Source organism: Ancylomarina sp. YFZ004, from assembly GCF_054254355.1.
Genome location: NZ_JBTCHQ010000004.1, coordinates 173,015 through 230,685 on the forward strand (window position 1 = coordinate 173,015; position 57,671 = coordinate 230,685).

Annotated in this window: 44 protein-coding genes (2 of these 44 running past the window's edge); 25 read left to right on the forward strand and 19 right to left on the reverse strand. The window is 36.1% G+C overall.

What is annotated here, in order from left to right; genetic code table 11:
* Both ACXR6G_RS08445 and ACXR6G_RS08450 read right to left on the reverse strand, forming a co-directional pair.
* On the reverse strand, positions 1 to 999 hold the 5' portion of the coding sequence (locus ACXR6G_RS08445; RefSeq protein ID WP_458360979.1) for a dipeptidase. It extends 594 nt beyond the left edge of the window; the window shows 999 of its 1,593 coding nt (coding positions 1–999); the start codon lies at positions 997 to 999; its stop codon lies beyond the left edge, outside the window.
* A gap of 76 nt (positions 1,000 to 1,075) precedes the next feature.
* Positions 1,076 to 2,044, reverse strand: a complete 969-nt coding sequence (locus ACXR6G_RS08450) for a CvfB family protein (RefSeq protein WP_458360980.1) — start codon at positions 2,042 to 2,044, stop codon at positions 1,076 to 1,078.
* 134 nt (positions 2,045 to 2,178) lie between these two features.
* On the opposite strand from ACXR6G_RS08450, the gene ACXR6G_RS08455 reads away from it, so the two are divergent.
* Positions 2,179 to 3,192 (forward strand): hypothetical protein, encoded by a 1,014-nt coding sequence (locus ACXR6G_RS08455; protein WP_458360981.1) that lies wholly within the window; start codon positions 2,179 to 2,181, stop codon positions 3,190 to 3,192.
* A 91-nt stretch (positions 3,193 to 3,283) separates the two neighbouring features.
* On the opposite strand, the gene ACXR6G_RS08460 is transcribed toward ACXR6G_RS08455, so the two are convergent.
* Positions 3,284 to 4,510, reverse strand: coding sequence for a serpin family protein (locus ACXR6G_RS08460; protein ID WP_458360982.1), 1,227 nt, complete (start codon positions 4,508 to 4,510; stop codon positions 3,284 to 3,286).
* Between the two features lie 328 nt (positions 4,511 to 4,838).
* The gene (locus tag ACXR6G_RS08465) at positions 4,839 to 5,054 is read right to left on the reverse strand and encodes a hypothetical protein (protein WP_458360983.1); all 216 of its coding nucleotides are present in this window, start codon (positions 5,052 to 5,054) and stop codon (positions 4,839 to 4,841) included.
* A gap of 394 nt (positions 5,055 to 5,448) precedes the next feature.
* On the opposite strand from ACXR6G_RS08465, the gene ACXR6G_RS08470 reads away from it, so the two are divergent.
* From ACXR6G_RS08470 to ACXR6G_RS08480, 3 genes are read left to right on the forward strand one after another with little or no spacing between them, the layout of a single operon-like run.
* Complete coding sequence (locus tag ACXR6G_RS08470) at positions 5,449 to 7,434, forward strand: ATP-binding protein (RefSeq protein ID WP_458360984.1); 1,986 nt, start codon at positions 5,449 to 5,451, stop codon at positions 7,432 to 7,434.
* A gap of 6 nt (positions 7,435 to 7,440) precedes the next feature.
* Complete coding sequence (locus ACXR6G_RS08475; protein ID WP_458360985.1) at positions 7,441 to 7,884, forward strand: response regulator; 444 nt, start codon at positions 7,441 to 7,443, stop codon at positions 7,882 to 7,884.
* Between the two features lie 35 nt (positions 7,885 to 7,919).
* The gene (locus ACXR6G_RS08480; RefSeq protein ID WP_458360986.1) at positions 7,920 to 10,265 is read left to right on the forward strand and encodes a response regulator; all 2,346 of its coding nucleotides are present in this window, start codon (positions 7,920 to 7,922) and stop codon (positions 10,263 to 10,265) included.
* A gap of 341 nt (positions 10,266 to 10,606) precedes the next feature.
* Here ACXR6G_RS08480 and ACXR6G_RS08485 read toward each other — a convergent pair whose 3' ends face one another.
* Positions 10,607 to 10,810: a hypothetical protein gene (locus ACXR6G_RS08485; protein ID WP_458360987.1), complete on the reverse strand. Its 204-nt coding sequence runs from the start codon at positions 10,808 to 10,810 to the stop codon at positions 10,607 to 10,609.
* A 137-nt stretch (positions 10,811 to 10,947) separates the two neighbouring features.
* Between ACXR6G_RS08485 and ACXR6G_RS08490 the strand changes: the two genes are divergently transcribed.
* The 4 genes from ACXR6G_RS08490 to ACXR6G_RS08505 all read left to right on the forward strand — a co-directional run bounded on the left by ACXR6G_RS08490 (position 10,948) and on the right by ACXR6G_RS08505 (position 13,542).
* Positions 10,948 to 11,526, forward strand: a complete 579-nt coding sequence (locus ACXR6G_RS08490) for a Crp/Fnr family transcriptional regulator (RefSeq protein ID WP_458360988.1) — start codon at positions 10,948 to 10,950, stop codon at positions 11,524 to 11,526.
* Positions 11,527 to 11,597: 71 nt separating this feature from the next.
* Positions 11,598 to 12,185, forward strand: coding sequence for a short chain dehydrogenase (locus ACXR6G_RS08495; RefSeq protein ID WP_458360989.1), 588 nt, complete (start codon positions 11,598 to 11,600; stop codon positions 12,183 to 12,185).
* 227 nt (positions 12,186 to 12,412) lie between these two features.
* Entirely contained in the window at positions 12,413 to 12,790 is a 378-nt protein-coding gene (locus tag ACXR6G_RS08500) for a DoxX family membrane protein (protein ID WP_458360990.1), read from the forward strand.
* 104 nt (positions 12,791 to 12,894) lie between these two features.
* A complete protein-coding gene (locus tag ACXR6G_RS08505; protein ID WP_458360991.1) occupies positions 12,895 to 13,542 on the forward strand; it encodes a DsbA family oxidoreductase in 648 nt (215 codons plus the stop codon).
* 223 nt (positions 13,543 to 13,765) lie between these two features.
* On the opposite strand, the gene ACXR6G_RS08510 is transcribed toward ACXR6G_RS08505, so the two are convergent.
* From ACXR6G_RS08510 to ACXR6G_RS08530, 5 genes are all read right to left on the reverse strand, one after another.
* Positions 13,766 to 14,398, reverse strand: coding sequence for a hypothetical protein (locus tag ACXR6G_RS08510; protein ID WP_458360992.1), 633 nt, complete (start codon positions 14,396 to 14,398; stop codon positions 13,766 to 13,768).
* Between the two features lie 277 nt (positions 14,399 to 14,675).
* A complete protein-coding gene (locus ACXR6G_RS08515; RefSeq protein WP_458360993.1) occupies positions 14,676 to 15,878 on the reverse strand; it encodes a 6-phosphofructokinase in 1,203 nt (400 codons plus the stop codon).
* Between the two features lie 100 nt (positions 15,879 to 15,978).
* The gene (locus tag ACXR6G_RS08520) at positions 15,979 to 16,635 is read right to left on the reverse strand and encodes a DUF4159 domain-containing protein (protein WP_458360994.1); all 657 of its coding nucleotides are present in this window, start codon (positions 16,633 to 16,635) and stop codon (positions 15,979 to 15,981) included.
* A 59-nt stretch (positions 16,636 to 16,694) separates the two neighbouring features.
* A complete protein-coding gene (locus tag ACXR6G_RS08525; protein ID WP_458360995.1) occupies positions 16,695 to 17,396 on the reverse strand; it encodes a 16S rRNA (uracil(1498)-N(3))-methyltransferase in 702 nt (233 codons plus the stop codon).
* 97 nt (positions 17,397 to 17,493) lie between these two features.
* Positions 17,494 to 18,687, reverse strand: coding sequence for a Pycsar system effector family protein (locus tag ACXR6G_RS08530; RefSeq protein WP_458360996.1), 1,194 nt, complete (start codon positions 18,685 to 18,687; stop codon positions 17,494 to 17,496).
* 236 nt (positions 18,688 to 18,923) lie between these two features.
* Here ACXR6G_RS08530 and ACXR6G_RS08535 point away from each other — a divergent pair, with 236 nt between their 5' ends.
* The 4 genes from ACXR6G_RS08535 to ACXR6G_RS08550 are packed head-to-tail and all read left to right on the forward strand — an operon-like array spanning position 18,924 to position 26,377.
* Positions 18,924 to 19,871 (forward strand): SdiA-regulated domain-containing protein, encoded by a 948-nt coding sequence (locus ACXR6G_RS08535; RefSeq protein ID WP_458360997.1) that lies wholly within the window; start codon positions 18,924 to 18,926, stop codon positions 19,869 to 19,871.
* 47 nt (positions 19,872 to 19,918) lie between these two features.
* A complete protein-coding gene (locus ACXR6G_RS08540) occupies positions 19,919 to 23,527 on the forward strand; it encodes a BamA/TamA family outer membrane protein (protein WP_458360998.1) in 3,609 nt (1,202 codons plus the stop codon).
* Positions 23,528 to 23,581: 54 nt separating this feature from the next.
* Positions 23,582 to 23,962, forward strand: coding sequence for a response regulator (locus ACXR6G_RS08545; RefSeq protein ID WP_458360999.1), 381 nt, complete (start codon positions 23,582 to 23,584; stop codon positions 23,960 to 23,962).
* A 60-nt stretch (positions 23,963 to 24,022) separates the two neighbouring features.
* Complete coding sequence (locus ACXR6G_RS08550; protein WP_458361000.1) at positions 24,023 to 26,377, forward strand: DNA topoisomerase 3; 2,355 nt, start codon at positions 24,023 to 24,025, stop codon at positions 26,375 to 26,377.
* A 40-nt stretch (positions 26,378 to 26,417) separates the two neighbouring features.
* Here ACXR6G_RS08550 and ACXR6G_RS08555 read toward each other — a convergent pair whose 3' ends face one another.
* From ACXR6G_RS08555 to prmA, 4 genes are all read right to left on the reverse strand, one after another.
* Positions 26,418 to 26,918 (reverse strand): SixA phosphatase family protein, encoded by a 501-nt coding sequence (locus tag ACXR6G_RS08555; RefSeq protein ID WP_458361001.1) that lies wholly within the window; start codon positions 26,916 to 26,918, stop codon positions 26,418 to 26,420.
* Between the two features lie 33 nt (positions 26,919 to 26,951).
* Entirely contained in the window at positions 26,952 to 29,033 is a 2,082-nt protein-coding gene (gene ppk1, locus ACXR6G_RS08560; protein WP_458361002.1) for a polyphosphate kinase 1, read from the reverse strand.
* Positions 29,034 to 29,123: 90 nt separating this feature from the next.
* Positions 29,124 to 33,632: a hypothetical protein gene (locus ACXR6G_RS08565; RefSeq protein ID WP_458361003.1), complete on the reverse strand. Its 4,509-nt coding sequence runs from the start codon at positions 33,630 to 33,632 to the stop codon at positions 29,124 to 29,126.
* 48 nt (positions 33,633 to 33,680) lie between these two features.
* The gene (gene prmA, locus ACXR6G_RS08570; protein ID WP_458361004.1) at positions 33,681 to 34,523 is read right to left on the reverse strand and encodes a 50S ribosomal protein L11 methyltransferase; all 843 of its coding nucleotides are present in this window, start codon (positions 34,521 to 34,523) and stop codon (positions 33,681 to 33,683) included.
* Positions 34,524 to 35,127: 604 nt separating this feature from the next.
* On the opposite strand from prmA, the gene ACXR6G_RS08575 reads away from it, so the two are divergent.
* The 7 genes from ACXR6G_RS08575 (at position 35,128) to ACXR6G_RS08605 (ending at position 43,690) form a co-directional block, all read left to right on the forward strand.
* Positions 35,128 to 36,753, forward strand: coding sequence for a thiamine pyrophosphate-dependent enzyme (locus tag ACXR6G_RS08575; protein ID WP_458361005.1), 1,626 nt, complete (start codon positions 35,128 to 35,130; stop codon positions 36,751 to 36,753).
* A gap of 83 nt (positions 36,754 to 36,836) precedes the next feature.
* The gene (locus ACXR6G_RS08580; RefSeq protein WP_458361006.1) at positions 36,837 to 37,421 is read left to right on the forward strand and encodes an indolepyruvate oxidoreductase subunit beta; all 585 of its coding nucleotides are present in this window, start codon (positions 36,837 to 36,839) and stop codon (positions 37,419 to 37,421) included.
* 797 nt (positions 37,422 to 38,218) lie between these two features.
* A complete protein-coding gene (gene citD, locus ACXR6G_RS08585; protein WP_458361007.1) occupies positions 38,219 to 38,506 on the forward strand; it encodes a citrate lyase acyl carrier protein in 288 nt (95 codons plus the stop codon).
* Between the two features lie 23 nt (positions 38,507 to 38,529).
* A complete protein-coding gene (locus ACXR6G_RS08590) occupies positions 38,530 to 39,402 on the forward strand; it encodes an HpcH/HpaI aldolase/citrate lyase family protein (RefSeq protein WP_458361008.1) in 873 nt (290 codons plus the stop codon).
* A 60-nt stretch (positions 39,403 to 39,462) separates the two neighbouring features.
* A complete protein-coding gene (gene citF, locus ACXR6G_RS08595) occupies positions 39,463 to 41,022 on the forward strand; it encodes a citrate lyase subunit alpha (protein ID WP_458361009.1) in 1,560 nt (519 codons plus the stop codon).
* Between the two features lie 133 nt (positions 41,023 to 41,155).
* On the forward strand, positions 41,156 to 42,559 hold the full coding sequence (locus ACXR6G_RS08600) for a triphosphoribosyl-dephospho-CoA synthase (RefSeq protein ID WP_458361010.1): 1,404 nt from the start codon (positions 41,156 to 41,158) through the stop codon (positions 42,557 to 42,559).
* A gap of 57 nt (positions 42,560 to 42,616) precedes the next feature.
* Positions 42,617 to 43,690, forward strand: coding sequence for a [citrate (pro-3S)-lyase] ligase (locus ACXR6G_RS08605; protein WP_458361011.1), 1,074 nt, complete (start codon positions 42,617 to 42,619; stop codon positions 43,688 to 43,690).
* A gap of 108 nt (positions 43,691 to 43,798) precedes the next feature.
* Here ACXR6G_RS08605 and ACXR6G_RS08610 read toward each other — a convergent pair whose 3' ends face one another.
* The 5 genes from ACXR6G_RS08610 to pyrB all read right to left on the reverse strand — a co-directional run bounded on the left by ACXR6G_RS08610 (position 43,799) and on the right by pyrB (position 48,664).
* A complete protein-coding gene (locus ACXR6G_RS08610) occupies positions 43,799 to 44,146 on the reverse strand; it encodes a four helix bundle protein (RefSeq protein ID WP_458361200.1) in 348 nt (115 codons plus the stop codon).
* A gap of 104 nt (positions 44,147 to 44,250) precedes the next feature.
* Positions 44,251 to 45,744: a dihydrolipoyl dehydrogenase family protein gene (locus ACXR6G_RS08615; protein WP_458361012.1), complete on the reverse strand. Its 1,494-nt coding sequence runs from the start codon at positions 45,742 to 45,744 to the stop codon at positions 44,251 to 44,253.
* Positions 45,745 to 46,142: 398 nt separating this feature from the next.
* The gene (locus ACXR6G_RS08620) at positions 46,143 to 46,793 is read right to left on the reverse strand and encodes a hypothetical protein (protein WP_458361013.1); all 651 of its coding nucleotides are present in this window, start codon (positions 46,791 to 46,793) and stop codon (positions 46,143 to 46,145) included.
* A 423-nt stretch (positions 46,794 to 47,216) separates the two neighbouring features.
* On the reverse strand, positions 47,217 to 47,675 hold the full coding sequence (gene pyrI, locus ACXR6G_RS08625) for an aspartate carbamoyltransferase regulatory subunit (RefSeq protein ID WP_458361014.1): 459 nt from the start codon (positions 47,673 to 47,675) through the stop codon (positions 47,217 to 47,219).
* An 83-nt stretch (positions 47,676 to 47,758) separates the two neighbouring features.
* Positions 47,759 to 48,664, reverse strand: coding sequence for an aspartate carbamoyltransferase (pyrB, locus tag ACXR6G_RS08630; protein WP_458361015.1), 906 nt, complete (start codon positions 48,662 to 48,664; stop codon positions 47,759 to 47,761).
* 998 nt (positions 48,665 to 49,662) lie between these two features.
* Here pyrB and ACXR6G_RS08635 point away from each other — a divergent pair.
* The 6 genes from ACXR6G_RS08635 to aepX all read left to right on the forward strand — a co-directional run.
* A complete protein-coding gene (locus ACXR6G_RS08635; protein ID WP_458361016.1) occupies positions 49,663 to 52,086 on the forward strand; it encodes an SLBB domain-containing protein in 2,424 nt (807 codons plus the stop codon).
* 147 nt (positions 52,087 to 52,233) lie between these two features.
* Entirely contained in the window at positions 52,234 to 52,596 is a 363-nt protein-coding gene (locus ACXR6G_RS08640) for a four helix bundle protein (protein ID WP_458361017.1), read from the forward strand.
* A gap of 93 nt (positions 52,597 to 52,689) precedes the next feature.
* Positions 52,690 to 53,817, forward strand: coding sequence for a GNVR domain-containing protein (locus tag ACXR6G_RS08645; protein ID WP_458361018.1), 1,128 nt, complete (start codon positions 52,690 to 52,692; stop codon positions 53,815 to 53,817).
* Positions 53,818 to 54,441: 624 nt separating this feature from the next.
* Entirely contained in the window at positions 54,442 to 55,878 is a 1,437-nt protein-coding gene (locus tag ACXR6G_RS08650; protein ID WP_458361019.1) for a UDP-glucose 6-dehydrogenase, read from the forward strand.
* A 945-nt stretch (positions 55,879 to 56,823) separates the two neighbouring features.
* Positions 56,824 to 57,285, forward strand: coding sequence for a hypothetical protein (locus tag ACXR6G_RS08655; protein ID WP_458361020.1), 462 nt, complete (start codon positions 56,824 to 56,826; stop codon positions 57,283 to 57,285).
* 30 nt (positions 57,286 to 57,315) lie between these two features.
* Positions 57,316 to 57,671, forward strand: the 5' portion of a protein-coding gene (gene aepX / locus ACXR6G_RS08660) for a phosphoenolpyruvate mutase (protein ID WP_458361021.1). The gene runs 943 nt beyond the window's last position; only the first 356 of its 1,299 coding nucleotides appear in the window; the start codon lies at positions 57,316 to 57,318; its stop codon lies off the right edge, out of view.

Below are 57,671 nucleotides of genomic sequence, written 5' to 3' on the forward strand. Positions count from 1 at the left end.
GTTGAAAGGAGTTCCTTCGTAGTAATCTTTGAAGATTTCTACCAATTTATCCATGCTTACCTTCTCATCCGGTTTTACTGAGAAAGGAAAATCTTTTGCAGTAGGATCAAGATCTAATGATGGAGCAGCCATTGAAAGCACACGCCATTCTCTACGACGAGATGCTATAGAACGACGACTTTTAGGTGCATAAGCATAATTCCAACGGAAAGTTTCCTCTGCAGGATTGTACCAACCATTCTCTTTGGCTAGTTCGAAGATATTCTCAGAAGCCATAAAGTAATCGCTATTCTTCAAATCGATTTCCTTGATGGTTGAAGCATTGGCATTAACCGAAAGGTGATTATCAGGAACACGTTGAGCAACCCAAACGGCACCCACTTTACCTTTACCAGGACCAACAACTTCGAAATGCCAGACCTCTTGCTTATCAGCAATAGTTAAACATTCTCCAAAATCTCTCCATCCATATTTCTTTAATAACTCATCAGCCATTTTAATTGCCTCGCGAGCCGTTGTGCAACGCTCTAGCATTAATTGCTGAAGTCTTTGACAATCGATTATACATGCCTCAGAATACAGTTCTTCGCGACCACCAAAAGTTGACTCGCCAATAGCTAATTGCTTTTCGTTAATACATGGGTAAGCTGTGTTTAAGAATTGATAAGTTTTAGAAACCTGATCAATTTCACCAATTTTTTTATGCTGATAGGTTGGCATGCGCAAGCTATCGTATGCTGAACGTTCGAAAAGGTCGAACTTACTGTCCTTGTCGTGAGATTTTGATGGAACAACAGACATCCATGCACGCGTACGGTGACTATCGTCGGTGTGAGATGTGATGACTGAACCATCGAAAGTTGCTGTTTTACCTACAGTAATAGTGGTGCAGCCTTCAGGAACACCATTTTGCCAATCGGATTTATCCTGAGCCATACTTGTTGCTGAAGCAAAGCATAGGCCGATAAGTAGCAGTGATTTTAATCTTTTAAGAATCATGATTGTGTTAGTTTGTTGCGTAATAAAAAGAGACAATAATAAGATGATTCATCCTTCTATTGTCTCTTCATGTTCTCTATTCTTTTTCTGGTTTAACCAGATGTATGCCATCTTTTTCGATGGTAATTATTCGTTGTTTGTAAAGTAGTCCGATTACCTTTTTAAAGTTCTTCTTACTCATTTGTAAGTTGTCGTAAATCTCTTCAGGAGAACTCTTGTCGTTTAAGGGTAGGAAACCATTCTCTTTTTGAAGTATTTCAAATAGTTCTTCACCTACTCTTGGTACCTCAAGGTGGTAGCCTTGTTGTTGAAGGCTAAGGTCGATTTTACCGTCTTCACGAACTTTCTTAACCCAAGCTTTGTAAACATCACCTTCGCGAATGGCTCCAAAAATCTCGTTGTTATACAGAATACCCATACCTTTATTATCGATGATGGCAGAGTGTCCTAAATCTGATTGATGACCAACCATGATACTGACTTCTTGTCCTTCGGTAAATTCAGTATCAAAATCACTTATTATTTGTTCTAGTTTAGCAGTGGCAGCAATACGGCCTGTTTTTTCATCTACATAAACGTAAACCAAATAGCTACGACCTTCTTCCATTTTCATTTTCTGCTCACGGAATGGGCAAAGCAAATCTTTCATCAATCCCCAATCAAGGAAAGCCCCTACATTAGTTACTTCTTTAGCTCTTAACCAAGCAAATTCACCAACAATAGCATATGGCTCTTCAGTAGTCGCAATTACTCTATCTTCCGAGTCGCGGTAGATAAAAACTTTAATGGTATCGTCCAGCTGTGTATTTTCTGGTACGTATCGGATTGGTAATAAAATTTCAGCATCGTCTTCACCTAGTAGGTAAACGCCAAAGTCAACCAATTTGGCAACTTTTAGATCGGCATATTTTCCAATTAAACTCACGTTTCTTTGTTTTAGTATGTGGTACATTGGCACTGGTTTTTGAAATTCACCAGGCTCTGTATTTTTCATCTTGATTTCAATCCTATTTAGAGATAGGAATTTGAGTCCAAAAGTACGCATCTTTTACGAGATTTTTTTGACTAATTTATTTTTTAGTATCTGAGTCTAATATCATAGGTTTTGTTTGAAGGTATTTACGCCATTTTTTGAATCAGAACGGGGTATGCTTCGAAATATGTTCTATTTTTGAGACGATGAAAACAGTAGATATAACTTATGAGAATTTGGTAGATTTTTCGGTGCATCCTTCGGACTTAAAACGTTTAGAAGGTGGTTGGGAAGGTCTCAAAAAATATATAGAACAATCTGATGCTGATGGTCTCGAACTATTGATAGGCTACGAGCCCGCATCTGATGATATTCCCAAAGAGATTGTGAAGAGTATTCATCTGCCTTTTTGGATTACCTGGTTAGATGTTTGGCGAAAAGGTGAGCAGGGGCTGAAAGCCTATTTTCCGCCTATGCCAGCTGATCATATTCAATATTGCTGTGGAGGTTCCAATCAAGATGAGATGATTGCGACTCAAAAGAAACTATGGGAATTGGCAGCTGTATATCAACCCAAACAAGCGGTGATGCATGCAGCTCATGTGGAGTTGGAACATGCATTTACTCGCGAATTTACCTATACCGATGAAGAAGTCTTAAAAAACTTTGCAGAGCTAATGAATCGTACTGCTCAAGAATTCTCCAATGGTGAGCCGCCTTGTGTAATAGGAGTTGAAAATCTTTGGTGGCCAGGCTTAAATTTTGGAAGTTCATCATTGACAGATGATTTTGCAGCTTCACTGAACTTCGATAAATGGAATTTGGTTTTGGATACGGGGCACTTAATGAATACTAATCCGAAATTGCGTTGTGAGGATGAGGCTGTGGACTTTGTTTTGGAAAAACTGAGCCAACTTTCCGTTGATGTCAGAAAACGTATTCAATCTATGCATTTAAACTTGAGCCTGTCGGGAGAATACCAGTTGCAGCAAATTAGAAAAGGCTTACTAGCCGATTGGGCTAACCTATCTCATGGAGATAAGTACAGCTCTGCTCGTAATCATGTGCTTAAAATCGATCAGCATCTTCCTTTCCAAACTGAACGTGTAAAGGAGATTGTAAATATGATTCAACCTCACACCGTGGTTCACGAATTTATTACGCCTACAATGGTAAAATATGATGAATATTTGAAACAGCAGATGGGCGTTTTAGTTTAGAAAGAAATATACATTGAAATCCACGTAAGTTGATTCTTACGTGGATTTTTTTTTTATTTTAAAACGAAGAAGTTTAGATTGAATCCAATACTTATGGCTTTTTAACATTGCCCATAAATACGATGGAATTGGTTTGCTTTTCCTTTATGACGAAGACGAAAGGTTTATTAATGTGTATAGTGCTTGGTGGTCCTGTTGATGTTTCACCTACCACAACTACTGTTGCAGCTGCAGCTTCCGTTCCTTCTTCATTCACCTCAATAAAAGACTGGTGAATTACACTTGAGATTCTTAATGGTACATCTTTACTTATTCCTGTAAAATCAGCAGCTCCCGAAAATGGATTTTCCATCCCCAATTGAATGAGAACATCATTTAGTTCTTGTTTATATTCAAATTTAAATTTTGGGAGATGCACGTTTAATTCAGGTCTTAAAAATGCATTCATCCATTGGTTCCAGTTGGCGTCATTAAGTTCATCAACTATATCGGCTATCTTTTTGTCTTCATTAGGTAAAAGGATGACCATGGCGTAGTCTTTGTTACCATAGGGCAATTCAAGGGCTGTAAAAAGATCATTGCTTAGGTAGCCAATGTGCATATTTGTTGTCATATAGTTGGCTCTGGATATTACTCCCTCTTCATCTGTAAAATCCCCAGGGTAAGTATCTTTAATGTCAAAGGGTTTCGCCCATTCACCTTTAAAATAGATAGCATTGATTAGGTACATGAACGCATTAGGATCAATTTTACCCAAAATGTTTTGAATTTCCCCCTCTGTTTTGTCTTCTACCCAATCGTTGATGGCATCTAAGGTCGCAGGATTGGAGAAATCTTCAATACGAAATTCTGCTTCATAAAATTCTTTGATATTATTTTTGAATTCTTCTTCAACCATTGTTCCCCGTTTGCTCCATACCGAATTGGCGATATTCATTCGAACCTTTGGATCAATTCTCTTTAAGTAGTTCTGAAGTTTTTTGTATATGGTATTGATTTGATAGCGTGAGAGATCCGTGAAATGGAGGGTGTTCTCAAATGCAGTTTGCGTTTCTCCTTCAGCTCCGTTGTATGTCATGGCCAAAGCAAGAGAGATGCTAATGGGAGATATCATCATGTTGTCAGAAGAATCATCCTGGTACAGATTACGGAATAGATCAAACCCGAATCCATTATTGGATGCGATAACAGACTTAGCTTCCAATTCCATGTTTTCGGGAAAGGGTTGGGGAGCTGGTTGTTCTTCTCCAGAATCAAACAGATTACAGGAGACAAGAACCATTGATAATATCAAAGTAAATAGTAAAACATGTTTCATTTGTTTAAAATTTAATGATAAATAAATTTTGATTTCTTTTCACGTTTTTTTTGAATATAATCCCTCTGTTAACTAAATATAGAATTTATAATTGAGATTTGATTCTAAGATGCAATAAAACATATAAGGTTGCGTTTGGTTTTTGTAAATTATTGACTTTGAGGTTTTTGTTGGGTGTTTGTGAGTGTGTGTCGCCTTTATTTTAGTGTTATGTTAACCGTGACTGTAAAGGGAGAATTGAAGTATTGCTCAATACATTCCTGCGTCAGGATTACGGTATTACTCTCCCACAGTGTAGTGAATTCCGGGAACCTATAAGCCGTGCTTCTCAGACAAATACATCAGTAAGAATGGCAGAATTTGCTTTATAAACACCTGGGTGGATAAGAATAAGTACAGGTTTTGAATTCAGCCGAGTAAATTCACAAGAGCTACCTGGTACACAAGAACTCAATACTAATAATCCTGCAGCTATTTTATGGCGAACCAGCGTTTTGCCAGTAGAAACTACTTTAAATGTCTCATTTACCCGTCTAGCTAGCATCTATTAGTATGTCTCGTCCTGAAACAAACCTCCTCAGGTATCCACAATCGCACACGCGGTATTACCTCATGGTCCGTTAGCATTTTATTTACCCTACAGCGCATATCAACTTAAGCCACTCTTTCATTTTTTTCTGACTGCCTCTAGATTCAAATTGCATGTAATTATTTTAATCATTAGTTACGATCACATTAATCCAAAATCTAATATTTGATTGATAAGACTTATTTAGTTAATTTGGTAGGTCATAGTATCCATAGGATTAAAAAATATCTAAATGGGAAGAATGATGAGAACATTATGGTCTGTTTTTAATCGGTTTACTTAAAAGCCGCACATAAATAAGGATATTGTTTCGTCTGACTCTGATACTATTATAGAAAAAGATACAAGCATGACTAAATTTACCAAAGGAAAAGAAATACCATATAATCTAACTGATATTCTAGAAAGTATTAGCGATGCTTTTGTTTCCCTTGATACCGATTGGTGTTATACTTATATGAATAAAAAAGCTGGGGAAATATTTAATCGAAATACAGACGAAATCATAGGCAAACATATTTGGACCGAATTTCCCGAAGGTGTTGGGCAAGTATTTTACCACACCTATCACAAAGCTTTTGAAACGCAAGAGGTTCAATACCTGGAAGAATATTACGAACCTTACGACCTCTGGTTCGAAAACCGTATATACCCATCTAAAAAGGGATTGTCTATTTTCTTTCATGATATCACAAAAAGTAAGAAAGCAGAAGAGAAAATTAGAATAAATGAATCCCGACTAAAGAAAGGACAGGAAATCGGACATTTTGGGTATTGGCAACAGGAAATTGGAAGCGATATTGTTTGGGCTTCCGGAGAAGCAAAAAAAATATATGGGTTCGAGCCTGTCCCTGGTGAATTGCCAAAGTATCTAATTACAAAATGTATCAACAATATTGATATTTTAAGACGAGCTACTCATGATTTAATTGAAAACGATAAAAAATATAACATTGAATTCTCAATAAAACCTGCTGATGGTTCATCGCAAAAAATCGTATCGGCATTAGCTGAACTTGAAAGAGATAAAAATGGTAAACCTTTTAGGTTATTGGGTGTCATTCAGGATATTACAGAACGCAAACAATACGAAGAAGAAATTAGAACTACAAACGATGAACTTAAAACAATCAATAGGGTTATAGTTACAAGCACGAGCACCTCTGATCTGAAAGTGTTGCTCAATAAAATTTTAGATGAAGCACTTCAAATAGTCGACTTAGAAGGGGGAACAATATGTCTTCTGGAGCCCGACAATACCCTTAAATTGATTGCACATAGAAAAACATCAAACGAAACAGTTAATAACCTTACTCAGAATAAAATTAAAGTCGGTGAATGCCTCTGTGGAAATTGCGCAAATGATCATTGTTCATTAATACTTATTAACCAGGAAGCTGTATTTAACTATTCAAAACGAGTAGGTTTACAAAGTGAAGAAATTAATTTTCATGCTTCTTATCCTTTTGTTTTAAAAGATAAATGTCTGGGTGTTATATGCGTATTTACACGAACCGATAAAAAACCTTCAGAACGAAGTTTAAAATTATTAGAATCCTTATCGGCACAAATTTCACTTGCCATTGAAAACGCAAAACTTTTTAACGAACTCGAACAACGTGTAAATGAAAGAACGGCACAACTTACGGATGCCAACAAAGAACTCGAGTCATTTTCATATTCCATCTCACATGATCTGCGTGCACCACTTCGCGCTATCTACGGCTTTTCACAAATACTCTCCACGCGTCATAGTAGTTCCCTTAATGAAGAAGGAACGCAATACATGAGTTACATTCTTGAATCCAGTATTCGTATGGAACAATTAATCAACGATTTACTAAGCTATTCACGGCTTGGACGGAAATCATTAGAAATACGCTCCATTTCATTTGAAAAAATTCTTGATGGTATATATATCGATTTCGAAAAGCAATTAAGAGACGTTAATGGAAAATTAAATATACCACCAGAACTGCCCCATATATATAGTGATGAAACTCTTTTGCGACAGATATTTACTAACTTGATTGACAATGCAATTCACTATCGTCGAACCGATACCAATTTGGAAATCACAATTGGTTTTGAGACAACTGATGAAGGCTATCTTATTAGAATTTCAGATAATGGAATTGGTATTCCTCAGGAACATTGGAGAAAAATATTTAATGTTTTTCAACGTCTGCATGGCGAAGACAAGTACCCAGGAACCGGTATAGGCCTTGCTAACGTAGAAAAAGCAGTAAATATGCTTGGTGGATCTGTTAATGTTGAATCTATAGTGGGAACAGGCAGTACTTTTTTTATAAAATTACCCGAACATAAAATCTGAAATATCATGAATCAACTGGCACAAATACTCTTGGTGGAAGATAACCCAATGGATGTAATTCTTACCCTGGACGCATTTAAAGAGGCTAAGCTAAAAAATAAAGTAAACGTTGCCCGTAATGGTGAAGAAGCCCTTGATTATCTTTTCGGGCGCAATCAGTTTTCCGATCGCGAAATTTTTCCGATTCCTACACTTATTCTGCTTGACCTAAAAATGCCGGGCGTTGATGGCTTTGAAGTGTTAAAGCAAATAAAAAGTACGGAGAAACTAAAACGTATTCCGGTCATTATTCTTACATCATCTAAAGAAGAAGCCGACCGCGCCCTGAGTTACGACATTGGGGCAAACAGCTACCTTCTGAAACCCGTTGCTTTTAATGGCTTTATTGAAGTTGTTAAAAAAATTGACGATTACTGGTTCTCGCTAAACATTGGTGCGCCCAAGGAATAGTAAGATGATACGAAATTTATTAAAATCGCCTATCTATGGAAACTAAAATTAAAGTTCTGCATATCGATGATAATCCGCTCGATCGTCAACTGGTTATAGATGCACTCGTTAAAGAAAATGGCGCATTTGAAATTAAAGAAGCCAGTAATCGCGAAACGTTTGAGCAACACCTAGCAGAATTAGATTTTGACATTATTCTGAGTGATTTTAACATTCTTGGTTTTAATGGATTACAAGTGCTCCAAATAGTTAAAGAGAAATGTCCCGATACACCGGTAATCATTGTTACTGGTACCGGTTCAGAAGAAATTGCCATTCAAGCTATGAAATTGGGAGCTTCCGATTATATTATTAAATCGGTAAACCACATACGTGGGCTCGTGACAAACATTGACACAGTATTGGAATTCAAAAAAATGCAGAATGAACGAAAGTTTATACAATTAGCTCTGTACAAGAGTGAGAAAAAATATAGGGAAATTTTCGAAAACGTTCAAGATGTATTTTACCAGATTGATAACTATGGCATAATTGAAGAAATTAGCCCATCAATTGTTCGTGTTTCGGGTTATTTACGTGAAGAACTAATAGGTAAAGAAAGTATTTTCTTGTACTACGATCCAAATGTACAAGACCTCATATTAAAAATAATAGCCGAAAAAGGAGAAGTATGGGGCTATGAAGTACAACTGATTACTAAATCCGGCCAAATAAAATATGTTTCAGTCAATGCCCATGTAATGTTGAATGAAAAAAACGAACCCATTGGAAGCGAAGGCTCGTTGCACGATATTACAGAACGAAAACAAATGGAGCTTGAATTATTGGAGGCTAAAGAAAAGGCCGAAGAAAGGGAAATGCAATTGAAACTTATTGCTGATAATTTTGTGAATAGCATGATATATCAGGTTGCCATGCTAGACGAAAACAAGAGGCAGTTTACTTACGTGAGTGAAGCTGTAAACAAATTATATGGTTGTACTGTTGAAGAAGCGAAAGAAAATCCAGATTTAATATATGGCAAATTGCACCCCGATGATATAAATGAACTTATTGAAAAGGAAAAAAGAGCGTTAAAACTAATGTCCATTTTTAAAACTGAAGCAAGAGTAATTTCTCCCAATGGAACGATAAGATGGTCGTATTATATTTCAAAACCTCGTGTTGTAAAAGGAATTGTTTATTGGGATGGTATTGAAATTGATATTACAGAACGAAAAAAAATGGAGTTTGAATTATTGGAGGCTAAAGAAAAAGCAGAACAAAGTGACCGTTTAAAATCTGCATTTCTTGCCAATATGAGTCACGAAATCCGTACTCCCATGAATGGCATTCTTGGTTTTGCCGAACTATTGAAAGAACCAAACTTAACAGGTGAGAAACAACAAAGCTACATCCAGATTATCGAGAAAAGTGGTGCGCGCATGCTTAATATTATCAATGATATTATTAGTATTTCAAAAGTAGAATCGGGTCAGATGTACGTTAATATAAGTGAATCAAATATTAATGAGCAAATCGAATATATTTATACCTTCTTTACCCCAGAGATTGAAGGCAAGGGAATGCAGTTTTTAATTAAAAATTCTTTGCCTTTGAGTAAAGCCATCATTAATACCGATCGGGAAAAATTATTTTCCATTCTTACCAATCTTGTGAAAAATGCCATTAAATACAGCGAAAAAGGTTCAATAGAGGTTGGTTGTGATAAAAAGGGTGAATACCTTGAATTTTATGTCAAAGATTCAGGTATTGGTATTGATAGTAATAGGCAGAAAGCAATTTTTGAGCGTTTTATTCAGGCTGATATTTCCGATAAGCAAGCTTATCAGGGAGCAGGTTTGGGTTTGTCGATTTCCAAAGCTTATGTAGAAATGCTTGGAGGAAAATTATGGCTAGAAAGCAAAAAGGGACTAGGTTCGACCTTTTACTTCACGATTCCCTACACTCCTGAGCTAAAGGAAACAATCGGAATCACAATTGAGACTACCAAGTGTGTAATGGATAATAAAACTAAAAACCTAAAAATATTAATTGTTGAAGACGATGAAACATCAAATTTACTCATAAGCCTTATGCTGACAAAAATGAGTAGGGAAATCCTTAATGCAGGAAACGGGATTGAAGCCATTGAACTTTGCAAGAATAATCCTGATATAGATTTGATATTAATGGATATTAAATTGCCTGTAATGGACGGATATAAAACTGTCAAACAAATACGCCAATTTAATAAAGATGTAATTATCATTGCACAGACAGCTTTTGGACTTACCGTTGACAGAGAAAGTGCCATAGTAGCTGGATGTAATGCATATATTTCAAAACCGATTATAAAAGATGAATTAGTGTCTTTAATACAACAATATGTCTTTAAATAAACAAGACTCAAATTGATAATAAAATACAGCACATGGCACTCACATTATGTATGAAACGATTAGCATTTCGAAGTATTTTACTGTCAGATTACAACGACTTTTGAAACGAACTAAGATGCTCGAATAGGCACTATCCACTAAATATTTTATACACGTAATCGATAAATCCTATAATCGGAATATTAATACGGGGGATAAATAAAGGTATGCTTATCTAAACAAGGCTATGTATGGTGCAGATAATCAAAAGTCAACATGTATCAGGTCGGATTCTGTTGGGACTGTAGCCCAAACAATCTTAGCTTTTGTTTGGGCTTTTTTATATGAGTTTGAATCTTAAATTATAGCGTTTTGCACATCACTTGTTTGCCTTCACGTGTGCAGGTTTTGAAACCCATTTTTTTAATATATTTCAGGTTGTCTTCAATCTCAGAATCGCAAACGATACATTTTACCTCGTGTTCTGAGAGTAGATCGCTCATCTTGTTGTAGAGATAGTTTGCAACTTTAAAGCCACGGTATTGTGGTGGAGCATAGTCAATCATTAATATACGTCATTGAGCAGATAGTGCTAAATTTGGAAAATGCGTACATTTGAAAAAACACATAGCTGTTTTGATAGGTCGAATTTTCAAAAAGCCCCAATACTAACCGTTGGTGGCAAGCATAAAAAAAATAAAGTATGACAAATGCCCTTCTAACCCATATAAATAAATTCTCTAATCTTTCTGAGGAACAATCTGAGAAGATTTTGAGTTGTCTTACTTTGAAAAAATATCAAAAAAAAGAATACATTCTCCAGGCTGGAACCGTTTCTGAATATGAATGTTTTATTACTGAAGGCTGCATGCGTGCATTTGTGATTGATGATAAAGGGACCGAGCATAATCTTAGATTTGGCATTGAAAATTCCTGGATAGGTGATTTGGATAGTTTTTTTAAAAGGAAGCCAGCCACTTATAATATTCAAGCTATCGAACCGACTTCAGTTCTAATGATTCGTATGGATAAAATGAATGAATTGATGGATACCATTCCTGAATTTGAACATTATTTTAGAATCATGTTCCAACACGGTGTCATGTCTATACAACTAAGATTGGTTCATGAGCTTTCATTATCAGCAGAAGAGCGCTATTCACATTTTATTGAAAAATATCCACATTTACTACAACGAATACCACAAAAACACATTGCCAGTTACCTGGGAATGACCCCCGAGTTTTTAAGTACCCTACGAAAAAAAATGAACCAAAAGTGATTTCTTAATCTACATTAATTTTTTCCAGAGACATCTTCTCGAACTTTGTAATCTAATTAAAAACCAAAGTTATGAAGATTATTGTTTTTGGAGCTACGGGCTTAATAGGTCGAGAAATTATTAATCAGCTTTCTTCTGAACACGAAATAATTCGTGTGAGTAGAACTTCAGGAGACATCCAGGCTGACTATACTGACGAAAGTTCACTTATAAAAATGTTTGAAGAAATTGGAAGTTTTGATGCTTTAGTATCTGTTGCTGGTAACGACTCCCAATTTGTAGAATTTGAAAATCTAAAAAGCACTCACTTTAGATCTGGCATAGAACGCAAGCTCATGGGGCAGGTGAGCCTCGTGCTTCTGGGGATGAAGTATATCAACAGGGGAGGTTCCTTTACTTTGAGTAGCGGTTACCTAAGTCATTATCCCAATGCATACAGTATGGCCACTAGTCCATTTAATGCTTTTATAGACAACTTCGGGCAGTCTATGTCTTCTCAAATGCCAAATAATATTCGTATTAATGTAGTTAGCCCAGCACCTGTTGCAGACAAAGCTAGTTCCGGGATCGTAACGCCCGAAATGGTCGCCAATGACTTTGTGCAAAGCATCGAAGGACAAGAGACTGGAAAAGTCTTTAAGGTCTGGAATATGGATTGAGCAGGCAGAATTTATTCAGGTATTACCATCTGAAAAACGTGTTCTTCTTATGATTACGGTGGAGTTCTGTTTAATCTGCCGCAAGTTAAAATCGTCATTTATTTTCAGAATGATGCCATTCACTAAAGATAAGATTACTAAGAATTCATGTAAGTGTTAGCATTCCTAAATGCAGATCTTTAAACTTTTAAAGTTATAATACATTTAACCAATCAATACTAATTATCATGAACATCGAAACGAAAAAACTAGGAACCATTTTATTTGCTTTGCCATTTATAGTATCGGGATTATTTCATTTTGTAAATGCAAGAGGAATGGCAATGGCCATTACAGGATTTCCAATGGCTGAGTTTTTAATCTATTTTTCAGGGCTAACCCTTATCGCAGGAGCGCTTGCAATAATCACCAACACATATGTAAGACTTGCCTCTTTGTTGCTGGCATTAGAGTTATTTCTAATTACGATTTCTGTTCAACTACCAGGACTTATGAATCCCGAATCTATGCAAGATTCCATGATTGGACTACTTCACAATATCAGTTTAATTGGTGGTGCACTCTTAATCCACAACATCAGCCCAAAAGTAAAAGCAATAAAGTAGTCATCAGCCTTTAATTTATCAGAAAAATGAAATTATCATTAGTATTATCATTTCTGCTGCTCTTAAATGTTAACAGTGTAAAATCACAACAAAAAAATCAAGATATGAATCAAAATATAATTGTGACAATAGACTTTTACCATGACGTAATTTGCTCTTGGTGTTATGTATTATCACCACGTTTAAGAAAACTAACCGAAGAAAATCCCAATATAAAAGTAAACCATCGCAGCTTTGCTTTATTCCCTAATACTGAAAGCATTGTTCACATGTTCGGTTCAAAGGATGAAGGGAAAAAACAAATCATGGCACATTGGCGAGCTGCTTCGGCAAGATTAAAAGGAGAAGTGCCAGAATTGAATGCCGATTTAATGGAAAAAAAAGAATTTGATTACCCGCACTCAATGCCTGGTTTATTGGCCTGTAAAGCAGCCGAAAAACAAGGTGGAAGTGATATTCACTGGGCCTTTTTCGATGCCATACAAACTGCTCATTTAGTAGAAGGTAAGAATATTGGTTCTCAAGCAACACTGATAAAAATAGCCAAAAAGTTAAAATTGGATATCGACCAATTTAAAACCGATTTAGAATTGCCCGAAACTCGAAATTTAGTCGATATGGATATAAAGAAAGCCGCTGAAATGGGTGTCAATAGCGTTCCCACAATCGTAATCAATGGGAAACACAAAATTTCAGGAGCCGGCACATATGAGGAATTGAAGCAAAAAATTGAAAGCTTCTTGGAGTATTAGTATTAAGATTTTAATTACTTAAAGCTATAGCTTTGCTGCAAGCCAAATTCAAATAGAACTATGGATACAATAGATCTAAACGTTGGAGAGTGTATCCCAAATCCAGAGCTTCCCGTGTTTGCTGATGTCAAATGAAAAAATCCTCAAAGCCAATGTCTTTGAGGATTTTTTTATGGGATGATATTGAATCCTAAATCAGAATTCAGGAATCAAAGCTTATAAATTAAAGTGTTTTGCACATCACTTCTTTACCTTCACGGGTGCAGGTTTGGAAGCCCATTTTTTTAATATATTTCAGGTTGTCTTCAATATCAGAATCGCAAACAATACATTTAACCTCATGTTGTGAAAGGACATCGCTTAGTTTGTTGTAGAGGTAGTTGGCAACTTTAAAATCACGGTATTGAGGTAGAGCATAGTCAATATCAATTTTAAACATATCATCTTTAACCTCGCCAATAAAAATACCAGCTACAGACATATCGCGCAATACAAAGACACTAAGTTTACCTTCAGCACTTTTGAAATCGGGAAAGAATTTTTCAATATCCTTCTTGTATGAGTCTAAGTAGTAGTTTAAAATGCCGTCGTTGTCTTTCACTTCAATCACTTTGAAACTTTCCTTATGTTTATTCATTTTCACTAAGTAATAAATGTTGGTACAAACAATCAGGAAGTTCATAAAGGCTACAGGGTATGATCCAATTAAAAAGCCATAAATAGAAAATAGCATAGCACCTAGCATATTGTACCATCTGAGTTTGACAATTGAAGTCATCGATAAAGACACAAATACGATTATTGACGCTGCATAACCTAACCATTCCAAATAAGAAATGCCTAAAAATTCTAACATACTAAGAAAGTTTGTTTCGCTGATTTAAATTCAGCTTAGTTAATAAAAAAGATAGTTGGATGGTTGAAATAGTAGGGTGCCCATGGTAGGCGCTACTAAAATAGTTAAATTTATTTAAAAGATAAACTTGAGAGAAAGAGTTTTGACTGTATCTCTATATAAATAGACAATCGAGCTCCTTAAATGAATTATTTAAAAAAGGGAATTGCAAATTCCCGATTCTCTATACCCAAATTATAAATCTGGGACAGTAGTTCATTTTTTTACATCCATAAAGCTAGAGACTTGTCATTAAAAACAGGGGTTGCATCTCGAAACTATTGTATTTTGGACGCAGCCGTTCGGTGTTATAATATCGCTCGATATCGACTATTTTTTTTGAGCTGGTCACAATATCGATAGGTGCATTGTCGTAGCGTCCATTTCTGAGAGTAACTAAACGTCCATGTATACCTTTTATAATTAGGTCGAGTGCCAGGTTGCCAAATGCCATGGGTACAATAGAATCTATAGCATCAGGGTCGCCACATCGAACCAAATAACCGAGTTTCTGATTAATAACATTTACGGGTACACCCTTGTTGTATTCCAGTGATAGATGTTTCATCTGATCGGAAACCCTTTCGCCAATACCACCCAATTTTTTATGACCGTAATCGTCCATATCGCTATCCAGATAGGTCATGTTTTCGCCCGTAAAAGCTGCACCTTCAGAAATTAGAACGACAGAATATCGGCTAGGATTTTTAAATCGATCTTCGAGCATGAGTTGAGTGAGCAGATTGATATCGAATTTGTGTTCGGGAATAACACAACGGTTGGCTGCTCCTGCGAGTGTTGGCAATATGGACGTAAAGCCTGCATATCGACCAAATACCTCAAGTACAAGAAAACGCTCGTGGGAACCCGCTGAAGTTCTTAGACTATGAGTTAATGAGATGGTTCGTGTAATGCAGGTGCTGAATCCGATGCAATAATCCGTTCCAGGTACATCATTATCCATGGTTTTGGGAATAGCTACTACTTTAAACCCTTCTTTATACAAACGTACGGCATAACTTAAGGTGTCGTCACCACCAATAGGAATTAGGTAATCGATGTTGAGAAAGGCCAGGTTTGCCAGAACTTCCTCAGTAAGATCGTTAACCTCTGATTTGTATTTATCTTGTAAGTGTATTGGAACACGGGATTTTGATGTTTTTGAGGGGTTGATTCGGGAGCTGTGTAAAAAGGTGCCACCAGTTCGGCCGATTCTATTAACCATTTCTTCAGTTAGAACGGAATAGTTTTCGCTGTTATCTACTTTTTCATCTCGGATAATATCTATTAAACCCTTCCAACCCTTACGAATACCCACCACCGCATAGCCTTCTCGTAGTGCTCTGATGGTAACTGCACGAATGGCAGGATTTAAACCGGGAACATCTCCTCCTCCGGTTAAAATGCCAATGACTCCCTTTGTATTCTTTGGTATTTCCATAGCGATTCCCTTTCATCATTAATTCCTATTAAGGTAATGATTTTTTCGCTGAAAAAAGATGACTTTCTATGAGCAATAGTGAATTTTGGAGATCGGTATTTTAATGTGAAAAGACGTAAGATAGGATATTGGCACCCATTCTAAGAGCCTTTGTGTGGTTATCCTGTGAGTCGTTGTGTACCGATGGATCTTCCCAGCCATCGCCAAGGTCACATTCGTAGGAGTAAAAACAAACGAGGCGACCTTTGTGGAATATGCCAAAACCTTGTGGGGCTTTGCCATCGTGCTCGTGTACCTTTGGCAGGCCAGTCTTAAAATCGTAAACCTGATGGTAAATAGGATGTGAGTAGGGTAGTTCAACCAGCTCTTCCTTTGGGAATACCTTCTTGATTTCTCTTCGGAAATAGGCATTCAAGCCATAGTTATCATCTACATGTAAAAAGCCACCTGCCTCGAGATATCGACGCAGGTTTTGAGCTTCCTGATTGTTAAAAACGATATTGCCGTGGCCGGTTAAATGGATAAATGGGTAAGAGAATAGTTCTTGACTACCAACCTCAACAGTTGCAGGTTCAGCTTGTATGTTGGCAATTGTATTGGTGTTGCAAAACTCAATCAAATTAGGTAAAGAACCTGGATTGGCGTACCAATCGCCACCACCATTGTATTTGAGTAGGGCAATTCGAACGCCACTTTTCTGAGCAGATACATTTAAGCTTAGAGCTAAAAACAAAAGTATGGATATGAATCTTGACATAGTTTGAACTCTGTTTGTGAATGATCTGCAATAATCTGATTTATCTGCGGAAATACCGTTTATTGATTGGCTAAATTGACAATATTACAAGCAATAACACCTGCTGTTTCTGCTCTTAGGCGACTAGTTCCCAGGCTAATTTCTTTAAAACCATTTGCTCGAGCCAACTCGACTTCCTGTGGGCTGAAATCTCCTTCTGGACCGATAAGAATTAGAGCATTTTGCTTGGCAGTACAGAGGTGTTTCAAATGTGTTTTTTTGCCCTCGTAGCAATGTGCAATATACTTCTCACCATCAAAAGGAGCACTAACTAAATCTTTGAACTTAGTTAGCTCATTCAATTTTGGGTGATAGGCTTTTAATGATTGTTTTACTGCTGAGGTAATCACCTTAAAAAGACGCTCAATTTTTACTACTTTTCGCTCTGAGAACTGACACAAAAGAGGTGTGAATTCGTCAATACCAATCTCCGTACATTTTTCCATATACCATTCGGTACGTTCAATATTCTTAGTAGGAGCAGCTGCGATATGCAGTTTGTAATCTAGCTTTTCAAATTCTGCTTGGGTCTCAATGCACTCAACGGTGCATCTTTTAGGATGCGCGTCTATAATTTTAGCAGTAAAGAGATTTCCTTTTCCATCAATTAGATGAATTTGGTCATCTTCTTTTAATCGGAGAACTCGAATACAATGTTTTGATTCAACTTCGTTTAATTGATAAAATTTATCTACTATATCTGGGGTGTAAAATAAGTTCATTGACTAAATTATGATTTGTGATCTAATGATTTAGGATTGTTAATTTCAGATTTAGGATTGTGTTTTTAATCTTAAATCTCAAATCATCACTCTTCAATTAAAAGAATACGGGTTGGTATATCGCTGCAAAAATAAAACTTAGTACCGATATAATTAAACCAAACATGAAAATAGTGTAAGATATTCGAAGTAAATTGTATTTTTTACCCAATACCATTCCCAAATAGTATTGATCTTTGATCAAACTATCATACAAATCGTCATAGTTAACCATTAAGCTCTTCAGTGCTTTAGAATAATCTTCCACCTGCATTTTGTGAAAATTTCCAAAAAATAGAAGATTGACTTTTTTCTTTTCAACATCTTCTTGTGAAAATGTTCCAGATGTGACGTTTGGTCTTGTGGCTAGCACAGAATAAATAATTGTAATTAAACTGACCGTTAAGAGAATCAGGCATGGAATAATAAAATGAGGAACTTCCATGATATTCTTAAAAATAAAGAAGATTGCTGAAATGATGATAGAATTCACAGAGATCATCAAATTTGCTTTCGAATCGGCAATAGAACTCAAGTTTATCTGATTACGTGAAGTGACCTTAAACATGGTTTCAATTCCACGTTGAGGCATCTTCAACTTTAAATTCTGATTCTCAAGTTTAATGAGTTTGTCGTTAAGCTTTTGAATTTCTTTATTTTGATATGAATTAACCTTCTCAGTGACTTTCTGAATATTAAGCTCTTTCTTTTTTGCTAAAACTTTCTTCCCATAATCAGTTCGATATGTGTGTCTTTTTAAAAAGTTTAAAGTCTCTTCCCAATAGGTTTTTGTTGAGAATTCATGATTCAATAAAGCAGAACGTTCTTCTCTTAAATTATCTGACGATTTCATGAAATTCTTAGATGCTAAGTGTTGCAAATCGGCATCACAAAGCACCATAGATATAGGACAATCACAGCTTGTGTAAGGTATTTTTGTATTTTGGATTGCACATATAACTCTGTTAATTCTTTCAATTGTGTAATCATGTTCCTTCAGAAACTTTTCAGCAATTTCTCCACTGATTATCTCATGTTTAATAAAGCCCTTAAAATAACCAGTGTCATGAAACCAAGCGGCCAATACAACAATCTCCAAATCTTCTTCTGAAAACTCCAGGATGCCAGCAATTTTTGTTGCTTGCTTCACCACGTTTTCAGTATGATCTATATTGTGATAAGTGTAAATTGGTTTATGATTCTTTTCAAAAAAATCAATTACGAAAGTTTTTGCTTGTTCTATAATAGACATATGTTTATGTATTGAATTCAATAAATTACAGGTGACTAAAGATAGTAATAATCTTGATCTCTTTGAAAATAGAGCTTGTTTGTCATTACAATGAATATTGATTTTGATGAGGATACTCATTTTACTTATTGCCAATTGACTGAGGGAAAAGCAAAAGTTAAGAGTTGTTTTAATAGGTTTAATTGGGATAATGCAGGGGTTTTGTTTATTTTTATCGGTGAAAACAATATTCAATTATGCTCTGTTTAAAGAAAGTCAACCTATTGATATTATTAGCCTTTTGTATGGCTTTTTCAGCTTGTTCAAAGAGCAAAAAAAACAAACAAATCTGCTTTCTGTCAGAATATTATTCTCACTTTCCATATACTATTAATCAGCCGGCTTATACTTATGTTTTGGATAATGCATTACGTGAAATATCAGGCTTAACCTATGCAAAAGAAAATAAATTGCTCTGTGTGAATGATGAGCAAGGCTATATTTTCGAATATGATACACAGCAAAAGAAAATTTCGCGTAGAATTAAGTTTGCAAAGAAAGGTGATTTTGAAGGTGTTGAATTGATAGGAAATGAGTGTATTGTTTTGCGTAGTGACGGTAAGTTATATTTTGTCGGAGATATCGATAATATGGTAATTGAATCAGATAAAGTGAAAACTGGCTTAGGTCCTAAAAACAATACTGAGGGCTTAGCTTACGATCCATCTACGCATTCGCTCTTGATTGCATGTAAGGGTATGGCTTATGCAAATTCAGCTTATTCTGATAAAAGAGCAATTTATCGCTATTCAATAACTGATAGCCTATTAATTCAGGAGCCAAATATTCTAATTGACCAAGGAGACCTAGAGACTATTTTAAACTTGGATGCTTATATTAAGTTTTCCAATAAGTTATTAAAGGGTTTATCCCCTTCAAAAGGGAATTTGACATTTCAGCCATCAGGACTTGCGATTCATCCAATTAGCAAAAATATTTATGTGATTGGATCGGTAGGTAAACTTCTTTTGGTATTGAGCCCGCAAGGTGAATTGTTAGCCGTAAATAGATTAAAGAGAAAGATTTTCCCACAGCCTGAAGGTATTTGTTTTGCTCCCGATGGGACACTATATATTTCAACAGAAGGCAAGGTAAAACAAGGGAGGATCTATCAGTTTGAGTACAAGCCAATCCTTAATGATTAATTGTTAAGCGTACTATCCTTCGTTTTTTTAATTTGATTATTTATTTGATGACCAAATATATACTATATCTATTACTATCATTGGTTTCCATAAATCTGTTTGGAAACTCAGGGACACTTGTGACTGATAGTACAGAGTTAAAGCATAGCATCTTTTTTATTGGAGATATGGGTGAGGCTCCTTTGGTTGATGCCAATATGCAAATGCTAAAAAAACAGTTGTCTTATTCTGGTAAAAAGGGAACTCTCGTTGTTTTAGGAAATTCCATTTCTAAGGAAAATTTGAAAAATGATACGGACGAAGAGTTTGATGATAAGGATTTGAACAAGTTCCTTGGTTTTGTAAAAGATTTCAAGGGAGAAGTTGTTTTTATGCCAGGTAATCAAGAATGGACTTTGAATCGTAAAAATGGATGGGAATCTTTAAAGAACTTTGAAAACTACGTTGAAGATTTTTTAGATAGAGGCGATGTATTTCTACCCTCGGGAGGTTGTCCTGGTCCAATAGAAATTGAACTGGGTAACGACATTGTTCTTTTGATTGTAGATTCGCAATGGTGGCTGCACTTAGGGGAAAAGCCCGAGGCTGAATGTGAATTTGAAAACACGGCTGACTTTTTGATTCATCTAAGTGATGTCTTTAAAAGAAATGAAAATAAAAAGTTGGTTTTAGCAAGTCATCATCCCGTTTATAGTGGGGGAAATCATGCTGGCAATTTTCCATTTCCAGGACCAGTGGAGTTGTATCGAAAGTTAATCGGGACACCTCAAGATTTTGCTTCACCCTACTACAAGCAAATGCGCCATATGGCTAAGCAAATGACTGGTAAATCACCTCATTTAATATCAGTCTCAGCCCATGACAATAGTTTGCAGTTTAAACAAGTGGACGATGTTTTTCAGGTTGTTTCAGGTTCAGGTAGTCAAGCTGATTATGTGAATGAAAAAAAGATGGATTTTGCACTGCGTGAAATTGGTTTCTCTAAATTGAACTTTTATGCTGATGGCAGTGTCTTTCTTGAATTCTGGACTGTTGGTAAAGAAGGAAATCAAAAATCTAGAATGGCTTTTAAGAAATTCCTATATAAACACCAAACTATTACGAATGATGAAATTGATAAGCGCTTGGATCTGATCGATTTTTCGGATAGTACAATTACGATAGCGGCAAGTCAGGTATATCAAACAGACAGCAAATTTAAATTGAAGCTCTTTGGGAATAATTACCGTAAGGAGTGGGGGACTGCTATAAAAGTGCCAGTTTTTGATATCGGTAAAGAAAAAGGCGGTTTAAAGATAATAAAACGAGGAGGTGGTCAACAAACACGATCATTGAGATTGGAAGCGAAGGATGGACGTCAGTATGTTTTGCGTTCGGTTGAGAAATATACTGAAAAGGCTATTCCTGAAAGCTTGCAAAAAACATTTGCAGCACAAATTGTGCAGGATGGTATTTCAGAATCTTATCCTTATGCGGCTCTTGCTGTTCCAAAAATGGCTGAAGCTGCCGGTGTTTATCATACATATCCTAAAATTGTATATGTTCCTGACGATCCACGTTTTGGAATTTATCAGGAAGGTTTTAAAAACGAGCTCTTTTTATTTGAAGAACGACCATCAGGTGATTGGTCAGATTCAGAGCTGTTTGGTGGAACAAAGAAGATTCTGAGTACAGATAAACTATTAAAGAAACGATACAAAAATTCCAAGTTGATGATTGATGAGGAGGCTGTTTTGAGAGCTCGCTTATTTGACATCTTCTTGAATGACTGGGATAGACATGATGATCAGTGGCGTTGGGCCAGTTTTGAAAAAGATGGTAAAACAATTGCACGACCTATCCCACGAGATAGAGATCAGGTTTTCTTTTATAGTGATGGTGAAATCCCACGCTTGATGCGCCGTAAATGGTTGATGCCAAAATTTCAGGTTTTTGATTCCATTGTTGAGAATGTTGTGGGATTAGGCTTCAACTCTCGGTATTTTGATAGGAGCTTTTCATCCTCATTAACTAAAAATGATTGGATGAAGATGGCTCTGGATCTGAAAAATAAATTGAATGATGAGGTGATTGAAGCTGCCGTTTCTGATTTACCTTCAGAAGTTTTTTCAATATCAGGAAATGACTTGATTTCAAAACTAAAGGCCAGAAGGGATCAGCTGCCTGAAATGGCTGAAGAATTTTATACTTTTTTGGCGAAAAAGGTTGATGTTGTTGGGACAAATGAAAACGAATTGTATCAAGCTCAATGGAATAAAGATGGGAGCTTAAATGTACAAGTGAATACCCTTTTGAAAAAAGGGGAAAAGGGTAAATTAATCTTTACAAGAACTTTTCTTCCTGAAGAGACCCAAGAAGTTAATTTGTTTGGCTTAAAGGGTAAAGATAAGTTTGATATAAAGGGTGTTTCACCCCGAAGTGGTGTTAGATTAAATCTTATTGGAGGTAAGGGTAAAGATGTATTCGCTCTAAAGAATACGCGAAAGAATAAAGTGAGTATCTATGATAAAATCAAAACGGATCTTAACGATGCTTCTGCCTTTAGGAATAAAACATCGAATAATTCTGATGTTAATGTATACAACAGAAAGGCTTTCAAGTATGATATTCTTAGTCCAGTAATCAATGGGAACTTTGTGAGTGATGATGGTTTGATTTTAGGAGCTGGCTTTAACTACACGTCACAAGCCTTCAAAAAAGAGCCCTTTGCATCCCGACATAAATTTTTGGTTAATTATGCGTTTAGATACCCTTCATTTGAAATAAAATATGAAGGTGAAATAAATTCTATTTTTAGGAACATTGATTTTGTTGGTACCATAGATTATAATTCGCCCAACTTTCAAGGCTATTATTATGGCTTGGGTAATAAAAGTGAAAATCCACAATCTGATGATAAACGATACAACAGTATCCGTTTCGAAAAAATCATAATAAATCCACAAGCTCGAATAAAATTTAATAGTGAACATCAAATAAAAATAGGCTTGTTTTTTGAGCAATCTAGATTGCAAGAGACTGAGAATCGGTTTGTGACAGACTTTTCTAATCCGATTAATGATTTAGACCCAGTAGAGGATTTTTCAACAAGGAAATATTTTGGACTAAATATTAATTATATTTGGGACTCCAGAAACTCAACGGTACTTCCTTCGCGTGGTATTTATTGGCAATTGGGCTATCAGGCATTCAGGGGTTTAGAACGATATGATCGTAGTTTTAATCGATATTCTTCCGATTTGAGAATGTTTTTTAGTTTTAGTCCACCAGCCAGAACTGTTATAGCTGTTCGAGTTGGAGGAGCATATAATTCTGATGGATATTCGGTATTTCAAGCTAATAAATTGGGATTGAAATCGAATCTAAGAGGATTTCCTTTAGATCGATTTGCAGGAGATGGAATTATTTATCAAAATACTGATATTAGGTTTCGATTGTCAAAATTTAGATCGTATTTATTAGCAGGAGAATTTGGTCTGTTAGCATTTAATGATGTGGGGAGAGTATGGCTCTTAGGAGAACGTTCAGATACTTTACATCATGGCTATGGTGGTGGTTTGTGGCTTTCACCTTTTAAATTGATGGTACTTACAGCCAATTACAGTTGTTCCAAGGAGGATAAAATATTTTCCTTGGAATTTAAGTATATGTTTTAGGTATTAAAAAAGAAAATAGATTTTGTTGATATTGACGTGTAGAATTTAAGAAAGATGGTAGAGAAAGATAAGTCAAGCTATAAAATCCTTTTAGTTGAGGATGATTTCATAAATGGAAAGATTGTAAAGACCTTGCTTGAAAAAGCGACTTATAATGTAGAGTGGGTTAAAAATGGAAAAGAAGCATTAGAAGTTTTGATTCCCCATTCAATAGATTATGATCTGGTTTTAATGGATATTCAAATGCCAATAGTTAATGGGTATGAGGTGAGTACCAATTTGAGAGAGATAGGAATTATAATACCTATTATATGTATGACGGCCAATGCCTTTTGTGACGAAAAGCTTAAGTCGAAAGAAGCAGGAATGAATGACTATATCTCAAAGCCTGTCACTAAGGTGGCTTTGTTTGAGAAGGTTGAGAAATATTTATAGATCAGGTAATTGATCTACTTAATTTACGTTAAAAGCGTATCAAAATTTAAATAATTGCGGATGAAAGTTTGTATAGCTGAGAAACCAAGTGTTGCGCGTGAAATTGCGATGATTTTGGGAGCCAAGAGCCAGAAAAATGGGTATTATGAAGGAAATGGCTATCAGGTTTCTTGGACTTTTGGGCACCTGTGTACACTTAAAGAACCAGGAGAATACAATCTGAATTGGAAATATTGGCATCTAAATGATTTACCAATGATTCCAGGGCGCTTTGCAATTAAGGTTATTGATGATACTGGTGTTCAGAAGCAGTTTGATGTTTTAGCTCAACTTATTGCGGGTGCTGATGAAGTTATAAATTGTGGTGATGCTGGCCAGGAAGGAGAAGTTATTCAGCGATGGGTGCTTCATAAGGCAAAATGCAATGTGCCAATTAAGCGTTTATGGATTTCATCTCTTACAGAAGAAGCTATTCGTGAGGGCTTTGAAAACTTACGTGATGGTAAAGAGTTCGATAGGTTGTATGCTGCTGGTTCATCGCGAGCAATTGGCGATTGGTTACTAGGAATGAATGCAACGCGTTTATTTACTCTTAAATATGGAAGTGGTAAAAATGTACTTTCTATCGGTCGTGTACAAACGCCTACATTAGCACTGATTGTAAATCGTCAAAAAGAGATTGATAATTTTGTTTCTCAAACTTATTGGGAATTAAAAACGGTCTATCGTGATGTTACTTTTTCAGCAACGCGAGGTCGTTTTGATAAAAAGGAAGAAGGGGTTGAATTCCTGGGTAAAATCAATTCAGAGCCTTTTGAAGTTGTTTCATTTGAGCGTAAAGCGGGAAAGGAATTGCCGCCTCAATTGTACGATTTGACTTCTTTGCAGGTTGATTGTAACCGAAAACTGAATTTGTCGGCAGAGGAAACTTTGCGGATTATTCAAAGCTTATACGAGAAGAAATTAACCACATACCCAAGGGTTGATACCACATACCTAACGGAAGATATTTATAAGAAAATTCCAGATATCCTTAAGAAATTGACGCCTTATAAGGCGTTTACTGAGGTTTTGCTAGGTGCAAAAATACGTAAATCGAAAAAGGTGTTTGATAATAAAAAAGTTACCGATCACCATGCAATTATTCCAACTGGTGTTCAGCCAGGAGGTTTACGTTATGAGGAAAAGCAAGTTTACGATTTAGTCACACGTCGTTTTATTGCTGTCTTTTACCCCGATTGTAAGGTGAGTCATACAACTGTATTGGGAAAGGTAACGAATATTGATTTTAAGGCAACAGGTAAGCAAATTATTGAACCGGGTTGGCGTGTGCTTTTCTCAAAGGATAGTAATGCAGGGGAGGGAACAATCCTTCCTATTTTTGAGAAGGGTGAAAGTGGTGAGCATGTTCCGGATTTAGCTGAGAAGCAAACTCAACCGCCCAAGTATTATTCTGAAGCAACTTTGTTGCGTGCAATGGAAACTGCGGGCAAGCAGGTTGATGATGATGAGTTGAGAGAGTTGATGAAAGAGAATGGAATCGGTCGTCCGTCAACACGTGCAAATATTATTGAAACGATTTCCCGACGTAAATACATTAAGAAAGAGAAGAAGCGTCTTGTGGCTACTGTTGCAGGTATGCAGTTGATTGATACCATTCAAAATGAACTTCTGAAATCTGCAGAGCTTACAGGTATGTGGGAGAAGAAACTGAGAGATATAGAGCAAGGAAACTACGAGGTTGATCAGTTCATGATAGAACTAAAGCAGATGGTTTTTAATATCGTTAAGGATGTGAAATCTAGAGTTGATGTTAAAAAGATTGCTGCGATTGAGGATGTGAAAGAAAATGAGAAAGCTAAAAAGAAGGCACCTGCTAAAGCAAAAGAACTGGTTTGTCCAAAATGCAAGGAAGGACAAATCTTAAAGGGTAAAGCTTCTTGGGGATGTAGTAATTGGAAAAATGGTTGTGATATCAGATTACCATTTGAATTTCAGAACAAGAAACTAACCGATAAGCAGATCGAAGCTTTAATCTTGAAGCAAAAGACACCTAAAATAAAAGGTTTTGAAATTGATGGGAAAAAGCTGAATGGAGTTGTGATTCTTGATCCATCTTTCAAGCTTAGTTTTGTTGCCGAGGAGGCGGAAGTTTGGCATTGTCCTATGTGTAAGGATGGGACCATGATGAAGGGGAATGCTGCCTATGGTTGTTCCAATTATAAGCAAGGCTGTCGTTTTATTATTCCTTTCGAGTTTATGGGAAAGAGCCTTACTGAATCTCAAATAAAGTCATTGGTAACCGATAGAAAGACGAAGTTAATTAAAGGTTTTGTAAACCCTGAAAGCCAAGAAAAAATTGATGGTAAGTTGATCGTTGATAATATGGGGAAAATCGTTTTTGGAAGACAATAGAAGATATATCGTTAAAAGAAAAGCTCAGTTTACACTGAGCTTATTTTTTTAGCTCTTTTGGAGTTGTGTAATGAACTAACTTGCCAGATCGAGCATCAATATCAGACCAATTTGCCACATCGAATTCTATACCAATTGCAGTCCCTGTTGGTACATGAAGGTAGCCTTCTTCTAGAAATGTTGAAGCCCAGGAAGCGATATCCGGGTTGTGACCAAATACCCATACTTGATCATATTGGCCGGCCTTATTTTGTAACATACCTAGGAATTCCTGAGTGCTAAAACCATCGTAAAGTTGGTCAACTTGAACGATTTTATTTAGCTCAATATTGAAGCGATTCGCAAAAAGTCTGGCAGTTGCAATGGCTCTATTAGCTGGACTGGAAATTATCAGATCCGTTCGGATGCCTTTGTCTAATAAATAGCTAGAAACTATAGCAGAATCATTTATTCCCCTACTAGTTAAGTTACGTTCAAAATCACTGATATCGGAACGAATAATTTCAGTTTTGGCATGACGAGATAGAATAAGTTGCTTCATCTTTTATGTTTTAAAAAGGAATAATGCTTTGTTTTAATTCTTGCTTTGTTTGGGTAACTCTTTTTTTTCAAGATACTTGTATATATCTATTTGAGCTCTTTTTTCTTCATCATCAACATCATTTTGAAGCTTAATGTTTTCCATTTTATCATCTATTAACCGAGCATTGATATTATCACCAAGCTGAATGTTTAGAATATCAATGAGTTCTTTTTTTAATTCAGGCTTTTCAATCGGGAAAGCACATTCTATACGTCTGTGAAGGTTTCGTGACATCCAGTCTGCGGATGAAAGATAAACATTTTCAGCACCATTGTTGTGAAAGTAAAAAACTCGTGCATGCTCCAGAAATTGATCGACAATACGAATAATCCTAATATTCTTAGAATAGATCTTGTTTGGTACTAAACAACAGATTCCTCTGATGATAAGATCAATTTTAACGCCCTTACTGCTTGCTTCGTAAAGCTTTCTTATCATTTGGCGTTCCTGTAAGCCATTCATTTTTAATATGAGATGACCCTTTCTGCCATTTTCGACATGAGCTATCTCTCTATCTATCATTTTCAAGAACTCATCTCGCATGTTGAACTGACCAATGAGTAACTTATCGAATTCACATTCTGTTTCCTGATTTTCAAGGTAATTAAATAAGAGTTTCAATTCTGATATGATTGTTTCATCTGAAGTGAAATAACCATGATCGGCATAAATTCGAGCCGTTTTCTCATTAAAGTTACCCGTACTTAGGTATGCATAATCTTCTTTGTCCGTTTTTCTAATGACTAAGGCAATTTTAGCATGAACCTTTAAGCCAGGTAAACTGTAGATGATTTTAACACCAGCTTTAATCATGGCTCTGGCTGAGTTCATATTAGCTTCTTCGTCAAACCTGGCTTTTAACTCAACAAGAACAGTTACTTTTTTTCCATTCAAAGCAGCATTAATCAATGCATTTACAACAGCCGAATTTTCAGCAACACGGTATTGAGTTGCCTTTATTTCTTCAACCTTTGGATCTATTGCGGCTTCATTCAAAAAACGAATAACGTATTCGTAGCTTTGATAAGGGTAGTGTAATAATATATCCTTCTTACGAATCGCTTTAAACATCGATTTGCTTTGCCCAAGCTCCTTTACCTTAAGGGTATGGAAGTTTATATTTTCTAATTCTGGAGCTGCAGGGTTTGGGAACTTAAAGAAATCTTGAAAGTTATGATATCGAGCACCTTGAACAAGTTCATTATTCGTTAGGTTAAAGGCTAGTTTTAATAAGCTTAAAAAATCTCGGGGAATGCTCTCATCATATAAAAAACGCGATGGATCTCCCGTTTCACGCTTCTTTAAATTACGTTCAATCATGCTCATGATATTCCCTGAATATTCATCCTCAATTAAAATATCGGCATCTCGACTCATCTTAAAACTATAGGTGGAATCAATTTTGAATCCTGGGAAAACCACTTTCATATGCAGTTTCACAATATCGTCGAGAAACATGATGTGATGTTTATCGTTGATAGATGGTAATTCAACAAATCGATCTAAGCGATTATTCGGAATTCTTACAATGGCATATTTGGCTCGCTTAGGCTTGTCTGGATTGTCTTTCTTACCTCTCTTTTTGTACAGCTTTACTGCTAAATAAATGGCGTTGTTTTTAAGAAAGGGCTGAATTTGTTTCTTCAATAGCAGCATAGGTTGCATATGAGGAAGTAAGTTCTCTAGGAAGTACTCCTTGGTAAACTCGTAGTGTTCATCGCACAGTTTCTCACCTTGCATCAAAACGATATTGTTTTCGAGTAGCTCAGGAACGATTTCCTTTGTGAAAATCTGACCAAATTCAATTTGCTGCTTGTTAACTTGTTGCTTTATTTTCTTAAGTGTCTGATCAGGATTCTCTCTTAATAGTAATTTGTCTTCAATAGGTAATTCAGTAAACCTTTGGTAAGACGCAACTCTAACTCGATAAAATTCATCAAGATTTGATGAATAAATGGCTAGAAACTTAATTCTTTCGTAAAGAGGTAAGTTCTTGTTTCTAGCTTCATCTAAAACTCTATTGTTGAATGATAACCAACTTAAATCGCGATTGAAAAACTGATATTTTGACATATAAATGAAAGATTCAAAATGTATTCTAACAAAATTATAAAAATTTAGATAGGCTTTACTTGTTAATTAGTCTAAATAAGATTGAATTAATCAGATATTAGAATTCAATGGTGTTAATTCGTTGCCAGCTCCAAGCTCATGAAGTTTCTTAAAACGTGTTACTTTAGTCATTGGAGCTAAAAGGTAAAGGTAGTTCAATCCACTCACAGGATCTTTAAATCGTCTTTCATCTTCCTTAACTTCTTCCATGGCAATATTGATTTCATGAATTGAAGATCTCATAAACATGACTCGGTTTTGATATTCGAAGTAGAACCAATTACCATCTTCAAGCTCCATGTATAGATACATTCGGTTACCGCGTCCACTTTTTCGAATTTCAATTTTACCTTTTACAATGCTATTGTGTGTTGTGTTGGAAATACTTCCAAGTTCTAGTTCTCCTACAGAGTAGTAGGCTTTTTTCTTTGCATTCCATTCTAGTTTAACTCGATTAAAGAATAGTGTTTGTCTAATCGTATCAGGTAATGCATCGTATGAACTTTTTTCCTTTATTTCCTTCACAATTTTATTGCCATCAAGTTCAGGCATTATAAGAGGGAAGGTTCTGAGGAAGTGTTCGTAGTTTAAATTACTCGGTCTTTGTACTGAGTTCGAGTAATTATTATTCACCATTTTTAATAATACTTCCGAGAAGTAAAAGTCGAAGCCTAAACAAGTTATCAAACTTACTTTTTCTTTATCAGAATCGTAATCGATAGTACCTGCAGCCGTGGTTTTTACATGACCTAATTTGACTCCAAGGTTTATTAAGCCTTCACCATTTAAATTACAATTATTCATATTGTAAGATATCAGATTGCCAGGTAGTTCTTGATTTCTAAGTTTTTCTTCGCTACCAATTTGATACAGGTTTTTTGTCTTATTATACGTAAGATAACCATCAACATTAAGAAGTGGGTTGTCGGTATAGAACTTTCTTGTGGATAGAAAAGCAGGGTATATATGAATCGAATCGTTAGTTAAATATAGAGAATTAAATATTTTGACATTTTCATTATCTCGCCCAATTGTATCGATGGGTATCATGATATCTTTTGGATTAATTGGAGCATCGAATGTTAACCATCTATTCTCGATATTATCACATTTATTATGAATTTGAGTTTCACCATTAAAACGCAAATGTTTTTCTCTTGCCGAGAGGTGAGCTTCACCTTTGAAATCGAAATCAGGACTTAAGGTAAAGGACATGGCATCAGGTATTGCTCCGGAAGCAATAGTTTGTCCTGTAGAATCGACACTTATTTTGTTGAAATAGATCTCTTGTTCTTCATCTAATTCATCTCTATAGGTGTAGAATCCAGTGCCTGTATAATCTCGTTTTCCTTTTACTTCTATTAGAGCATCGGTAATTTCATGAAAATGTAGAAGGGTATCTGCAAGTATCCTGCAATTACTTAGTGGAGCTAAGTAACCATCATTTTCTATCGTAATATTCCCAAAGAGAGGAATGATATTAGCATCAGCAATTTTTAGTTTCTCAACGAATTTAGCCGCAATGGTATAATTGGTTGTGTCATAAATGGCATAAGGGGTTATGAAACTCAAAGAATCCTGATCAAAATGAGTTGATATAAACGTGTTGTATGATGTCTCTGGCAAGGTTTTGATTTCTCCCTTATCCCACAATTGCGTTAAGTAGTTTAATTCTTCACTTCCAAACTCAAGTTGATCGTTGGTTATATTCCACTTAAAACTATTGAGTTGACAGATGTAGTTATTAGATGGGAAGTTACTGTAGTTACCTGCTATAGTGCTTTTGAACTCTGAACGTTGAGTATTTAAGTCGATAATGGCATTACACATTTCGGCTTTAAAAGAATAACCAGCCTCATTATCGCTGAGTAACTTAAATTGACTTGTGTCAGCAGTGATTTTAGCCCCAGAATAATTAAAATGATTTGAAGTGAAAGAGCCATTTGCATAGACCATTTCTCCAGAGCCAGCCATTTTTTCATTAGTGATATTCACAATACCTGATAATGAGGCATGACCTTCGTACATACTTAAAGGCGAATCTTTCCCTTTACTCTGAATCTTAAATTGATCCTTATTACTTAGCCATTCAACCCAAATGTTTTTACCACTGATGTTAGGGTGAGAGAAAGGTGTTGTTTGAGCCATAAGTGTGTAAGATTCTGCTTGTCCCTTTGCACTTTCGGGCAAGAAAGTGAAGTGATCCGATACAATCTTAGTATTCTTTTCTGTAAAAGTTCCTTTGCCCCATAATCCGTCATTGTTTAAGAATAGAGAATCAGTAAAAGTTGCTTTATTGTATACTAAAACACCATTTTCTTCAATAGCATGGGCAAATCCAATAGAATTATCATTGTTTACAATTAGATTCTCCCGGAAGTTAGGAACAATGCCGCCGGATTTAAACTCGCCTTGAAACTGTAGGTCTTGGTCGGATAATTTGTTAATGTTGTCAATTGTAAATGGATCTACCTTGATATAGAAATTATTTTTTTTGTAGACACTATTTTGAATATATCTCTTGTCGTAATATAGGTAAGATGAGTCGTAAGAATTGAAGATGGGATACTGTTCCAAATATTCGTTGCCAGATTTATTTGAAGGATCATCAATCAGAAGATTGGCCTTAGCATTCTTCACAATGTTTTCAAGGAATATGGCGTTTATTCTGGCAAATTGACCTTTGTCATCAGAAGGTATATAGGATTTTAAAGAATCAATTATTCCCATGTCAACCTTGAAATCATCATAGGAAAAATTGAAGTTTTTGCCATACATATTTAATGGTCCCGCTTTTACTAAACCACTAAATTCAAAATCTCGATTTTGCTTGACTAATAATTTTCCTCCCTGAGGAATAAAACTCACATTTTGTGAATTACTAACTGATATTTGATCAACACCATTGATTTGTAAGTGGAAATTTTTCAGATTAAGTGTCGCATCATCTTCAAGTTTATCCGTATTAGATGAGAAGTGAATGACATCGTAATCCTGTTTCCCCATAGCTGCAGAGATGTAATTGCTACTACGTTCTTCAATCGTAATCTCATCTTCCGATGCGTTGTAATTTACAAAGCCTTGAAAGGATAGACCAATTACTTGTTGGCGAATCTGACTAATTGGCTTTTTGATGTAATTGGCGTACTCTTCTGTGGTAAACGTGTTGGAATATGTGTCTTTGGCAAATTTATAGAGTAAAACCAAGGGGTGTTTATCATCCATCCCTTGAAGTCTCATGTAGTGATTGGTTGTAAAATAATTCAATGATTCAAACTTAGCCAGGCGGTGTGAGGCGCCTTTCATCTTTTTAAAATGAATGATGTTTTCGTCCATTTTCCAATGTAGAATTCCAAAATCCATCAGTAGGTTATGGTAATTGTTGAAATAGGGACTTTGTGACATGCCAGTTCCATCTCTAGTCAGAATAAGGACCTTATCTTCAAGAAGTATTTTAAAATACAGGTTAGGGTGGTAAATTTTAAATGTATCCAGATGTAGAGTGATCTCTGTATCTTTTCCCAAAATTTTGTTGTTTGAGAAACTAAAGTGTTCCGATGAGGCTTCAATAAATAAGGTGTCGTTTCGGGTCAGTTTTATAGTAGCAGGCTGTTCAGAATTACCTTTCCCAATAAATTTAGCGCCTTGAATTGCAATACCTCCTTTATAGCTGATGTTCTCGAATAAACTGTCTATTGAGATGTTTTGTTCAAAGGATTTAAACCTGGGATAAGTTGCAGAAGCAGGGTTTTTAACAATATTGACTTTCTCAATTAAAGAACCTGATACGAGATCGTTAAACAGTAGTTTATTTCTGTATTGAGCCGTATCAATTTCTATCTTTGGTTTGGTAATATCTAGTTTGTAGTCTTTAAATTCGGCATATTCCTCGCTGGGAGATTTCCCAGCTCTTGTCCATGCAACTTTCCCCTTTTCCCCTTTCCATTTTTTTTCGAAAGGATAGTAGGCTCCACTTGTATTGTATATACTACAGCTATCTTTTTGTGAATAACAAACGAGTTCGGTTGCATTGAATACAATCTTAAGGGTATCATCATAGATATAATGAAAATCCATTGATCTTGTTTTCCATTTTGTAGAGAAGGATTTATACAGAAGATGATCTTTGAGTAAGTAGTAGGTTTGTTTTAGAAAGGCATTGATGTTTTTAAGCTTGGCTTTAGGCTTAGTCAATTCATGAAGTATACCTTTTTCCCAATTGGAATAATCGGTATCACTTAATCCCTTCTCGTCAATTAAAATAAGGCAGTTGAAGTAATCGTAGAAATCGGGTACGATACGGGCTCTTTTTTTTCTGAATTTTTCACAGATAAAAAGAATGGAATCTCTTTTTGCAGGTGACGATTGAGCCCTATCCCAGAAAATCTGAAATTTTGAGAGAAACTCTTTCTTTTCTTTTTTATTTAAGGATGGATGATCCATCAGTACATCTATCTCACTTATTGTAATTGTAGAATCTTGATTGAAAGTATTAGCCTTTGCTAAAAAACTGCATAATAAAAATCCTAAAAAAATAAGTGAGAATAGGTACTTAGACATTGTTAGTTGTTTTTTGAATCCTGAAATATATTTATCAAAAGATACGGTTTATTTCTTTTCAAAACGAACTGCAACCCAATTCAAGTCAACCTTGTGGTCGATGTAATTGAGCTCGTTCTTTTCAGCTTCTTCTAGAATGTATTTTAAATCTTCGGTGTAGAATCCACTCATGATTAAATGACCATTTTGAGGCAAGCAATCCACATATGATTTCATATCATTCAAGAGAATGTTACGGTTGATATTTGCTAAAACAATATCGTACTCTTTCCCTTTAAGAAGACTGGCATCACCTAAAAAAACCGATACATTTTCAGCCTTATTGTTTTTAATATTTTCAAGAGAATTTTTATATGGCCACTCGTCAATATCAATGGCATCAACTGTTTTTGCACCGCGCATAGATGCCAAAATGGCTAGTAAGCTAGTACCGCAGCCCATATCAAGTACTCTTTTATCTTTAATGTCGCTATCCAATATACTTTGAACCATTAATGATGTTGTTGAATGATGCCCAGTTCCAAAAGACATTTTAGGATCTATGACGATATCATAAGGAACCTCTGGTGTATCGGTATGAAAAGAAGCACGTATCACAACTTGATCTGAAATGATTACCGGTTGGAAATTAGATTCCCATACTGCATTCCAATCTTGCGAGATAACTGTTTTATAGCTGTAGTTTAATTTAAAGTTCGATTCTGGAAGGTAATCTAAGTTGATTGCCTTTACCGTTTCAAGATTAAAAAGGTTTTCAGTTATATAAGCATCAACTGAATCTTCATTTTCAGTAAAGCTGTCGTAGCCAAGCTCTCCAAGTTCCGTAATTAGAATTTGAGCTACAGCTTCGTTATAAGGGATAATCTCACATTTTAATTCAATGTAATCCATGATGGGTATTATTTAATTTTTATTTAGTTGAAAGTAATTCGTAATTATTTTATGTTGTAATTTACAAAAATAATCTTCTTCAATTAAAAGACTTCATAAATTTAAGAATAAAGCAAAAAGTAAATTTTTAAGCGTGTTTTATCTTAGAATTGATGCTTTCTTGTGTTGTGTGTAATCACCACTTGTATAGTGTGTTAGTGTTTGTGCAACCGTTTCCGTTATTTGAATTAGTTCTAAACTTCTTGTTTTTGCTTCTGCTTTTATTGATTTTAAATCAAATAGTGGTATTATTGCCATCAATTATTAGGAATAACTCTTGTTTCATTACAATTTATAAGTAAACAAATGGATTTTCTTGCAATTAAATTTTATGTGATGGCTTACCTTGTATGCTATCTTGAAGTCTTCGGAGGACTATAATCCACTTCCTATTCTCGATCTTCGTGATCTATTCTAGAATCTTCTTTTCTAGACCTATTCTATCTATTTATTGAATAATTGTAATTGATGTATCTGTACATCAATAATTAAATAATAAGGCATTTTATCTTTTTGGTAAACTGTCGTACCTTATAGATTAATCAAAATCGTTAAATAAAATAACATGCAAAAGTCACTATTATTAGGTGTTGAAGCCATTGCTCAAGGGGCAATCGATGCTGGAATGTCAGGTGTTTATGCTTATCCAGGAACGCCTTCTACAGAAATTGCTGAATATATTCAGCATTCTAAGCTAGCTAACGAACGTAAAATTCACAGCGAGTGGTCTGCTAATGAGAAAACCGCTATGGAAACAGCTCTTGGTATGTCATATGCTGGGAAAAGAACCATGGTTTGTATGAAGCACGTTGGTTTGAATGTAGCAGCGGACTGTTTCATGAATGCAGCTATTACTGGATCGAATGGTGGAATGATCGTTACTATTGCTGATGATCCATCTATGCACTCTTCTCAGAATGAGCAGGATTCTCGTGTTTATGCTAAATTTGCAATGATTCCAATTTTGGAGCCTTCGAATCAGCAAGAAGCTTATGATATGACTCGCTTTGGTTTCGAATTATCAGAAGCTTTCGGTACACCTGTTATGATGCGTATCACAACTCGTTTGGCTCACTCTCGTGCCGGTATTACTCCAGCTACTGATATCGTTGATGAAAATGAAATGTCTTTACCTAAAGATAAGAATCAGTTTATTCTTTTACCAGGTATTGCACGCCAACGTTATAAATTATTATTAAGTAACCAAGAGAAATTTGAAGCTGCTTCAGCTGAATCTCCATTCAATCAATACACAGAAGGTGCTGATAAATCATTAGGTGTTATTGCATGTGGTTTGGGTTACAATTACTTAATGGAAAACTACCCTAATGGTGATTGTCCATTCCCAGTATTGAAAGTAAGCCAATACCCACTTCCTCGTAAGATGATTGAAAAAATCACTAGCGAATGTGATAAAGTTTTAATTCTTGAGGAAGGTTACCCAGTAGTTGAAGAAATGTTGAAAGGTTACCTTTCAAAAGAAGCTGTTATCGGTCGTTTGGATGGTACTTTATCTCGCGATGGTGAGTTAACTCCGGATATGGTTGCTGTGGCTCTTGGATTTGAAGTTGAAGAAGGAATGGCTATTCCTGATCTAGTTTCAGCTCGTCCACCTGCATTGTGTGTTGGTTGTAGTCATCACGATGTTTATAAAGCATTGAATGAAGTCATTGCTGAGTATGGTGAAGGTCGTGTATTCTCTGATATCGGATGTTATACATTAGGTGCTTTGCCTCCTTACCGCGCAATTAATGCATGTGTTGATATGGGTGCTTCTATTACAATGGCCAAAGGTGCTGCTGATGCAGGTCTTATTCCTTCTGTTGCAATGATTGGTGATTCTACTTTCACTCATTCTGGAATGACAGGTTTATTGGATGCAATCAACGAAAATTCTCCAATTACGGTTATTATTTCTGATAACGAATCTATCTCAATGACAGGTGGTCAGAAATCTTCAGCTAAAGGTAAATTAGAAGATATCTGTGCTGGTTTAGGTGTTCATCCTGATCATATTCATGTCTTTACTTCATTACCTAAGAAGCATGAGCAAGTGAAGGATATTATTCGTAAAGAATGTGATTATCAGGGGGTATCTGTAATTATTCCTCGTCGTATTTGCGTTCAGAAGAATGTACGCGATCAGAAGATTAAAAAAGCATTAAAAGCTAAAGCTCTTTCAAGAGCTTAATTTAATCTTTGCCCAAATAAATCATTAATTCAATATATCGGAAAGTGATTTCGATTGTTTTCCGAGAATAAAATAGCATACGTATGAAAACAGATATGGTTATTGCAGGTGTAGGCGGACAAGGAATTCTTTCCATTGCTGCTGCTTTAGGATCTGCTGCTTTAGATAATAATTTACACATGAAACAAGCTGAAACTCATGGTATGAGTCAGCGTGGTGGTGATGTTCAGTCATTCATGAGAATTTCTGATAAGCCAATTTATTCAGATTTGATTCCTAAAGGTGGTGCTGATATTATTTTATCAGTAGAGCCAATGGAGGCTTTACGTTACCTACCTTACCTTAAAAAAGGTGGTTATGTAGTAGCTAACTCATCTCCATTCATCAACATTACTGATTATCCTGATGAGGCTGAATTGATGAAAACAATTAAGGCTTTACCAAACTATGTATTGATTGATGCTGATGAAATTGCCAAAGAAGTGACTGGTTCAACCAGAGCTTTTAACTTTGTCATGTTAGGTGCTGCGTCTCCATTTATCGATGTTCCTTTTGAATATTTAGAAGAAGGTATTCGTAAGATTTTTGGCAGAAAAGGTGAAGATGTTGTGAAAATGAACATCGACGCATTACACGCTGGTCGTAAGTTCTCTCAAGACAATAAATAAGATCTTCATGATACCTTGGCAACAAGTTGTCGGATAAATGATAAAAAAGTCTTAGTGTTGATTCACTAAGACTTTTTTTTTGAGCATATTGTCTAGTCATGAAATAGCAGCTTAGGTTTTATTCCAATCTTAAGTGCAGATGGAGTTTGTTGATGGACATCAAAACACGTATTAAGGAGGCGATAGTACTTTGAAAGACTGATGTTATCATTCTTCTTATTTTATCTTATTCTTAATTGTTAAAAATATTGAAATTTTCTCAACAAACGTTTGCGATATTTCAAAATGAAAAGCTATATTGCAAACGCTTTTGAAAAAGGGGCCTCCCTTTTACAAAGTAAACTCTTATACTAACCGATAAGATTTCACTAACCGCTAATCCGCAAAGAATCCTACAGGCCACTGTAGGATTTTTTTTATTTTAAAGCTTCTCTTTCCATCCTTATTTTGTAATTAATTTCTTGTATATATTGATTTTTAGGGCCTTTTAGACTTGATTGAGAGATGGATTGGTATGTGAATTAGAGAATTATATCTGTAATCTGTTTTATAACATTTTAACTTTACCAAAAAAGAAGCCAAAGTCCTTTGATATTTTTTGAAAGACTGCAACATTTGTACACTGAAAGTCAGTTGAGATTTTGAAGCGAAATCTGCTAAATAATGATCTTTATTTAGACTGATTTATAGTTCTGTTTTCATTGATTTTCTTTAGGTTTATCACAAATAATTAAAGTTTCATTTGCAATTTTATATAAGAATTGCGGATGGATAATAACAACTAACGATACAAAATAATGACACCTAAGTTTAAAGCTCAAGCTGGAACTTTTGAATCAAGCGACATTATGGTTCTAATTGAACCCGTTGCCGAAGGATCTGGAAGACAGGTTGACATTTCCTCGACTGTAATGCTACAGTTCGAAGAGGATCTTAAAGCATGCATCAATCAAGTTTTAGATGTAATGGAAATTGAAAATGTGCACCTTATTGCAAAGGATAAAGGCGCATTGACACCAACCATTAAAGCGAGAGTTGAAACCGCAGTTAAACGTTCTTTAGGTATTCAGGAGGGTACATTGTAATGGCTAAAAAGAAAAGAAGATCAATGTTGTACATCCCGGGTAATAATCCGGCTATGATTCAACAAGCGGGTGTTTATGGCTGCGATGCTGTATTACTTGACTTGGAAGATGCTGTTGCATTAAACCAAAAAGATGCTGCTCGTATTTTGGTACGTAGTATGCTTGAAACTGTAAATTTTTACGATACTGAAGTTTGTGTTCGTGTAAACAACATGCAAACTCCATTTGGCTTAGCCGATTTGGAGGCGATTGTACCTATGCAACCAGACAATATTCGTTTCCCTAAAACAGAATCGGTTCAGGATGTTAAAGATTTCATGAAAGAAGTTCGAAGAATCGAAAAGAAGCATGATATCAAAGATCCTAAGATGACCATTCATGTGATGATCGAAACGGCAAAAGGTGTTGCTAATGTATATGATATTGCTTCTTGTGAGCCACGTATCGATGCCATTACAATTGGTGGTCAAGATTTAACGGCTGACATGGGTATTGTGAAAACTCCAGATGGAGCAGGTATCGATTATGCTCGTAAGCGTATTGTTATGGCTGGTAAGGCTAATGGTTTAGATGTTTTAGATACTGTTTTTGCTGATGTCAATGATGAGGAAGGTCTTAAAGAAGAGACTGAATACATCAAGAAATTAGGTTTTGCTGGAAAAGCATTGATTAATCCACGTCAGGTTGATCCTGTACATGAGGTTTACAATCCTAGTGAAAACGAAATTCGTAAAGCTTACCGTGTGTATTCTGAGTTTTATAAGAATACTAAAGCAGGTATCGGTGTTTTTGCTATTGATGGTAAAATGATTGATGCTCCTGTTGTTCAGAGAGCTATCACCGTTTTGGAATATGCTAATATCGATATTAAGGATATTGAAAAGAGTTTAGACTAGTCAATTTATTAGCAACTATTGGTATTCCGATTCTATCGGAGAGCAATTAATAATAAAACAATGAAAAACGCATTAGGAGTTGAAATTCCTGAATATATAGAAGGTATTGGCGAATTGCAGCCTTACCAAGGTGTTTGGAAAAGTATCATCGAAGATGAAGTTCCATCTACCAACATTTCACGCACATTAAAAGCAAAAAAAGCACACACATCAAAAGTTTGTTCTAGTTTAGAAGAGGCTATCAAGAAGTGTAAGCCTTTCGATGGTATGACTGTTACTTGTCATCACCACCTTCGTGGAGGTGATGGTGTGTTGATGCAAACTATCGAGATTTTAGATCAGATGGGAATCAAAGATATTACTTTGGCTTCATCTTCATTGACTTCAGCTCACGACGGATTGGTTCCTTACGTTGAGAAAGGTATGATTACTAAAATCTTTTCATCAGGTATTAGAGGCCTTCTTGGCGATACTATTTCGATGGGAAAATTAAAATACCCAGCGATTATTCACTCACATGGTGGTCGTGTTCGCGATTTCTTAACAGGACGAATTAAACCAGATTTATCGGTACTTGCTGCTTCAGCTGCTGACGAGGAAGGTAATGCTACAGGTTCTCACGGACCATCTGCATTTGGTTCTATGGGTTATGCTGATATCGATGCTCGTTATTCAAAAAATGTGATTATCGTTACGGATAATATGGTTGAATACCCATGTGTTCCAAGTACGGTTCGTCAGCATTTTGTTGACCATGTTGTGAAAATTGACAGCATTGGTGATGCATCTAAAATTGCATCGGGAACAACTCGTATTACATCTTCACCAATGGACTTGCGTATTGCTCGTATTGCTGCTACAGTAATCGAACATTCAGGTTTGTTTAAGGATGGTATGTCATTCCAGGTTGGTGCCGGTGGTGCTTCTTTGGCTGTGGCTAAATTTCTTCGCGAGGATATGAAGCGCAAAAGCATCCAAGGTTCTTTCATGATTGGTGGTGTAACATCTTACGGTGTTGACATGCTTGAAGAAGGTTTGTTTAAAGCCATTTTCGATGTTCAATCGTTCGACGCTGCTGTAAGTACTTCTGTATTGAATAACCCTAAGCACGTTGAGATCACTTGTGATCAATATGCGAACCCTAATAACTGTGGTGCCATGACCAATAAATTGGATGTGGTTGTTTTAGGTGCACTTGAAGTGGATGTTGATTTCAATGTAAACGTTATTACTGGTTCATCAGGTGAGATTCGTGGTGCTTCTGGTGGTCACTCTGATACTGCTTCCGGAGCAAATCTTTCAGTGATTGTTTGTCCATCTTTCCGTGGTCGTTTACCAATCATTATGGATCGTGTTCATACTGTTGTAACTCCAGGTGAGAGTGTTGATGTGGTTGTAACTGAGCGTGGTGTTTGTGTAAACCCTGCAAAACCTAATTTAGCAGCAGCTTTGAAAAAAGCGGGACTAAAAGTGGTTGATATTAAAGATCTTAAAAAAGAAGTTGATTCTATGACAGGTATTCCTGCACCGAAACAGCTTGGCGATAAGATTGTTGCATTGGTAGAATACCGTGATGGAACAATTATCGACGTGATCAAAAATGTTACAAATTTAGAATAAGTCAATTCGATTTTCGAGTTGAAAACTATATTTCCCTCTCTGTTAAAATGGAGAGGGAACTGTTTCTCTTTTTAGAAACAAATTAATTGGTTTTTATTGCAAATCAATACAAACTAAAGTCATGACTGCAGGGATGGATAAGTCGATAGAAGAATTGCTTTTGGCTAAGGATAAGCGAAGAGATTTGAGGATGCAGAGACTTGAAAGAGGCTGTATCACTCTGAGTTTTAATTTGAATATTCCAGGCTTACCTAAGTCTAATGACAACTTCCATGCTTTTTTCTCAAGCTGTTTAAGGGAGTTGAAAAATTACCTCCTTTCACATCGAATTGTGATCAACAGTGAAACTAGTCATTGTGAAACCGATGCTGCAGGAGACTTCTTTCTTGCTGAAATAATCGATTCTGATTACACAGCTATCCAACTGAAAAATCTTTGCGAAACCTTTGAAATTAATCATCCTATTGGACGTCTTTTAGATGTTGATGTGGTTGATGAAAAGGGAGAACCTGTTTCTTCTGGGAAAGCGAAGTTATGCTTCTTCTGTAATAATGCACCTGCTATTTATTGCATGCGCAAACAAGTTCATGATTATGCTGCGATGCGCATGAAAGTGGCATTGGAGATTTCAAAGTATCAAGACCAGAAGAAAAAAGAACGCATCTGTAAGCAACTTTCAATATTGGCTACGCAATCCTTATTGCATGAGGTTGCTTTGGCACCCAAGCCAGGATTAGTCGATCGTTTTGATGAGGGATCGCATTCGGATATGGATTTTTCTACCTTTTTAAACTCAACGGCAGCTCTTTCGGTATCATTCAAAAAGATAGCTGACTTTGGTTATACTTTTTCAGGTGATAATCTGAAAGAAGCTTTACCAAACTTGCGTTTGATTGGTCTGGAAATTGAAGCCGATATGTTTGCTGAAACCCATGGTATTAATACCCATAAGGGAGCTATTTTCCTCATGGGCTTTTCAATTTTTGTTTCTGCACATCTTATTGCAAAAGAATCATTTACTAATGAAGCATTTGTGTCTGTTATTCAGGCTATGAATGGTGATTTGGTTGCGCGAGAATTGGGTAAGAAGCTCTACTTGGGGAAAGAGACACATGGCGAAGAATGTTTCCGACGATTTGGTAAGAAAGGGCAGGGGATTAGAGGGGAAATACAAGCAGGTATGCCTTGTGTTTTTCAAAAGGCTCTTCCGGTCTTACACCAACATTTCGATTCGGAAAAAATATTGAATGATAAGTTGCTAAACAAAGGCTTGACACATGCTTTACTTGCTATCATATCGCAGAATGATGATAGCAATATCCTTTACAGAAAAGGGTCAGAAGTTTTAGAAGAGTTGAAAAATAGAGCGACTGCATGTATCGATACATTTGGTACATCTCAATTTGATGCTGATTATGCAGTCTTAATTGAGTTTTGTAGAGTGAGAAAAATATCACCAGGAGGTTCTGCCGATCTTCTGGCTGTCTCTTATTTCATGTACTCTGTAAATAGGCAGTTGGTTTGGAATGATGAGTAAATTCAGTTTAAATAATTTGAACATAGTCCCAACTTAAAGGGATAATACGATATAATAATGGGCGTAGAAAATACTGACTATAGAGAAGAATCCTTAGATTTGAGAAACCCTTTTGATATCAAGCTGCTTTCTCAGTTTTTGTCTGATTTGGGTTTTGATTACATTCCAGCGGATGTTGATTATTCTATGATTATATATAATTTGAATGATGAAATTATTGGAACTGGATCCTATAAGGGGCGTGTTTTGAAATATGTTGCTGTAGCGCCTAAATTTAGAGAAGGTGCAGCTTTTGCTCAGATTGTAACGCACTTGATTGATATTGTCATTCAAAAGCATAATCATATTTTTGTTTATACTAAGCCTCGTAACTTAGTGGTATTTAAAGGTCTTGGTTTTACTGAGATTGCCACAGCCGAACCTCTGTTCTCTGTTCTTGAGTTCGGTTATGAGAATATAAAAACCTATCAGAATTATTTACGTTCTATTAAACGTGATGTGAATGTAGGGGGTATAGCAGCCGTGGTTGTGAATTGTAATCCATTTACCATGGGGCATAAATACCTGATTGAAAAGGCATGCCGCGAGAATAGAGTCGTCTACCTATTTGTTGTTGAGGAAGATCGCTCATCCTTTAACTTTACAACCCGTTGGCGTTTGATCAAGGAGGAATTAGGTCATATCGATAATTTAGTGATGGTAAAAGGAGGCAATTATGTGGTTTCTGGTACGATTTTCCCATCTTATTTCTTAAAACAAGAGAAAGAATCAGATATTGCAGCTTGTCAAGCTGAGTTGGATGTGATTACTTTTATGAGATATATTGTGCCGATTTTCAATATTAATCGTCGATATGTGGGAACAGAAATGTATTCACCCGTAACTCAAGCCTATAACGAAGCAATGATCAAACATTTGCCATCTAATGGGGTAGAGCTTATAGAGATTCCTCGTATTACGAGTGGTTCTAAGGATAATTATATTTCGGCTTCTAAGGTTAGACAGGCTATTCGTGAAGATAAGTTGGATATGGTTATCGACTTCCTTCCAACATCAACAAGACGATTTTTATTGTCAGAAGATTCTGCTCATATTCGTGCAAAGATTAAATCGAAAGTAACAAGGCATTAAGCCTAACCTGTATAAAAATAGCGTCTAAACTTTATTAGTTTAGACGCTATTTTTATATCAGATTCAAGTTTTAAGGATAAAGATTAAAGTGAAAAAAAAACAAAATATTTATCTGTGTTTTGAGCTTTTAGAATAAATAGAACCTAAAATTTTCATCAATTCTTTAGATTCAGCCTCTAAGGTATCCCAGTTAGTATTTGCTTCTGAAATTTCAATAATTATTCGAATCCAGTAGTTTGATTCTCTTATTTCTTTAAGTGAAATCCCAATTTTATTTGAAAAATCAGCCTTTGAAACTGCTGATTGTGCTTCCTCATAATTTGCACCAACAGATGTTGATGATTTGAGTATTTGATAAGATATAACTTGATACTCTCTTGAATTGGGAAGATTCCTTACTTCTTTGATAATACCTACAGAAAACCGATATAAACGCTCTTGTAAATTATTTTCCAGACCTTATTTGCTTTAATCTTATTCTTCTTTACCCTTGTTTTTCTTTAATCCGGCTGCGGCGGACTTCGCTACACTCAGCCTTAATTTCCTTTATCCTTTATCCTTTATCCTTGAATCTCTGGTTTCCACGATTTTAATTTGATTAAATCAGGAAAGGCCTGAGGCTTGTAGATTGACTTACCTTCGAATACACGTAAACATTCCTGAACTCCTTCAGAAATACTTGGGTGTGGATGCACATTTTTCCGAATATCCTTAAGAGTACCTTTTTGTGTAATTTGGTAGGCGATGGATGTGATAAGTGTTGAGGCTTGTGGGCCAGCAGCACGCATACCCAATATGCGGTTCTCACCATCATCGCTCACAATAATTTTAATAAAACCATCGGTAGCTCTCATGGCAATAGCTCTATTTATGAGTGAATTTGAATAGGTCGCTACTTTGTAAGCAATTTTTCTACTCTTACAAGCTTTTTCGTTTAAGCCAACTGCTGCGACTTCAGGTTTAAAGAACATGAGGGTTGACATATTGGAATAATCCAAGGGGTATTCTAAATTGCCATATAGGGCTTCAACAATAAATCGGCCTTGAAGTTCTCCGACTGAGTATAGTTGTGCATGACCAGAGACATCTCCGGCAGCAAAAATATTGCAGGATTGGAAATTGTCAGTCGCACATGCATCATTGATGTCTAAATAGCCTCTTTCAGTTGTTTGAATATTGACATTTTCCAGTCCCATATTGTCCAAATTCGGGACTCTCCCAACAGCCACAACGGCTACATCAACTTCAATCACTTTCGAGTGGCCATCTTGATAATCTAATACAACCTCTAAGCAATCGCTACGTTTACGAATTGTTCTTAGGTTGGCCGTATGATGAATAATCACCCCGTTATTTTCAAGACTCTTCGAAACGAATTCGCTGACATCATCGTCTTCATAAGGAATTACTTTGTGTTGGCGGTCAAGTAGGTGGACTTCGGTTTGCTTGTAATTGGAGAAAATTGTAGCGTACTCGCAGCCGATAATACCCGAACCGATAATAATCATGCGTTCAGGAAATTCTTTGAGGTTCATGATACCTTCAGAATCGATGATTCGTTCCTGATCAATCTCAATATCCGGCATTTCTCTTGGTCGAGATCCAGTCGCAATAATAATATTGTCACCTGAAATTTGCTGTGTTTCTCCTTTGTGTTTGATCTCTATGGTGTGAGAATCAATAAATCGAGCCCAGCCATATTTCAGGCAAATGCTTCCGTGGCTATCCGTTGATTCTGAAAAAGTCTCAATTTGAGACAGCATCTGAAGTTGCTTTTGCTTGGCAGCCTGAATGATTGTTTTCTGAACTTGCTTGTAATCAGCAAAGAGCCCCGAAGCTCTATAACCTCGATTAACTGATGAAGCAATGTTAAAATCTTTTGATAACTCCCACATCGCTTTTGAGGTGAGTGCACCATTCATAATACCAGCACCACCAAGATGGTTCGCTTCAATTATACAGACTGATTTTTTGAAGTCGATGGCACGTGTAGCTGCTGAAAAACCTGCAGGACCGCTTCCTATTACAATAAGATCGTATTTTTCTTGAGTCATATTTATCTATTCCTTTTCATGTGGAAATTCAGATTCTTTATTCTCTTTTAGAATAAACCTCAAGATAAGAATTATCAATCAAAAAAAATGCAAAGCTTAAAGGAAAATAAGGATAATCACGATTCTCGGGATTCAAGGATAAAGGAAAGAAAGGGTAAAGGTTTGAAAGTACAAAGGTCGAAACAAAACCTGTAAGCGTGCGACCTAATTGTTCCTGATAAATTTTATTAAAAAGAACGATTTAGACACCGATGGACTTCGTCGAGCTCGTAAACTCGGTTTTTGTTATTTTACTTTAACCTTTACACTTTAACCTTGTGACTTGAATCATTAACAAGAAGAAAGGATAAAAGGATTGGGATTAAGTGTTTGATTTACAGATCTCAAATCCTAGAGGCTTAATAGATGATTTTACCTTCTTTCAGTCTTTGCAGTGTGTGTTTGAATAGGATTTTGTGTAATAGCTGGGCTTCTCTTAGGTTGTCTGACGTAATTTCATCTTCCAGTTCAATAAAATTGGCAGTATCCAAAAGAAATTCATCATCTCTTAAATTAGGATAATCCTGTTCAATATCGTAAATGTCAGAGAATTGCATAAGAGGAAGTCGGCTTAGAACGGCTTTTCGCTGTTCATTAAAAGCCTCTCTATCAGCAGCTTTTTCATTCGCATAATAGATTTCTTGCAAACTATCTACGAAAAAGTCATCAAAACTTTTCAATAGGATAACGCGGTCTTTGCGAATGCGAAACATCTCGCATAGATCGATCTCAGGCATCTGTTCTTCTTTTTGAATGCCCTTTGATAAAAAGAGGTAGGCGAGCAGGACTAGGCCAATGCTTTTTTCTTCATCATCAATCATATCGATGTGAAGCATAAGAATAAGACTTTTGCCCAATTGTGAAATCTGACTACTATCCCAAAGAAGAAGAGGATTGGTTTGAAGCGATGAGTAGATCAGGCGTAATTGTGCGTTGCAAGCTCGAGTTTTACCATTTTGGCCAAATTCTAATGCTTGTAAAACGATATCTTGAAGTTCTTCGCTAGTCATACTCATTGTTCTTCTTGTTATACAGGCCAAATACCTGCTTATTATTTTTCTGCCGCAAAGGTAAGGAAAAGAAGATAAGTTTAAAGGAAATTTAAGGATAAAGGAATTTCAAGTTTAAAGGATAAAGTAGATCTAAGGATAAAGTAAAAAAGAAAAAAAATAGTAGAGAACGCGATTTATCGCGTCTTAACACAAAGGGAAGGGAAAAGAAGATAAGGTTAAAGGAAATCCAAGTAACAAGTATCCCCTAATTAATGTTTATCAGTGAATACCGAGCTTGCGAGATCAATGAAATTAATTAGAGGTTAAAATATTCTTTTAAAAATCTGTGTAAATCTGAGTAATCTGTGGTTGAATATTTTTTTGAAAAAAAAAGGAGCCCCACGATGGAACTCCTTTGTATTGTCAGTCAATAAGCTCAGCTTATTTAATATGAATGTTTTTGTGATCAGTGATCTTTTCACAGTAGTGGCATTTTAAAGTGATTGGTGTTGAGCTCATGACTTTAAACTTGGTATATACCTCTTCAACGTTAGTGATACATTTAGGGTTCATGCATTTAACGATGCCTTCAACCTTATTGGGAGTTTCAACAACACTTTTTTCAACAACCTGATAATCTCTGATGATATTAAATTTCACATTGGGCGCAATCAATGAAATTTTATTGATTTCTTCGGCCTCGAAAAATTTCTCCGATATTTTAATGATGCCTTTTTTACCCAGCATGTCACTCTTGTAGTTGTTCCCAATGGTGACTGTAGTTGAGCATTTATCCAACTCAAGGATGTTGATTACTTTGAAAAGGAGTTCAGCAGGAATATGATCGATAACGGTTCCATTCTTGATGGCTCTTACCTGAAGTTCTTTTTTTGCTGTCATATCTTAATGTACTTTTAGTCTAATTTTTAATAAATCTTTCCTATTGATTCCGATAGAGATCGGTTTGCCAGAATAGTTCTAATCTATAGATCCAGAGCTTTAGCAATTATAGCCTGTCTAGCATAAACACCATTTAGGGCCTGCTCAAAATAGTAAGCTTTAGGATTAGCATCCACATCTACAGCAATTTCGTTGACTCTAGGGAGAGGATGAAGAATGCGTAGGTTGTCTTTCGTATCTTTTAGCATATCATTTTTAAGAATGTAGACATTTTTAACCTTCTCATACTCCAAAGGATCGGCGAAACGTTCACGTTGTACACGAGTCATATAAAGAATATCGGCATCGTTGATGATAGAATCGAATTCAGTATGCTCATGGTACTTAATGTTGTTTTTATCCATGACGATTTTATATGCTCTTGGAATTTCCAGTTCCTTAGGCGCAATAAAATGAAATGTTGGGTTAAAATGAGAAAGAGCCATTAATAAAGAGTGAACCGTTCTACCATATTTCAAGTCTCCTACCATAAAAATGTTCAGATTCTCAAGTGTGCCTTGTGTCTTTTGAATAGAATAAAGATCGAGCATGGTCTGAGTTGGATGCTGATTGGCACCATCACCTGCATTAATCACAGGAACATCAGAAACTTCAGAAGCCCAACGAGCAGAACCTTCAATGGGGTGGCGCATCACGATCAGGTCAGAATAATTACTTACCATTTTAATGGTATCGTTAAGTGTTTCTCCCTTGGTGGTACTTGATGATGAAGCATCAGTAAAGCCAACAATCTTGCCACCCATGCGACTGATAGCCGTTTCGAAACTCAGGCGAGTTCGAGTTGATGGCTCAAAAAACAGAGAGGAAATGACTTTCCCTTCAAGAATATTGGAGTTCGGATTCTTTTCAAATTCTGCTGCTTTAGCTAATACTTCCAAAATTTCTTTTTTGGTGTAGTCATCAATAGACACTAAGCTTCTGTTATCCATTTCTTAATTTTTAGAATTTGTATATAACGGTTGTTTTAATATCAAAAAAAAACCAACAATTGTCGATATAATAGACAATGTTGGTTTTAATATAAAATATAATAAATAAGATTTGAAACCTGAATCACAGGCTTTTCGTCTCATGAATAAATCGAATAATGAAAAATAATAAAAATGGAGATTGTAAAAGTGAAGGTTTTCACTTTCTAATGATAGGGATCTAGATTGAATTATTACATGTTCCATTCTAGGCTACGAAGATAGAGATAAAGAATGAACATTATCAAATATAAAGGCTGTTTTTTTCGTTAGGGAAAGGATATTAGTTGTGCGACTTTTTTAATGAACCACTAACATGTTAACGAGCTTGTGAGTAAATGACACAGAAAAACTCAGATTAAAAGATAATAGTTAACCACTAATTGATACTGATTATCACTAATTAAATGGGAAGGTTCATCGTTTATTTGTCTTAGCGAGGAAGAATGACGAGGCTATTTCAAGATAGAAGAGTTGTTGTCAGTTGTCAGAACCAGCAGATCTGGCTTATACTTTCCTTCCTTTTACCTTTATCCTTGTTTACCTTTAATCCGCCTGAGGCGGATTTCGTTGCACTCAACCTTATCATCCTTTAATCTTCGAATTCCTTTATCCTTGATTTTCCTTTTTAGACCTTCGGTCTAAGTTGACAGATTTGACAAGCTGCAAGATCTAATGAATATCCTATTTTTGCATCTTAATAAGAACAGAGTTGATTGCATTATCAAGGAGGAGTCATCAATTAAGTTAAGTTCTAAAGACCTTTAATCTTTAACCTTTTTACTTTACACTTTTATTGTTGAATTGTATTCTGTGAAAACTTGCTGCTTTGAGCATAAGTCTTTACTTTTGCCAGACTTTGATTGGGCGCTCATCTGTTTTTTGTTTTTATTCGTCAAAACAAATTAGACTTTCGATTAGGGTATATGGAAAATTGTAAAATTGATAAAATACACATTATGATTCGGTTTCTGAAAACCATTTTAATTCTTTTCATGTTTGTTAGTCTTTCTCAGACTTTAATAGCTCAGAACATTAATCCCGCAACTGTTAATGTTGCTAAATTAAAGGATGATCAAATTAGAAAGATTGTAGATGAGATGGATAAAAAGGGCTTGGGTATTGAAGAAGCTATAATGATGGCTCGAGCCAAAGGTGCATCGGAAACACAGATTTCCCAGTTGCGTCAAAGAATTGAAGCATTGAGATGGAGTTCTCGTGGTGATTCTACTCAACTTAAAAAGCTTGATGGGGAAGCGGAGCTAGAGTCTTTGAATGAGCTAAGTCCTAAGGCTGGATTGGATGAAGATATTAAAAAAGATTTATCTAAAATCTTTGGTTTTCATTTTTTCAATTCAGATAAACTGACTTTTGCTCCCTCTATTAATGTGCCGATTTCTGATTCCTACACTTTAGGTTTGGGAGATGAGCTAGTCATTAATATTTATGGTGCATCTCAGCAGATTTATAATCTGCAGGTTCAGTCTAATGGAAGTGTCTATATTACTGACCTAGGACCTGTTCAGGTTGCAGGTTTAACTTTTGTTAAGGCTCAGAATAAGATCAAAAACCGTTTGATGTCTATTTATTCAGGTCTGAAGGGTGATAAACCCAATACTTTTGTAGATGTGAGTGCAGGACAATTAAAAGCCGTTACTGTTAATGTGATTGGTGAAGTGATGGCTCCAGGAACTTTTACTTTGCCTGCTACAGCTTCAGCTTTTAATGCTTTATATCTGGCTGGAGGACCAAATGAGAAAGGGTCATTCAGACAGATTGAAGTTATACGTGATGGAAATATCATTTCTACAATTGATGTTTATGCCTATTTAATAGATGGGAAAACACTAGAAAATGTTCAGTTGCGTGATCAGGATGTGATTATGGTTCGCCCTTATTTGAATAGAGTTAAGGTGGCAGGCGAATTCAAACGAGAAGGTTGGTTTGAAGCGACGAAAGATGAAAGCCTTGCTGATATGCTTCGCTATGCTGGAGGCTTTTCAGAAAATGCTTATACGCATCGTGTAGAATTATATAGAAATAATACAAGAACGATGACATTTAAGGATGTTGCAATTCAGGATTTTGTATCGACAACTTTGATGAATGGGGATTCGATTGTTGCAGGAATTGTAATTGATCGTTTTGAAAATATGGTTAGTGTCGAAGGGGCTGTTTACCGTCCGGGTAATTATGAGATGACAGAAGGCTTAATGCTTTCTCAATTGATAGACCGTGCTGAAGGTGCCAGAGAGGAAGCCTATATGGAGCGAGGGGTGATTATTCGTAAGAAGAAGGATTATACTTTCGAAAGCCTGTCTTTCTCGCTTCGAGATGTCTTAAATGGAGAAATAGATATTGCTCTGAAAAAAAATGATAAAATTCAGATTTCATCAATTTTCGATATGCGAGAAGCACGAACAATTGAGATTGTTGGTGAAGTTCAATTTCCAGGAACCTACGCTTATGCTGAAAATTTAAAATTAGCTGATCTAATTTATATGGCAGGTGGTTTCCTTGAACAAGCAGAGGTGTCAGCCGTTGAAGTGAGTCGTATCTTAAATACAAAGGAGATTGAATCCCTAACTAAGAAGTTGTCGCATTCTTTTCAGTTCCCAGTTGACAGACAATTAAAGATGGCTGATGACGATGCCGCCTTTATACTTGAGTCCTTCGATAGGATTTATGTGCGACGCGCACCAGGTTACCGACCTCAGGCTGTCGTTAAGGTGCAAGGCGAGGTGGCTTATGCAGGCGACTTTGGTTTGACTTTCAAAGGAGAAAAGATCTCTGATGTTATAAGACGCGCCGGTGGTGTAACGCCTGAAGCCTTTGTTGAAGGGGCCTCACTACGTAGGAAACACGAGATGAACGATGCTGAATATGATGCTAAAATGGCTTTGATTAGGCAAGACACGACAATGGTAGATACGATTGTGAAACGAATAACTTACCAGGTTGTAGGGATTGATTTGGTGAAAATTCTAGAAAAAACTGGTGGTGTTGAAGATTTACTAATGAAGGATGGGGATCAGCTTTTAGTACCAGAGCAGATGCAAACTGTAAAAGTGTCGGGAGCTGTTTTAAGTCCTGTCGCATTGACTTTTATGGATAATAAGAGTTTGAGAAAATACATCAGATCTAGTGGTGGTTTTGCTGAATCAGCAAAGAAAAGTAAGGTGTATGTGCTTTATGCCAATGGTACAGCTGAGTCAACTCGTGGAAGTATCTTTGGTCGCCGTTATCCTAAAGTAACACCAGGCTGTGAGATTATCGTACCTGAAAAACCTCAGGTTGATAAAACCGCACAAGCAGGTAAGTGGTTAGGAATCACTTCAGCTGTGGTGAGTATGTTTACGGCTATTTCGATAGCACTCAGGTAGGTGTGTTAATGGTCATTCGGCATTGGTCAATGGTCAGTGGCGCTGCACTGAGCGAAGTCGAAGTGTCAATAGTTATTAGTTGACTATTCAATAGTCAATAGGGAGTGAAAGTTTGAGTTCTTGTATGTAGATTATAGCTTTGTTGTTATGAATGATATAGAAGATTTAAAGGTTTATCAATTGGCTTATTCGTATGAAAAGCGAATATGGGAACTTGTGATGTCCTGGCCTTATTTTGAAAAGTCAACTATTGGGAAGCAGCTTGTGAGATCGGCAGATTCAGTTTCGGCTAATATCTGCGAAGGATATGGTCGATATCATTATAAAGAGAATAAGAATTTTTTGTTTTATGCAAGAGGTTCTTTATATGAGACAAAGAATTGGTTGAAGAAAGCGAATGATCGGAAATTAATCGATCATGAAACTTATAAGAAGCTAGAGTCGGAAAGTGTTGTAATAGTTAAAATGCTCAATGCATACATCCGCTCAATTGGCAAAAAGCCCCAATGATTGTGTCCAATGCCTATTGCCTATTGACCAGTGCCCATTGACTAGTAATGCGAAACACGATAAAAAAATAAAAGAATAAGTTAAGTCCATATAATGAGTACACTAACAGAACAAAACAAAACGCAGATCTCTCGTGTTGAGCATGAGGACGAAATTGATCTAATCCAACTAGCCAAAACCCTTTGGGCAGGTCGTAGAACAGTGATTAAAATCACCCTAATCTTTATGGTTTTAGGTTTGTTTATTGCCCTATTCTCTTCTAAAGAATATGCGGCATCTTCAACCATTGTGCCTCAATCAGCTGAAGGTGGAATGAAGTTGGGTGGTTCACTGGGAGGACTAGCGGCTATGGCAGGTATTAACTTGGGTTCTATGGGTGGGGGATCAACAATTCCTCCAACATTATACCCTAAGATCATTGCTTCGGTTCCCTTTCAGAAGGAAATGATGAAAACTCCTTTGACAATAGAAGGACAAAAAGCGAAAGTAAGTTTCCAGGACTATTACCTTGAGGTTTATAAACCAAGTCTGTTTGGTTATATTAAGAAATTTACTGTTGGCTTACCAGCTGTCATCATTAAAGCGATCAAAGGTGCCCCTTCGACTCCTCTCAGCGGCCTGTTGAATGATAATTTGTTAACAATTTCTCAAGATGAAAAGAAGTTGATGGAGAAGTTGTCTGATCAATTATCCATAGAGGTGAACGATAAGGATGGTTATGTGTCTATATCAGCCCGTATGCCAGAGGCTCGACCAGCTGCAGAAATGGTACAACGGGCACAAATTCTATTACAGGAAGCCATTACAGATTTTAAAATCAAGAAGGCTAAAGATCAAATGGTTTTTGTAGAAGAGCGCTATGCTGAAAAAGAGGCCGCTTTTACAGCTGCACAAAACAAGTTGGCTCGCTTTCGTGATCAGAATAAAAATGTGAGCACAGCTATGGCGCAAACTCAAATGGAGCGCTTGCAGTCCGAATTCTCAATGGCTTCATCGGTTTACACCGAACTGGCTAAGCAGCTAGAAACTCAAAAAATACAAGTCAAAGAGGATACCCCTGTTTTCACTATTATCGATCCTGTTTCAGTACCTCTTGATAAATCAAAACCGAAACGCCCTATGATCCTTATTATTTGGACTTTACTTGGTGGTATTGTTGGAGTGGGTATGGTTTTTGGTAAACAGTTCATAGGTTCTGTTAAGGAGCAGTGGCAAGCTTAAACGATGATTATTGATTTGTAATTAGTAATTAGTAATTAGTAATTTGAAAAATAAATTGAAGGTCTGGCATTGCCAGTCCTTTTTTTGTTTTAGGCTAAGATCGCAATAATTTATACTTGTCTTTGCGAAGGCGCTTGCGACTGAAGCAATCTTTCAATAAAAGAAAAACGATTTTCGCTTTAAATCCGTTATTCAAAGGAAGAAAGAAGAAAAATATTTAACCACTAATTAAAAGGGAATGTAGAGTAGTTCCAAATTTTCAGTAGGAGATTTAGGAAGGAGAAGTGTGGGGGCACAGCAAAAAATGTTTGATGAAATCTCTTAGTATTGCATTTCTTTTAAAATTTGAGGGTTTAGTGAATAAGAGTTGTTAATTCAACGAAGCCTATTTGCATAGTAAGTTTTTTGGAATTAGAGTTGACCGAGTTTACGAGCTCGATGAAGTCTATTAGTGCTAATTAGTGGTTTTTTTTTTGTTAAATCATATTTTATCTGCGTCTAAATCGTTTTTCTTATAAACACTGCTAGGAACATTCCTTTGATTTTGTTAATAATTCGCGTAATTCTTTTTAAATTCGCGTTATCAAGATTGAGAGCTGTAGATCACATATAAGAAATTTAAGAATGGGTAAAACGAGAACAATCAAAAATATTTGCTGTATAGGCGCAGGTTACGTTGGTGGTCCAACCATGGCCGTTATTGCACAAAAATGCCCACACATTAAAGTGACTGTGGTTGATTTGAATGAGCAACGCATTGCCGATTGGAATGATGCTGATTTGGATAAATTACCCATTTATGAGCCAGGCTTAGCTGATGTGGTAGATGAAGCTCGTGATCGTAATTTGTTTTTCTCGACTGATGTGGATGCTGCTATTGATGAAGCTCAGATGATCTTCATATCTGTTAATACCCCAACTAAGACCTATGGGATAGGTAAGGGGATGGCGGCTGACCTAAAATATATTGAGCTTTGTGCCCGACAAATTGCCAGAGTCTCTAAAGATGATAAAATTATTGTTGAAAAGTCGACTCTCCCTGTTCGTACTGCTGAAGCGCTTCGTACCATTCTAACATCAACAGGTAATTCTACAAATTTCCAGGTGCTCTCCAGTCCCGAATTCCTGGCTGAAGGGACGGCTGTGACTGACTTACACAATCCAGATCGTGTTTTGATTGGTGGTGACGAAGATGCCGATGGACAAGCTGCTATCGAAGCCTTAGTTGAGATTTACGAAAATTGGGTGCCTCGCGAACGAATTATCACAACCCGCGTCTGGTCATCTGAATTATCCAAGTTGACGGCTAATGCCTTTCTAGCTCAACGTGTGTCGTCCATCAATGCCATTTCTGCTCTTTGTGAAAAGACGGGGGCTGATGTGGACGAGATTTCACGTGCCATTGGAGCAGATTCACGTATTGGAGCTAAATTTCTAAAATCATCTGTTGGTTTTGGAGGTTCTTGCTTTCAAAAGGACATTTTAAACTTAGTTTATTTATGTCAGCACTTTAATTTACCTGAAGTTGCTGATTATTGGGAGCAGGTGATTAAAATGAACGATTATCAGAAGCACCGTTTTGCCAAGAATATTATTAATAGCTTATTCAATACGGTTTCGGGTAAGAAAATTGCTTTCTTAGGCTGGGCTTTCAAAAAAGATACCAACGACACTCGTGAATCTTCTGCTATTTATGTCGCTGATGAACTCCTTCAGGACCGTGCTGAAATCCATATCTACGATCCTAAAGTAACAGCCAGTCAAGTCTACGCCGATCTGGAATATCTCCAGACTCACCGTAAAGACGCCATGCGTGGCGACTCATTGACAACTGAAGAGATCCGAAGTCTCGTGACAGTCCACAACACCCCATACACCGCCATGCAATCTGCCCACGCTATCGCCATCCTCACCGAATGGGATGAGTTCAAAACCTACGATTGGCAAATGGTTTACGATCAAATGCTAAAACCCGCTTTTGTATTTGACGGACGTAATGTCGTATCAAAAACAGAATTAGAAGAAATAGGCTTCCAGGTTTATAATATTGGTAAAGGTTAAAGATCAATTGCACTAATTATACGAATTACGCGAATACTTGACCTGCTTTATTAATCAGAGAGAGAGTTGTTGGTCATCGGTTTTCTGTTATCAGTTGGCTTTTATTGGATGAATGATTTGAATTTTGTCATCCCGTCATCCTGTCCCGATAAGTATCGGGATCAGGATCTAATAGTAAGGAACAACAGATGCTGAACCAAATTCAGCATTAAGTTGAAGTGGTTTTAGTTCTCAATTGCATGGATTAATTTTTCAGACTCTTAGACTTTTCTTAATCATATTTCATCTGCGTCTAATTATTTTTTTAAGCTTTTTAGACTCCCGATTGACCTTATCAGCTTTCGTTTCGATTCCATTTCGACTCAGCTCAATGTACCTCGCTCAACGAGCAAATATTTATTTTTTTCACATGCTTTCCGTCTCTTGAACTTTTCAGACTCTTGGACTTTTCGACTTTTATAGACCTTCACTCTAACTTGACAGATTTGACAAGCCTTATTCCCCCGTTTTTAACTTATTTTTGTTCGGTTTTAATTTTAAGCGAGATTGTTGTGTTGATTATATATTGTATAACAGATTGAAATTTGTGCTCATCTGTGTAATCTGTGGTTAGATCTGTTCGTTTTTCTTTTTATAATTAGAGAAAATTAGTGGTTCGATTCTTTTTTTTGTTTCATGTTATATAATCTGTGTTAATCTGGCTAATCTGTGGTGAAAACCTTTTGCTATTATCAAAATAAGTTTTAGTTTTGAGTAAAATTTCTACTCAATCTTTATTTAGTCACAATTATGGTTTGATTAGTCAGTGAAATTAGGGTGATGAGAGTGTTTTTATTGTCCATTTATAATTAACCATTAACCATTAACCATTAATTTGTGTTAGAAAGTTTAATCACCTCAAAAACGAGGATCAAATTATTATTGAAGTTTTTTCTGAATGTTCAGATGAAATCTTACTTACGTGGTCTCGAGGCTGAGTTTGGAGAATCATCCAACGCCATTCGTTTAGAGCTGAACCGTATGGAAGAGGCAGGATTGTTAGAGGCTGAGACCGAAGGGAACCGTAAGGTTTTTCATGCCAATATCAAGCACCCTCTTTTTAATGACTTACACTCCATCATCCGCAAGCATGTGGGTTTGGATAGTATAATAGAGGAAATTGCTGAGAAGATAGGAGATTTAAAACGGGTTTATCTGACAGGATCCTTTGCCAAAGGACAGGATTCCAAAATAATGGATCTGTTGTTAGTGGCAGAAAGTATTGATAAGAATTACCTAAACACTTTGATTGAGAAGGCAGAAGGCTTAATTAATAGAAAAATTCGACTGCTGAATATTAAGCCTGAAGAAGAGAACGTGTTTTTGGCTAATGAGGCTTGTTTTTTGGTTTGGGAGAGTAATTGCTAGATTATTTAATAGATTTTTAAAATATAAAAGATGAAAAAGGTTTACATTGGGATGTCTGCAGATATTATTCATCCAGGACATTTGAACATTATTAAAGAAGGTGCCAAATTGGGCATTGTAACCGTTGGTGTTCTTACAGATAAAGCGATCGCAAGTTATAAGCGTTTACCTTATTTGGATTACGAACAAAGAAAAATGATTGTTGAGAATATTAAGGGAGTTGAAAAAGTAATTCCTCAGGATACTCTTGATTACGTGCCTAACTTGATGAATGTGAAACCTGATTTTGTTGTTCATGGTGACGATTGGAAAGAAGGAATTCAACAAGAAACAAGACAACGTGTAATTGATACCATCAAAGAATGGAATGGTAAGGTTATAGATGT

Bases quoted from the DNA above. Each gene is read 5' to 3' on its own strand.
- ACXR6G_RS08450 (WP_458360980.1), bottom strand. From the start codon at position 2,044: ATGCGTACTTTTGGACTCAAATTCCTATCTCTAAATAGGATTGAAATC.
- ACXR6G_RS08455 (WP_458360981.1), top strand. From the start codon at position 2,179: ATGAAAACAGTAGATATAACTTATGAGAATTTGGTAGATTTTTCGGTG.
- ACXR6G_RS08460 (WP_458360982.1), bottom strand. From the start codon at position 4,510: ATGAAACATGTTTTACTATTTACTTTGATATTATCAATGGTTCTTGTC.
- ACXR6G_RS08465 (WP_458360983.1), bottom strand. From the start codon at position 5,054: ATGCTAGCTAGACGGGTAAATGAGACATTTAAAGTAGTTTCTACTGGC.
- ACXR6G_RS08470 (WP_458360984.1), top strand. From the start codon at position 5,449: ATGACTAAATTTACCAAAGGAAAAGAAATACCATATAATCTAACTGAT.
- ACXR6G_RS08475 (WP_458360985.1), top strand. From the start codon at position 7,441: ATGAATCAACTGGCACAAATACTCTTGGTGGAAGATAACCCAATGGAT.
- ACXR6G_RS08480 (WP_458360986.1), top strand. From the start codon at position 7,920: ATGGAAACTAAAATTAAAGTTCTGCATATCGATGATAATCCGCTCGAT.
- ACXR6G_RS08485 (WP_458360987.1), bottom strand. From the start codon at position 10,810: ATGATTGACTATGCTCCACCACAATACCGTGGCTTTAAAGTTGCAAAC.
- ACXR6G_RS08490 (WP_458360988.1), top strand. From the start codon at position 10,948: ATGACAAATGCCCTTCTAACCCATATAAATAAATTCTCTAATCTTTCT.
- ACXR6G_RS08495 (WP_458360989.1), top strand. From the start codon at position 11,598: ATGAAGATTATTGTTTTTGGAGCTACGGGCTTAATAGGTCGAGAAATT.
- ACXR6G_RS08500 (WP_458360990.1), top strand. From the start codon at position 12,413: ATGAACATCGAAACGAAAAAACTAGGAACCATTTTATTTGCTTTGCCA.
- ACXR6G_RS08505 (WP_458360991.1), top strand. From the start codon at position 12,895: ATGAATCAAAATATAATTGTGACAATAGACTTTTACCATGACGTAATT.
- ACXR6G_RS08510 (WP_458360992.1), bottom strand. From the start codon at position 14,398: ATGTTAGAATTTTTAGGCATTTCTTATTTGGAATGGTTAGGTTATGCA.
- ACXR6G_RS08515 (WP_458360993.1), bottom strand. From the start codon at position 15,878: ATGGAAATACCAAAGAATACAAAGGGAGTCATTGGCATTTTAACCGGA.
- ACXR6G_RS08520 (WP_458360994.1), bottom strand. From the start codon at position 16,635: ATGTCAAGATTCATATCCATACTTTTGTTTTTAGCTCTAAGCTTAAAT.
- ACXR6G_RS08525 (WP_458360995.1), bottom strand. From the start codon at position 17,396: ATGAACTTATTTTACACCCCAGATATAGTAGATAAATTTTATCAATTA.
- ACXR6G_RS08530 (WP_458360996.1), bottom strand. From the start codon at position 18,687: ATGTCTATTATAGAACAAGCAAAAACTTTCGTAATTGATTTTTTTGAA.
- ACXR6G_RS08535 (WP_458360997.1), top strand. From the start codon at position 18,924: ATGCTCTGTTTAAAGAAAGTCAACCTATTGATATTATTAGCCTTTTGT.
- ACXR6G_RS08540 (WP_458360998.1), top strand. From the start codon at position 19,919: ATGACCAAATATATACTATATCTATTACTATCATTGGTTTCCATAAAT.
- ACXR6G_RS08545 (WP_458360999.1), top strand. From the start codon at position 23,582: ATGGTAGAGAAAGATAAGTCAAGCTATAAAATCCTTTTAGTTGAGGAT.
- ACXR6G_RS08550 (WP_458361000.1), top strand. From the start codon at position 24,023: ATGAAAGTTTGTATAGCTGAGAAACCAAGTGTTGCGCGTGAAATTGCG.
- ACXR6G_RS08555 (WP_458361001.1), bottom strand. From the start codon at position 26,918: ATGAAGCAACTTATTCTATCTCGTCATGCCAAAACTGAAATTATTCGT.
- ppk1 (WP_458361002.1), bottom strand. From the start codon at position 29,033: ATGTCAAAATATCAGTTTTTCAATCGCGATTTAAGTTGGTTATCATTC.
- ACXR6G_RS08565 (WP_458361003.1), bottom strand. From the start codon at position 33,632: ATGTCTAAGTACCTATTCTCACTTATTTTTTTAGGATTTTTATTATGC.
- prmA (WP_458361004.1), bottom strand. From the start codon at position 34,523: ATGGATTACATTGAATTAAAATGTGAGATTATCCCTTATAACGAAGCT.
- ACXR6G_RS08575 (WP_458361005.1), top strand. From the start codon at position 35,128: ATGCAAAAGTCACTATTATTAGGTGTTGAAGCCATTGCTCAAGGGGCA.
- ACXR6G_RS08580 (WP_458361006.1), top strand. From the start codon at position 36,837: ATGAAAACAGATATGGTTATTGCAGGTGTAGGCGGACAAGGAATTCTT.
- citD (WP_458361007.1), top strand. From the start codon at position 38,219: ATGACACCTAAGTTTAAAGCTCAAGCTGGAACTTTTGAATCAAGCGAC.
- ACXR6G_RS08590 (WP_458361008.1), top strand. From the start codon at position 38,530: ATGTTGTACATCCCGGGTAATAATCCGGCTATGATTCAACAAGCGGGT.
- citF (WP_458361009.1), top strand. From the start codon at position 39,463: ATGAAAAACGCATTAGGAGTTGAAATTCCTGAATATATAGAAGGTATT.
- ACXR6G_RS08600 (WP_458361010.1), top strand. From the start codon at position 41,156: ATGGATAAGTCGATAGAAGAATTGCTTTTGGCTAAGGATAAGCGAAGA.
- ACXR6G_RS08605 (WP_458361011.1), top strand. From the start codon at position 42,617: ATGGGCGTAGAAAATACTGACTATAGAGAAGAATCCTTAGATTTGAGA.
- ACXR6G_RS08615 (WP_458361012.1), bottom strand. From the start codon at position 45,744: ATGACTCAAGAAAAATACGATCTTATTGTAATAGGAAGCGGTCCTGCA.
- ACXR6G_RS08620 (WP_458361013.1), bottom strand. From the start codon at position 46,793: ATGACTAGCGAAGAACTTCAAGATATCGTTTTACAAGCATTAGAATTT.
- pyrI (WP_458361014.1), bottom strand. From the start codon at position 47,675: ATGACAGCAAAAAAAGAACTTCAGGTAAGAGCCATCAAGAATGGAACC.
- pyrB (WP_458361015.1), bottom strand. From the start codon at position 48,664: ATGGATAACAGAAGCTTAGTGTCTATTGATGACTACACCAAAAAAGAA.
- ACXR6G_RS08635 (WP_458361016.1), top strand. From the start codon at position 49,663: ATGATTCGGTTTCTGAAAACCATTTTAATTCTTTTCATGTTTGTTAGT.
- ACXR6G_RS08640 (WP_458361017.1), top strand. From the start codon at position 52,234: ATGAATGATATAGAAGATTTAAAGGTTTATCAATTGGCTTATTCGTAT.
- ACXR6G_RS08645 (WP_458361018.1), top strand. From the start codon at position 52,690: ATGAGTACACTAACAGAACAAAACAAAACGCAGATCTCTCGTGTTGAG.
- ACXR6G_RS08650 (WP_458361019.1), top strand. From the start codon at position 54,442: ATGGGTAAAACGAGAACAATCAAAAATATTTGCTGTATAGGCGCAGGT.
- ACXR6G_RS08655 (WP_458361020.1), top strand. From the start codon at position 56,824: ATGAAATCTTACTTACGTGGTCTCGAGGCTGAGTTTGGAGAATCATCC.